We start from the raw sequence: 55029 nt of genomic DNA, 5'->3' as shown, positions 1-55029 counted from the left end.
ACCCGGTGCACAGCTGGGTGACACACGGTGGCCACGCGCTCGAACTGGACCGGCCGGACCTGCGGGCGGTGGCCGCCACCTTCCTGGACACCGTGCTGCCGCCCGGCTGACCGCACCGACCGCCCGGGCCGGCCCCGATGCGCGGGCCGGCCCGGGAGCGGTGGGTCAGTCGGAGAGCTCGTGGAGGTCGATTCGGCCCCGGGCGAACGCGTCCACCCGCCCCCAGCGGCCCGGGATGTCCAGCACCTCGATGCGGCCCATTCCCCTCGGCAGCCGTGGATCGACCGCCAGGTGACCCTCGTGTGGCTCCAGACCGAGCATGGTGCGCAGCAGCAGCAGCGGCGTACCGGTCGACCACGCCTGCGGGCTGCACGCCGTCGGGTACTCCACCGGGAACTTCGTCAGCTCCCGCGGGTAGCCGCCGAACGCCTCCGGCAACCGCCCGTCGAAGTAGGTCGCCGCGTCCAGGATGCCGCTGGCGATCGTGGCAGCCTCCTCGGCGAAGCCGTACCGACGCAGACCCCAGGCGATGAAGGAGTTGTCGAACGGCCAGATCGTGCCGTTGTGGTAGCCGATCGGGTTGTACCGTGCCTCCCCCTCGGCCAGCGTCCGCACCCCCCACCCGGTGAAGAGGCGCGGCCCCACCAGGTGCTGCGCGAGCTTCTCCGCCCGGTCGGGATCGACAATCCCGCTCCACAGCAGGTGGCCGATGTTCGAGCTGAGGACGTCGCACTGGCGGCCGTCCGGGTCCACGGCCAGCGCGTAGTACTCGCCGTCGGCCACCCAGAAGTCCCGGTTGAACCGCTCCTTCAGCGCCGCCGCCTCCCGCTCCAACTGGTCGGCGAACTCCGGGTCACCCCAGAACTCCCGCGCCAGCCGGGCCGCGCGGATCTTCGCGTCGTACGCGTACCCCTGCACCTCGCAGGTGGCCCGGGGGAACGGCGGCAGGGTGCCGTTGGAGTAGGAGATCGAGTCCCAGGAGTCCTTCCAGCACTGGTTCTCCAGGCCGGTGTCGGTGTTGCGCCGCTCGTACCAGATGTAGCCGTTGCCGACCAGGTCGGCGTAGCCGTCGATCCATCTCAGCGCCGCCCGGGACTCCTGCTCCAACTCCTTGACCAGCGCGACGTCCCCGGTCCACCGCTCGTACTCGTCGAGCAGCACGACGAACAGCGGCGTCGCGTCCACGGAGCCGTAGTACGGCGAGTGTGGCTGCTCCTCGAAGGCGGCGGTCTCGCCGTAGCGCATCTCGTGCAGGATCCTCCCGGGGTCCTCGTCGCGGAAGTCGTCGAACCGGCTGCCCTGGAGAGCGGCCAGGATCCGCAGGGTCGTCTTCGACAGTTGCGGGGTGAACGGCAGCGTCTGCAGGCAGGTGAGAATGCTGTCCCGGCCGAACATGGTCATGAACCAAGGCAGGCCGGCGGCCGGCAGGGTGGCGCCGCCGAGCGACAACGGCGAGAAGCGCAGCGCCGCCAGGTCGATCAGGCTGCGCTGGTACGTGCTGGAGATCCGGCCGTGCTCACTGTTGACCTTGGGCGCGCCCGCGATCCACTGCTCCAGGTCGTGCTGGAGGGCGAGCCGCTCGCCGCCGTGCACCCGCAGCCCGATCCGCAGGTCCCGGTCGCCGGGCCCGACCGCGTGTGTCTGGACGTCGATCGCGGTGTTCCACTGCTCGCTCGGTTCCAGGTGGACGGTGTACGCGAACCCCTTGCTGTCGTAGCGGGCCGGCACGGACGAGGAGATGATTGTTTCCCGCCGGAAGTTGCCCCGGCGGTAGCCCAACCGCATCCGGTCCGCCTCGACCTCGGTGTAGATCTCGCCCTTCTTGTTCAGGATCTCGTCCTTGACCTGGAAGAGGTCGGCGAAGTCCGACGCCGCCTCCATCCGGATCTCCAGGTCCACCGGCTTCTCGTCGTGGTTGAGGATGGTGATCTGCTCCCGGAAGCTGCCGCCGACCGCCCGCTCCCGGATGATCGACAACTTCGCGTCGATGTAGTGCGTGGCCATCCCCGGCACCAGGAAGAACCGCGATTCGAAGTACTGGAGGTCGTCGAAGGAGAGCGAGTTGAGCCGCTCGCCGTTCACGGTCAGCACCCAGGTGGACAGGAACCGGGTGTCGATGGAGAACAGCCCCGTCGGCTCGCTCGGTGTCGCCTCGATGTCGCCGGTGTCCTCGCAGACGACGAAGGTGTTGCCGTCCAGGATCCGGATCGTGTTGCTCTGTCCCATCAGTGCACCTCCCCGGCGAATCGGTGGCGCGGCCCGACCGAGTCCGGGGAACCCGGGAAGATCCGCTCCACCTGCACCACCAGGCGGGCGTCACCCACCACCGTCATGTCCCCCCGCAACAGGGCGGCCAGGCCGTGCTCGCGGCCCGTGGCGATGTCGTCGAAGAGGGCCGGGCTGGTCCCGATGACCGTGTCGGCCTCCCGGTCCTCCTGACTCACGTTCAGCCTGCCGTGGTCGATACTCAGCAGCCAGTGCCGGGTCTGCGCCCCCTCGTGCAGGTCGATGCGCAGTGTCCCGGAGGTCTTCGCCAGCCGGGGCTCGTACCCCCGCCGGTCAAGCTCCTCGAAGAACCTCGTGGTCGCGTCCACCATCGGGTCCACTCCTCCCCCAGTTGCGCCCGCCCGGGATCCCCGCCGCGCTCGCGTGGCGCGCAGGACCGGCGTTGCACGTCCCCGCACGGGTCCCCGCCGGTTCTCCGGTCAACCTCGCCCGGATCGGGTGAGCCGCCGGGAGGTGTCGGAAGGGGGTGTAGCGTGCCGGGCAGAACGGTGGAAGCGCTGGGACGTCCGTGACGGAGGGGCTCATGACGGGGCAGGCGCCGCGGGTCGACCGGCGGCAGGTCCTCGCGTACCGAATCGCGGCCCAGCAGCTCGACCGCTCCGGCGGCAGGCGTCCCGGCGACCTGGCGGTGCTGTCCCTGGGCGTTCAGGACACGCCGTACGGCTCGGCCCGGCAGGCGCTGGCGGCGCGCGGCGCGACCGAGCCGGACGACCGGCTGGAGCTGGTGTGGTCGATGCGCGGGGCACCGCACCTGCACCGGCGTGCCGAGCTGCCGGCCCTGGCTGCGGCGCTCTGGCCGCTCAGCGACGCCGACGCCACCCGCCGGATCCCCGGGCAGATCGGTGCGGGGGCCAAGCTCGGGCTGGCTGCGTTCCGGGCCACCGCCGAGGCTTTCCAGGCGGTGGTCACCACCGAGCTGGAGCGCGGCGTGGTCAGCCGGGGGGTCTCCGAGCGGGTGCCCGCCGAGCTGACCTACGACTGCCGGGCGTGCCAGGCGCGGCACATCTCGGGGTCGGTGTTTCAGCAGGCCGGGCTCGCCGGCGGGGTGCGCCTGGTGGTCGCCGGCCGGGCCGCCCGGCTCGCCCCGCTGCCCGACTGGTCCGGCCCACCCGCCGCCGCGGCGCACACCGCCGAGCTGGTCACGACCTACCTGCGACTGCTCGGCCCGGCCGCCCCGGCCGACGCGGCCGGCTTCCTCGGCACCGCCGCCGCGGAGCTGCGCCGGGTCTGGCCGGCCGGCCTGGTTGAGGTGCTGGTCGACGGCCGGGCCGTGTGGCTGCCGGCCGAGGCGCTCGACGCGTTGACCGGGGCCCCGGCGCCCCGCCTGGTGCGGCTGCTACCACCGGGAGACCCCTTCCTCGCCGGCCGCGACCGTGACCTGCTGGTGCCCGCGAAGGAGCACCAGCGGCAGCTGTGGCGGGCGATCGGCAATCCGGGTGCGCTGCTGTTGGATGGCGAGATCGCCGGCACCTGGCGGGCGCGGCAGGCTGGAAAGGGGCGGCTGGAGCTGACCGTCAGCCCGTTCTCGGCGCTGCCCGCCCGGGTCCGGCGGGAGGTCGACGCCGAGGCGGCCACGGTCGCCGCCGCTCGCGCCGCCGCCGATGTGCAGGTCCGGGTCGAGCCCACCTGACCGGGTGGCGTGCGCCGGCCAGCGCAACGCCGGCCCTCCCCGGAGGGAGAGCCGGCGCGCGCCCGCGGCGGACGGGTCAGTTGTTCGGATCGTCGGCGCTGATGCCCGCCAGCACCGACTGCGGTTCGCGCTCGACCGCGAGGTCGCCCATCGAGACGAGGCCGACCAGGCGCCCGTCGTCGATCACCGGCAACCGGCGTACGGCGTAGGTGCGCATCAGATCCGCGGCGGCAACGGCGTCGTCGTACTGGCTCACCGTGACCACATCGCGGGTGGTGATCTGGTTCAGCCGGGTCGAGCCCGGGTCCATGTTCTCCGCGACACCCCGGACCGTGATGTCCCGGTCCGTGACGATCCCGACCACGCTGTCGCCGTCGGTCACCACCACGTCACCGATCGCGCTGTCCCGCATCTCCTGCGCGGCCGCGATGAGTGTGTCGTTGCCGTCCATCGTCACCAACCGGGTCGTCATGAACTCTCCGACCGTTGTCATGGTGCTCCCCTCTCGGTGTCGGCACGGCCCGTCTACCCGCCGTCCGGGGCGGGGTAACGCGTGCTACCCGCCGGGCAACGGTCCCGACGCGGCCGGCGCGGCGCGACCCAGCTCAGCGCGCTTGATCGAACTCGACTTCCTGGAGGTCGGGCTATCCGGGTGGCCGGGACAGCCCGACTTCCGGGAAGTTGAGTCGATCCCTACGCGCGGCACGGCGGGCCCCACACGGTCCCGGTAGGTGGACGCGGCCCGGTGCGCCCTTCTCGGGGGCGGTCGCTGTTGTGAGCGATATACCTGTGAGGCATAAATATGCCTCTGAGGTATACCGCTCGCTGACCACCTCGCCTCCGCGGTGGTCGACTCGATGTCAGCGATGTCGTAGTGTCCCGGGCCTCCGGATGGCCCGGTATCGGCGATACCGAGATGATCCGGCGAGGCAGCAGCCCGGCGGGGCGGGGCGGCGCGGGGCGGGGCGGCGCGGGGCGAGGCGAGGCGGCGGCCAGTTGCGCGCCCTACCGGCGCGACCCCGACGGCGGGGCGGCGGGGCCGCGCTTCGCTGCCTACGGTGGGCGGGTGATGACGGGCGAGCATGAGCTGCGCGCACTGGTCGCCGGCAGCGGATGGCTGACCCGCGCACTGGTCGTGGTGCGTGACTCCGGCCTGCCGGACGCCTGGATCGGCGCGGGCGCCCTGCGCGACCTCGTCTGGGGTGAGCGGTACGGCGACGGGTTCGACCCGGCGACGGTCCGGGACGTGGACGTGGTGTTCTTCGACCCGATCGAGCTGAGCCGGGAGGCCGACGACCGGGCGACTGCCCGTCTGACGGCGGCCTGGCCCGAGCCGCCCTGGCAGGCCCGCAACCAGGCGGCGGTGCACACCTGGTACGCGGCGAAGTTCGGCGGCGCCCCGATCGCTCCGTATCGCAGCGCGGCCGAGGCGGTCGCCACCTGGCCGGAGTACGCCACCGCCGTGGCGGTCCGGCTGGACCGGGCCGACAGGTTGGTCGTCTGCGCCCCGTACGGCCTGACCGATCTTCTGGGCGGGGTGTGGCGGCACAATCCCGCCCGGGTGGACATCGCGCGGTCCCGCCAGCGGCTGGCCCGGCACCGGCCGGCGCAGCGCTGGCCCGGCGTGACCGTGATCGACCCGGGCTGACCGGGGAGTGGACGGCCCGTCAGCCGCGGGGCGGCATGCCGTAGATGCGCTCGACGTGCAGGCGCAGCACCAGCCGCCCCTCGGCGACCATGGCCTGGCGGTAGTCGTCCCAGTCCGGGTGTTCGCCGCGTAGCGACCGGTAGAGCCCCACCAGTTCCTCGACGGTGGCGTCGCCCGGTTCGGTGGCCGGCGGGGTCAGCTCGGCGCGGCCCTCGACCACCGCGTACGCCCAGCCGTCCTCGCTGCCCACGTGGAAGCTGGCTCGCGGGTCGCGGCGCAGGTTGGCGGTCTTGGCCCGACCGTCGGTGACGGAAACCCGGATCAGCCCCGCCTCGCGGTCGAAGGAGTAGATCACAGTGGACAGCTGGGGCCGCCCGTCCCGCTTGATCGTCGCGAGCACGCCCATCGAGCGGCCGCCGATCAGGTCGGTCAACGCCTGCTGGGTCCGGTCATCCGGCACGGCATCCTCCAGGTGGCAGAGTCGGCTTCGTCCATCCAAGCACGACCGGAGGGCTGCCGTGCCCGCCGAGCCACGGCCCACGCACACCGAGGCCCCCGCCGGAAGCCGGCGGGGGCATGACGTAACGGCGACGGTCAGCGACGCTCGGCGGCGACCAACTCGGCGATCTGCACGGCGTTGAGCGCGGCGCCCTTGCGGAGGTTGTCGTTGGAGCAGAACAGCGCGAGGCCGTACTCGACGGTCTCGTCGGCGCGGATCCGGCCCACGTAGGTTGGGTCCTGCCCGGCCGCCTGCAACGGCGTCGGCACGGCGGTCAACGCGACCCCGGGCGCGCTTTCGAGCAGTTCGTGGGTCCGCTGCGGGGTGAGCGGCCGGGCGAACCGGGCGTTGATCTGGAGCGAGTGGCCCGTGAAGACCGGCACCCGGACGCACGTGCCGGAGACCTTCAGGTCGGGGATCTCCAGGATCTTGCGGCTCTCGTTGCGGAGCTTCTGCTCCTCGTCGGTCTCGAACGAGCCGTCGTCGACGATCGAGCCGGCCAGCGGGAGCACGTTGAAGGCGATCGGCTCGGCGAACGAGCGCGGCGCGGGGAACTCCACGGCCGACCCGTCGAAGGCGAGCCCCGAGGCGTGCTCGGCGACCTTGCGGACCTGCTCGTCCAGCTCGGCGACGCCGGCCAGCCCCGCGCCGGAGACCGCCTGGTAGGTCGAGACCACCAGACCGACCAGACCGGCCTCGGCGTGCAGCGGACGCAGCACCGGCATCGCGGCCATCGTGGTGCAGTTGGGGTTGGCGATGATGCCCTTCGGCCGATCGGCGGCGGCGTGCGGGTTGACCTCGGCGACCACCAGCGGCACCAGGGGGTCCATCCGGAACGCCGAGGAGTTGTCGATCACCACGGCGCCGGCCTCGGCGACCCGGGGGGCCAGCTCGAGCGAGGTGCCCTTACCGGCCGAGAAGAGCACGACGTCCAGCCCGGAGTAGTCCGCGGTCGCGGCGTCCTCGACGGTCACCTCGCCGTCTCGCCACGGCAGCGTACGCCCGGCGGACCGCGCCGAGGCGAACAACCGCACCTGCTCCGCCGGGAACTCCCGCTCCGCCAGCACCCGCCGCATCACGCCACCGACCTGGCCGGTGGCCCCCACAATGCCGATCCTCATGCCCGCGAGGCTACCCAGCTCGCCCCCACAACCGGGAGCCCTTTCCCACCCCCCGGGTCCCGCATCACACCCACCCGCACCCTCACTCCCACCTGCGGTCAGAGGTGGGTGATCATCTCGCCCAGGGCGGCGGCGGTGAGATCGTCCCGGATGAGGGCGGCGTCGCCCTCGATGACCAGGGTCAACGCGTCCGGGTGCAGGTGGGTCGCGGCAGCCGCGGAGACCTGGTCCACGTCGGCGGCGAGCAACTTCTCGCGCAGCCGGGCGTGGTAGTCGTCCGGCAGGTCGTGCACCACCAGCGTGGTCAGCGCGGAGGCGATCGCCCGGGGGCTCTGCAACTCGACCGAGAGCTGCCCGGCCCGCCAGGAGCGGGCCACCGCCAGCTCGTCCTCGGTCACCCCACCGACCTGGGTACGGGTGATCTCCCCCACCGCCTCGACCAGGGCCGGCGCGGTCACCGCAGTCTGCACCCCGGAGCTGACCGCGAACCGGCCGAACCGGCGGGACGAGGCGAAGTCACCCCGAATGCCGTACGTGTAGCCGTGCACCTCGCGGATCAGGTGGTTGAGCCGGGAGGTGAACGCCCCGCCGAGGACCGTGCCGGCGAGCGTCATCGGCACATGGTCGGGATGCGCCCGGTGCGGCGCCGGGTGGCCCAGCCGCAGCGTGGACTGCACCGAGCCCGGACGGTCCACCAGGATGATCCGCCGCCCGGTGCGCACCGGCACCTCGATCGGGCCGCCCCGGTCGGCCGGGCCCCCGCCGGTGCCGGCGAACACCGCGGCGGCCAGCGCGTCCAGGTCGATCCGGTCCAGGTCACCGGCGACGACCAGGGTGCCCGGCCGCAGGAACCACTCGGAGTGGAAGACGGTCACGTCCTCGACGTCCAGCCCGGCCACCGACTCCGGGTCGCCGTACATCGGGCGCCCCCACCGGTTCTGCGCGCCGAACAGGTCGGCGCGCAACGCGGCGTCGGCGCGCGGGCCCGGGTTCGCCCAGTCCATCCGCAGCGCGTTGGCCTCGTCGTCGCGGACCCGCCGGACGTCGGCCGGGTCGAGTCGGGGCGTCCGCACGGCCTCGGCGAGCAGCTGCACCGCGGCGGTCAACCGGTCGACCGGCACCTGGACGCTGACCTGGAACGAGTCCCAGTCCAGCCCGGTCACCAGCTCGGTGCCGAGCGCCTCGATGGCCAGCGCGTACGCGGTCGCGTCCCGCTGTGCGGTGCCCTCCTCCAATGCCTTGGCCAGCACCCCGCCCAGCCCCTCCTTGCCGGTCGGCTCCCGACCGGCGCCGGCGTCGAGCAGCAGCAGCGCCACGGCGAGGTTCTGCCCGGGCAGGTGCGCGGCGACCACCTGACCACCGGCCACGGCGCGGCGAACCACCGGCGGGAACCGGTACGGGCGGGCGGCGCCCGGGCCGGGACGGTCGACGATCAGCGTCATGCGGTCTCCTCGGGCAGGTAGGTCAGGGTCGCCCGGTCGGCCGCGCCGAGCACGTCGACGGCCGCCTCGGCGATCTGCTCGGCGGTCACCGCGAGCCAGGCGGGCAGCCGGTCGGCGGCCCGGGCCGGGTCACCGAACTGGGTGGCGTACCGGCCGAGCGTGTCCGCGCGGCCGTCCACTGTCGACATCTGACGCCACCACGCGGTGCTCAGCAACGCCTTGGCGCGGTCCAGCTCGGCCGCGGTCACCGGCACGGTGGCCAGCTCGTCGACGACCGCGGTCAGCCCCTCGGCCAGCCGCTCGGCGCTGACTCCGGGGCGGGCGGTGGCGGTGGCGATAAGCGGCGCCGGGGCGTGCGCCAGGTCCACCCCGTACGCGCCGACCAGGTCCGGCTGGGCGATCCGCTCACCGTCGGCGAGACGCTGGTAGAGCCGGCTGCCACGACCACTGCCGAGCACGGTGGCGAGCACGGTGAGCACGTCGTACCCCGGGCTGCCGAACGGGTAGCCGCGGTGCGCGACGTACACGCGGGGGGCCGGCACGTCGGCGGTCACCTTCTCCACGGCCGGCCGCCCGGTCGCCGGGACGGTCCGACCGTCCGGGGCCTGCGGGATGTCGTCGCGCGCGGGCAGCGCGCCGAAGTACTTGTCAGCCAGCGCGAACACCTCGGTGGCCTCGGCGTCGCCGACCACGGTGAGCACGGCGTTGTTCGGCGCGTAGTACGTCTGGTGGAACGCCTGGAAGGTGGCGAGGTCGGCGGCGTTGAGGTCGGCCATCGAGCCGATCGTCGCGTGATGGTACGGGTGACCCGGCGGGTAGAGCAGCGGCAGCAGCCGCAGCCAGGCGTCGCCGTACGGGACGTTCTCGTAGCGCTGCCGGCGCTCGTTCTTCACCACGTCACGCTGGTTGTCCAGGGTCTCCTGGGTGAGCGCGGGGACCAGGCCGCCCATCCGGTCGGCCTCCAGCCAGAGCGCCAGCTCCAGGTGCTCGGCCGGGACCGTCTCGAAGTAGTTGGTCCGGTCCGGGTTGGTGGTGGCGTTGAGCGAACCACCGGAGCCCTGGATCAGCTTCATGTGCTCGGTCTTCGCCACGTTCACCGAGCCCTCGAACATCAGGTGCTCGAAGAGGTGGGCGAAGCCGGTCTGCCCAGCCGGCTCGTGCCGGGAGCCGACGTCGTACCAGAGGTTGACGGCCACCGCCGGGGCGGTGCGGTCCTCGCTCACCACCACGCGCAGGCCGTTGTCCAGTCGGGACGTCTCAATGGGCCAGGGGTAACCGCTGTCGGGCATGGCACGACGCTATCCGATCTCGCGGGCGGAAAGGTGACGTGCGGTCGGTCGGCGAGCGGGCCGGGGTTGCGGCCGGCCCGCTGGCCTGGCTGCGGGAGCAGACCTACCGGGGCTCACGCCGGGGGCGCGGAGCGAGCGTTCAGTCCGGCGGCTCGGACGCGACCACCGTCTGATCCGAGGTGCGGCGCTCCAGCACGGTGTCGGGCGCAGCGTTCTGGTCCTCCTCGCGGATGTCCGACTCGGTGAGGATGGCGTCGGCCTGCGCCTCCGGGTCGTCGCTGCCGACCGCCGCCTCCTCGGGCAGGAGGTGCGCGCGGGACTCCACCCGGTCCTGGTCGCTCTGCTCGTCAGTCATGGCACCCCTGTTACCCCGACCCCGGCCCCGGCACGCGGTGTTCCGCCGCTTGGTTGTGCGGGTCCCGCTCTCCGTCGGGTACGCTGACGTCGTGACGCTTTCGTATCGATGGTTTAGGCAGCCGGCTCGCACGCCGGTGACTTCACCATGATCTGACGTCACCACGTACCGAGCCGGCTGGGCAGGAGCTGTCGCTCCTGCCCTTTTGCGTACGAGCAGCCGGCTCGTCCCGGGCACCGGCCCCGGGCACGGTCGGCGGAAGGATGCCCACCGTGACGACCCCGGAGACCGATCGGGTCAGCGATCAGCGGATCGACCGTGTCGTGCCGCTGACCACGCCCGCGCTGCTGCACCACGAGCTGCCCCTGGACGCCCCGCTCGCCTCGGCCGTGCTGACCGGCCGACGCGCGGTGGGTCGGGTCCTGGACCGCGAGGACGACCGCCTGCTGGTGGTGGTCGGCCCGTGCTCGGTGCACGACCCGGCTGCGGCCCTCGACTACGCGCAGCGGCTGCGGACCGCCGCCGACCGGCTCGCCGACGACCTGCTGATCGTCATGCGGGTCTACTTCGAAAAGCCGCGTTCCACGGTGGGCTGGAAGGGGCTGATCAACGACCCGGGGCTGGACGGCAGCGGGGACGTCAACACCGGCCTGCGGCGGGCCCGGGCGCTGCTGCTCGACGTACTGCGCCTCGGGCTGCCGGTGGGCTGCGAGTTCCTCGACCCGATCACGCCGCAGTACATCGCCGACACGGTGGCCTGGGGCGCGATCGGTGCCCGCACGGTGGAGAGCCAGGTGCACCGGCAGCTCGCCTCCGGCCTGTCCATGCCGATCGGCATGAAGAACCGCCCGGACGGCAGCATCGGCACCGCCGTGGACGCGATCCGCGCGGCCGGCGTTCCGCACGTCTTCCCCGGCATCGACTTCTCCGGCACCCCGGCGATCATGCACACCCGGGGTAACACCGACGGGCACCTGGTGCTGCGTGGCGGGGGCGGCCGGCCCAACTACGACGCGGAGTCGGTGGCCGGTGCGCTGGACCTGCTCCGCGCGGCCGGGCTGCCGGAGCGTCTGGTGATCGACGCCAGCCACGCCAACAGCGGCAAGGACCACCGCAACCAGCCGCTGGTCGCCGCGGACGTGGCCGCCCAACTGGCCGACGGCCAGCGCGGGATCACCGGCGTGATGCTGGAGTCGTTCCTGCTGCCCGGCCGGCAGGACCTCGACCCCACCCGGGAGCTGGTGTACGGCCGCTCGGTCACCGACGCCTGCCTCGGCTGGGACGACACCGCCGAGGTGCTCGACCACCTGGCCACCGCCGTCCGGGCCCGCCGGGCCACCCTGCCGACCCCCGCCTGACCCACCAGGGGGCTGTGACGACGGACACGGCGGTGGACGGAACAGTTCCGGGGGTCGGCCCGTTGACTGAGGTGTCGGTGTGTCCAGTGTCCCCGGGCCTCACCCAAATAGCCTTCGCGGAATACCGTCCGGCTGGAGCCGCGTAGTGCCACTCGCCGAGAGGCGACCTGCACACCGACACCAGCGCCGCCCCCGGCCACCCGGCCGGGGGCGGCGCTGTCTGTACGCCCGCCGGGGCCAGCCACAAGCCCGCCGGGGGTCAGCCACTGCGGCGTGACGTTTGACCGATTCCGGCCCGGGTAGCTGATCGGCGTGACCGACGACGCATCCGTGGCCGGCGAACCGGACACCGAGGCCCTCGACGACCTGCTCGACGACATGTACCGGGGTCAAGAGCGGGTCACCCAGGCGGACATCTACCGCCGGGCGGTGGCCGCCGACCTCCCGGCGGACCTGCTCGCCCGGATCGACTCGCTGCCCGAGGGCGAGTACGCGGTGGACGAGGTCAGCGACCTGCTGGGCGGCTCCGTCGGGTGAGCGCGCCCGCCGCATCGCATCCCGGGCCGAGCGCGCCCGGTTCGCCGACCACCTCAGAGGAGACACCCACATGACGCACCACGAGGACCACGACGAGAAGGTGCCGGCGCTCGGCGAACCGCCAAAGGGCAGGGACACCACGCCCGAGCCGGACTTCGCCAACGAACACGACCGGACCGCCGTGGACCGGGACATCATCACCGGGGCGGACGAGGACGAACGGGAGCCGGAGTCCCCGCACGGCTGGTCCGGCATGCAGCGCTGACGCGTACGCGAGCGGGGGCCGGCATCCGTCGGCCCCCGCTTCGTTCGTCCGCGAATCAATCGTCGTCGTGGCCGCCCTCGGCGGCCTGCTGTGCGCTCGCGTACGCCATCTGCAGGAAGTCGGACGCGGCGACCGCGGTGAGCGCGGTGGCCACCAGCCGGGTCAGCCGGGGCGCGAGGACCAGCCCGCCGGTCAGCCCGGTGGCCACCCAGACGGCCAGACAGAACGGGCAGCTCAGCAGCTCCCCGATGGCGTGCCGGGTGGAGCTGCCCGAGTCACGGACCTGTTCCATCACCTCGCCGCTGCCGATCGGGCGGTCGTAGCGGGTGAACGGTGCCCGCAGCGGGCTGGTCACCGCGTCCTTGGACAGTAGCCGGCTCAGCTTGTGCGTGGCGATGGAGAGCAGCACCACGTCGGCCGGGGCGGGCCGCTCGGGCACCGGCCGCCCGGTCACCCGGACCAGGCCGGCGATGGCACCGGTCACCCCCGCGTAGGTGCCCATCGCCACCAGGTAGCCGCCGAGCGGGCGGTGCTCGTGCGGCGCGTACGCCCGACGCAGCCGGGCCGCCTTCTGTCGCAGGCCAATGCCGGTCACCCGACCTCCTCACATGTCGTGGTGGTGCGGGAGCAGTCCTCCCGCGTGGCCGGTGACGTCTCAGCCGGCCTGGAGGTTGTCGGCGACCTCGCGTACCAGGTTGCTCAGCGCCTCGTCGGCCAACTGGTCCGGGGCCGCCCCACCCGAGCCGTCGGCCAGGTCGAGCTGGATCCGCGCCCCGCCGGCGTCCGCCGGCTCCACCTTGATCTCCGCGGACCAGTCGGTGTCGCCGCCGCCCCAGCGGGCCCGCAGTTCCTCGCTGCTGATCTCCGTCGCTGGGCTGCCGTCGCCGCGCAACGGCTCCGGCAGCCACGCCGAAGCCCGGGCCGGGTCGGTGGCCGTGTTGAAGACCACCTCGGGCGGCGCCGACATGCCCCGCACAGCACGCGCCGCCATCAGGCGTCCCGCAGGCGGCTCGGGTCCACCTCCCGGCCCGGGTGGCGGGCCAGGTACTCGGTCTCCAGCTCCGCCGTGCGCCGCAGGTGGTTGGCGAGCGCGGAGTCCGCCGCGTGCCGGAGGGTGTCCAGACGAGTGCGGTGCAGGCTGTGCATCTCGCGGATCAGATCCTCGTCGCTCAGCTCCGTCGGGTCGACGCCGAGCTCGTCGCCTTCGAGTTCCGCGCCAGCGCTCGCCGGGTCGGCGAGGTGGTCGCCGCCCCACTCCGGCACCCGCTGCTCGGGGCTCATGTCCCTGCTGCCACTGGACGGAAAGCCGTCCTCGCGTACCGATCCGGTCATCATCGCCCCCCTGGTCTCGTTTGGGCTGGCGTCTAGACGGATGCCCACACCGGGTGTCGCCAAACCATGCCCCGCCGTACGACAACTACGACACGGTGTCGGAGATCCGCCCGGTCCCCGGTACCCTCGACGCCATGAGGTGGCTCTGGACCCCGGCGTGGATCGCGCGTCACGTGGCCATGGTCGTGCTGGTCGTGGGCTTCCTCGGGCTGGGCTGGTGGCAGGTCAGCCGGGCCACCGCCGGCAACAGCATCAGTTGGGGGTACGCGGTCGAGTGGCCGGTCTTCGCCGGCTTCGTGGTCTACGTGTGGTGGCGTGAGGTGCGCCTGGCCCGCCGGAGGACGGCGGCCGCCGTTGAACCGCCCGCCGACCCCGCCGACGCACCGGTCGACGAGGCGGCGCCGACCGTGACCACCGGGTCCCGTCCGGCGGTACGCCGACCGGTGCGGGTCGCCCGGGTCCCCGCCGGAGGCGAGGCTCCCGACGACTCGGACCTGGCCGCCTACAACGACTACCTGTCATGGTTGAACGCCAATCCGGGCGCCCGGCCCGGTGACTATCCCGGCTGAGCCGGGGCTCGGAAGGACGGACGAAGGTGGGCGCAGCCCTTACCCGGTACCGCGTGATCGCCTGGATCGTGGGCGTGGCGCTGATCCTGCTGGTCGTGATCGGCATGCCGCTGAAGTACGTGTTCGACAACCCGGTCGTGGTGGAGACGGTGGGGCAGGCGCACGGCTTCTTGTACATGGTCTACCTGCTGGCCGCGTTCGACCTGAGCCGTCGGGTCGGGTGGCCGCTGAAGCGGATGCTGCTGGTGATGCTGGCCGGTACCGTGCCGTTCGTCTCGTTCTACGCCGAGCGCCGGGTCACCGGGTGGCTGGCTCGCCCCACGGAGCGTACGCCGGAGCCGGTCGCCAGCTGAGCGGCCGATCGTCGGCACCCCCGGCGCGGCCCGTGTCGGGGACGGCGCGGGTCAGCGGTTGGGTCGCCACGGGTCCGCGGAGGCGAGCGGATCCGCCCAGCCGCCGTACCGGTTCACTTCCCGGGCTCGCAGCAGCGCCCGGGTGACCTGGCCGAACTGCCGCTCGTCGTCGGCGCTGAACAGAAGCACCTCCGCGCCCCGGTGCCACCCCCACAGCTCGTGCGGGGGCGGCCGCCAGCGATCGCCGACCAGAGCCAGCGCCGCCGGCAGCAGGAACACCGCCCCGAGGATGAGGTACGCCTCCGCGGTCAGCCGTTGCAGGCCGCCGGTGAAGCCGAGCAGCAGCCCGACGCCACCGAGCATGGCGGCGGTGATCGCGACCGCCCGGACGGCGATCCGGTCGTGCGGACCCCGGGTAGTGCGCAGGTGGGTCAAATCGGCGATCCGGTAACTGGTCCGGCCGACGGTGAACCGGTCGACGGTCACGATGATGCCGGGCCGCGCGTACAGCAGGGTGGACCTGGCACCGGGCACCGTTCGCTGCGGTCGCGTCGTCGCGCCTTCACGATTCACGGTTCCTCCCGTGGGGCGGTTCGCCGGGCTGGCCCGCAGGTCACAGGCATCGCTGCCTGTCGACGGGATTCCCGGCTCCGGTGTTCATTGTGTTGCGGCACCACCAGCCCTCCGGCCCAATTACCGGCTTCCGACAGCTCGCCCGACCGGCGGACATCGTCGAGAAACAGCATCCATTTCAGGTTTTATCGGTTATGGAGCGCAGGTATCCGGCGGCATACGCCCGGAACGACGAAGACCATAAAGCCGTCATTTAGTGACAAGAAGGACGTGTTGACCGGCTCGCGGAGCGTCAGCAGCCCCGATGAAGTCACTGGGCGCAGGGGCACCAGCCCGCCACAATGCCAACATTCGCCCCGACTTCAACTGCGGACGACAGCCGCCCCGGGTTAGGTTGAGCGAGCCGGTCCGGCCCAGCGCCGTCCACCCGGATGGCCCCGGTCGGTGTCGCCGAGGGCGTCAGCAGCCCCGTCGGCGGCCGTGGGAGAGGGGCCTTCAGCTCTTGTCATCCCTGAAAAACCTGCTGCGCACCATGGCGCTCGCCGGCATGTCGGCCGCGTTGATCGCCCCGTCGGCGGCGGCACACGCCGAGCCGTCCCCCGCCGACCTGACCCGCCGGATCGAGACGTCCTCGGCCGAGTTGGAGCGGGTCGTCGAGTCGTACAACAAGCTCACCGAGGAGATCAAGACCAACAAGACCTCGGCGGCCCGATTACAGGCCCGCATCGGCCCACTGGAACAGCAGGCCGAGCAGAGCCGGGCGGACGTCGCCGAGCTGGCCAACACCGCCTACAAGAGCGGCGAGCTGCGCACCGCGGACGCGCTGCTGCGTTCCGGCGGCTCGGCCGCGCTGCTGGATCGGCTCGGAGCGCTCGATCAGCTCACCCGTCAGCGCCAGGAACGCATCTCCGGCTTCACCGCCAGCCAGGAACGGCTGCTCGACGAGAAGCGCCGCCTGGACGCCACGCTGACCCGGCAGGCCGCGCAGGCCCGCCATCTGGCGACGGCCAAAAAGCAGATCGAGAGAGACCTGACCAAGCTGTACGAGCTGCGCCGGCAGGCGTACGGGGCGCCCACCGAGCGACCCGCGCCCAAGCCGGCGGCCGAGGCCGCGAACGTTCCCGCTGTCGCCGGTGCGGCCGGCACCGCGGTGCGCTACGCCTACGGCGCGTTGGGCAAGCCGTACGTCTGGGCGGCCGACGGGCCGAACGGCTACGACTGCTCCGGGCTGACCTCCGCCGCCTGGCGGGCGGCCGGGAAGTCGCTGCCGCACAACACCCGGATGCAGTGGGGGGCGGTCGCCCACATCGGTCGGAGTGACCTGCGCCCGGGAGACCTGGTGTTCTACCGAGGGCTCGGGCACGTCGCCCTCTACGTGGGCGGCAACCAGGTGATCGACGCACCGAGCGCCGGCCGCAACGTGCTCAAGCGGGGCATGAACATGATGCCCATCCAGGGCTACGGCCGGGTCCGCTAGCCACGCCCGGATACGGCGAACGGCCGGCGTCCCCCTATCGGACGCCGGCCGTTCGCCGTTATTACTACCAGGTCAGGCTGCCTGCAGCCCCTCCGCGCGGGCCAGCTCACGGAGCCGGCCGAGGGCCTGGATCTCCAGCTGCCGGATCCGCTCGCGGGACAGCGAGAACCGGGACGCGACCTCGGTGAGCGAGTGCTCACGGCCGTCCTCCAGCCCGTAGCGGGCCCGCATAATGCCGGCCGACCGGTCGTCCAGGTGGTTGAGCAGCCCCTCGATGCGCTGCCGCTCCAGCCCGGAGAGGACGATGTCCTCCGGCGACGGGGCGTCCGTGTCGGCGACCAGGTCGCCGAGCTTGGTGTCGCCGTCGTCGCCGATGGGGGTGTCCAGCGAGACGGTGTCCTGCGACCAGCGGCGCAGCTCGTTCACCCGCTCGACGGTGACGCCGAGCGACGCCGCGATCTGCTCCGGCTCCGGGTCGCTGCCCAGCTCACGGGTGAGCTGGCGCGCCACGTTGCGCATCCGGTTAACGTCCTCCACCAGGTGCACCGGCAGTCGGACGGTGCGCTCCTGCTGGGCGATGGCCCGGCTGATCGCCTGGCGGATCCACCAGGTGGCGTAGGTGGAGAACTTGTAGCCACGCTCGTAGTCGAACTTCTCAACCGCCCGGACCAGACCCGTGTTGCCCTCCTGGATCAGATCCAGCATGGGCATGCCCGAGCGCACGTAACGGCGGGCGATCGACACGACCAGTCGCAGGTTGGCGCGAATGAAGAGGTCCTTCGCGTGCTCACCCTCGACGACCAGTCGCTCCAGGTCGGCCCGGTCGACGCCATCGGGGACGCGGTCCTCACCGAGCAGGTGCTCGGCGTAGAGGCCGGCCTCGATCGCCTTGGAGAGATCGACCTCCCGGGCGGCGTCCAGCAGTGGCGTCCGGGAGATCTCGTGCAGGTAGACGCCGACGAGGTCGCGCTCCTCGGCGACCTGATCGGTTCGCATGCCGATGTTCTTGTCCACGTTGCCCACGGTCCCCTCGCTCGCGCCGGTTGCCCGGTTCCTTGCCATCCCCACGTCCGTCAGCCCCGGTAACTTCCGCTGTGCCCACCGGTGCTGACACCTACACAACAGATGAGACGTGTCGGGGATTCCATGTACTGAGTCGAAAGTGTCACGAATGCCTGAGTAGTTGCTGAGAGCACGGTCCATGTTTGCTGTCAGCACCCCGTCGGGTGGCTCGCCGCTGGGCACCACGTACGGGTCGGCGGATCGACGAATCGCCGAACGCCCGTACCAATGGCAACACCGCCCGCCGCGGGGGCACAGCGACCCGGGTCACCACTGCGCTGCGATCCTGGTCACTGCCAAATACGCACCGGTGGACCGGTCGGTTCATCCACGAGGGTGTTATTACCCCCCGCCAAGATGAACAATCCGGAGCCTCGTTCGCTTCCCGCCGGCGACCCGGGCGGGTGGAGTCAGGTGGCGAGCAGGGCGAGGGCGCCGCGAACCTGGTCGGCGGAGCGGGCCAGCGCGGCCCGCGCGGCGGCGACCTCGGCGCCGGAGACCAGCGAGACCAGGGCGGTCTTCAGATCGCCGTCGGCCTCGTTGAGGGCCCGCCGGGAGACCTCCTCCGAGCAGCCGGTGGCCTCGACCAGGATCGAGATCATCCGCCCGCGGAGCTTCGCGTTCGTCGCCACCATGTCGATCATGAGGTTCGAGTAGACCCGACCCAGTCGCACCATGACGGCGGTCGAGAACGTGTTGAGCACCAACTTCTGCGCGGTGCCCGCCTTCATCCGGGTCGACCCGGTGACGACCTCCGGTCCGGTGTCCACCCCGATGAACACGTCGACCGACCGGGCCGCCTCCGCCTCCGGATTGGCGCAGAGCAGCACCGTCGAGGCGCCCTTGGCGCGGGACGCGGCGAGCGCCCCGAGGACGTACGGGGTGCGTCCGCTGGCGGCGAGACCGACCACCAGGTCACCGGCGCGCACACATCCGGCCGCATCGACCGCGCCGCCCCGCTCGTCGTCCTCGGCGTCCTCCACGGCACGCCACATGGCGTCCGGACCGCCGGCGAGGTGGGAGCAGAACCAGTGCCGGGGCGAGTTGAAGGTGGGGGCCAGCTCGGCGGCGTCGAGCACGCCCAGCCGGCCGGAGGTGCCGGCCCCGAAATAGTGCACCCGGTGGCCGCCGCGCAGCGCCGCGACCGCCAGGTCGACCGTGGCGGCGATCTCGTCGAGCACCGCGGCGACGGCCGCCGGCACCCGCCGGTCGGCCTCGTTGATGACGGTGAGCACGTCCCGGGTCGACATCAGGTCGAGGTCGGCGCTGAGCGGGTTGCGCCGCTCGGTGGGGGCGCCCACCCGGACGATCGGGCGGGCGGGCGGTGCTGGCATGTCCTCGTCCGGCTCCACCGCACCGGCCGTCATCCTCGCCTCCGGTTCGCACCCACCCGGTGCGACAGGACGGCCTCGGCGGTCGCCTCGAGGGCCTTGCGCGCCCGGGACCGGTTGCGGGCGGCCACGCCGACGAACAGGCAGTCGACCACGGTGAGTTGGGCCAACCGGCTGGCCGTCGCGCCGGAGCGGTAGGTGGTCTCCCGGGCGGCGGTGGTCAGCACGAAGTCGGCCACGTCGGTGATCGGCGAGCGCGGGAAGTTGGTCAGCGCCACGGTGACGGCGCCCCGCGTCCGGGCCTGCTCCAGCACCTCGATCACGTCGGAGGTGGTGCCGGTGTGCGAGATGCCGACCGCCACGTCGCCCCGGCCGAGCAGCGCGGCCGAGGTCAGGGCGGTGTGCACGTCCGGGAAGTAGAAGGCGATCCGGCCGATGCGGTGCAGCTTCTGCTGAAAGTCGGAGGCGACGAACCCGCTGGCGCCGGCGCCGTAGATGTCGATCCGGCCGGCGTTGGCGATCGCCTCGACCACCTGCTCACAGATGGCGGGGTCGAGCTGCTCGGCAGTCTCCTCGACCGCGCGGGCGTCGTTGAACGCGATGGTGGCGATGATCTGGGCGAGGTCGGCGCCGGGCGGGATGTCACCGCCGACGACCCGGGCGTCCGGCGGTTCGACCCGGCGGGCGGCCTCGGCGGCGAGCCGGATGCGCAGCTGCGGGTAACCGTCCATGCCCACCGAGCGGCAGAACCGGATGACCGTCGCTTCAGACGTCTCGGCTGCGGTGGCGAGGTCGGTGATCGTCCGGCGGGCGGCGGCAGCCGGGTCGGAGACGACCAACCGGGCGACCCGCTGCTCAGCGGGCGACAGCGACGGCAGCAGCCCGCTGATGTGGACGATCAGCCCACCGGGCTCGTGACTCGCAGAAATCTTCGGACTCTTCGCCACGGATGAAACTTACTTTCACGAGGCGTGAGCGTCAACCATGACTCCACGTGTTGGGGAAAGTACCGCCGATCGGGCGAGCCCGTCAGGCCAAGCGTGCCACCGGCGGGACCGCGCCACCTCCCCCGCCGGGCCGGGTCAACCTGCCGGACGGCTCCGGGCTCGCGGAAAACCGGGTCCGGCCAGACCGTACGGCGTCCCCGACCAGCCACACCGGGCAGGGCTCCCCCGCCGACGCGTCGACCCGAGCCGACCGGACGGCGTGGACCCGGCGGAGCGGTTCGGGGCGGTGGAGAGGCCGGGGCGGCGCTAGCGTGTGCTGCATGGCGGAGCGCAGTGTGCTGATCACCGGAGGCACGGGCGGGCTCGGCGGGGCGGTCACCACCGCCTTTCGGACGGCCGGCTGGCGGGTGGTCGTACCGGAGCGGGGTGCTCGGCCCCGGTCGGAGCCAGCGGCCGACGGGCTGGTCCGGCTCGTCGCGGACCTGACCGATCCGGCCGGCGCGGCACGGGCCGTCGAGGCGGCCGTCGGCGAACCGGCCGCGCCGCTGCGAGCGGTGGTCAACCTGGTCGGCGGTTACGCCAGCGGCGGGCTGGTGCATGAGACGCCGGTCGAGGAGTTCGAGCGGATGCTCACCGCCAACCTGCGGCCGACCTACCTGGTCACCCGGGCCGCGCTGCCCCACCTGGTGGCGGCCGGTGGCGGCGCGGTGGTCTGCGTCTCGGCCCGCGCGGCGGTCGCCCCGTTCCCCGGCGCGGCCGGCTATGTGACGGCCAAGGCCGCGGTGCTCGCCTTCGCCAACGCGGTCGCGGTCGAGTACCGGTCCCGCAACGTGCGCTGCAACACCGTGCTGCCCAGCGTCATCGACACCCCGGCGAACCGTGCCGCTCAGCCCGACGCCGACCACTCCCGCTGGGTGACCCCGGCCGAGATCGCCCCGGTGATCCACTTCCTCGCTTCGGCGGAGTCCGCGCCGACCAGCGGCGCCACCGTCCCGGTCTACGGGCGGGCCTGAGCCACCAGCGGCCCGATGGCCCCGTGGCCGGTCCGCTCCCCCGCCGCCGGCACGTCGGACGGCGGCGGTTCGGCGGACGGACGGCCCGGGTCGGGTCGGACGGACGGCGGCAGCCAGGTCGCCAGGTGCGCCTGGATCTGCTCGGTCACCTCCTCGGCCGGGCGGCCCGCGTCCACCAGGACGAAGGTCGGATACTCGGGCAGGGCGCGGTAGGCGGTGTCGGCGGCGGTCAGCCAGCCCATCGTCTCGTGGTCGGTGCCCCGCTGCTCGATCCGCCGGTACGCCTCAGCCGGGTCGACGGCGAGCAGGAAGGTCACCTGCGGCGTCGGAAAGAACCGGTAGCCGGCCCGGGCCAGCCGCTCCCAGCGGTGCCCGCCGTGCGCGCGGATGCTGGCGTACTGGCAGGCCGAGTAGCGGTCCATCACCGCCGTCCGGCCGGTGAGCAGGCAACTGAGCAGGGCGGCGGCGATGGCGAGCCAGCGCAGCACGGATTCCACCGCCAGCACGCCGTCGCGCCCGACGAGTCGCTGGGCGTCGGGGCGGCCCAGCCGGTGGGCGAGCCGGCCGAGCCAGCGACGCCCGCTGGCGTTGCGGCGGTAGGTGGCCGGGCGGCCGGCGGCGGTCAACGCGGCGGCCAGCCGGTGCGCCTGTGTGGTCTTGCCCGAACCGTCGATGCCGATCAGGGCCACGGTGCGCAACCGGGTCCTGCCGCGTCGCGTCCCCGATGATCTGGCCACCCTCGACAGGTTATCCGACCTGAGCTCCAGCTGCGCAGTTTGTGGTACTTGATCCCTGTTCGAACCCGCCCGCGACCGGCCCAGGTGTGGACGACCGGAATGCCGGGTACGGGAGTTCGAATCCAACCGCCTGTCCACCAACACGACCGACGGGAGAACCAGATGGCTGAGCGCGGGGACGAGAGTCTGGTGCACACCCTGAAGAAGGTCGCCGCCGTGCTCAAGCAGTCCGAGATCCCGTTCGCGCTGGGCGGCAGCTTCGCCGTCTACGCCCACGGTGGTCACTCCAGCGATCACGACGTCGATTTCCTGATCCGGGAGGCCGACGTCGAGGGAGCGCTGGAGGCCCTGGTGGCCGCCGGCTTCGTCGCCGAGCGTCCACCGGAGGACTGGCTGGTGAAGGTCTTCGACGACGGGCGGATGGTCGATCTGATCCACCGGCCGATCGAGACGCCGGTGACCGAGGAGACGTTCGCCGACACGGTCGTCCGGCCGGTGGACGCGATTCACATGCCGGTCCTGTCCGCCACCCAGCTGATGGTGCACAAGCTCCTCAGCTTCTCCCAGCACTACTGCGACTTCGCCCGTGGCCTGCCGCTGGCCCGGTCGCTGCGGGAGCAGATCGACTGGGAACGGGTACGCAAGGAGACGCAGCACTCGCCGTACGCCGAGGCGTTCCTGGTGCTGTTGGACCGGCTCGAGGTGGTGCCGGAAACCGGCACCCCGGCAGGAGAGGGGACACCGTGACCCACCATCGCGACAGCGGCGGCGGACCACCCGACGAGTACGTCGAGGCCGAGATCCACCGGCTGCTCGCCGAGGATCCCGCCGTCGCCGAACAGGGAATCACCGTGGTCCGGAGGGAGCGCGCCCTCGTGCTCTACGGCGAGGTGGAGAGCCCGCACCGGCGTGCGGAGATCCTGCGTCGGGTGGCCGAGCGCTTCCCGGACGTGCCGATCACCAGCGACATCGGGGTGATCCGCACTCAGGCGCCCACGCAGATCGAGCAACTGCCCTGAGGGAGGCTTCATGGTGATCCGGATCGCCGCCGTGGGCGACGTGCATCTGGACGAGGACGTGGTCGGCCGGTTCCGCCCGGCGTTGGAGGAGCTGCCGGACTGCGCCGACGTGCTCCTGCTGACCGGGGACCTGACCCGGCACGGCACCGAGTCGGAGGCGCGCTGCGTGGCGCAGGAGTTCGGCGGGCTGGCCGTGCCGGTGGTGACCGTGCTGGGCAACCACGACCATCAGTGTGACCAGGTGCCGCAGGTGGTCAAGGTGCTCGAGGACGCGGGTATCACCGTGCTGGAGGGCAACGGCGTGGTGCTGGACTGCGCGGGCGGCCGGCTCGGCATCGCCGGTGTCAAGGGCTTCGGCGGCGGATTCGCCGGGCGGTGTGCGAGCGACTTCGGCGAGCCGGAGATGAAGGCGTTCGTCCGCACCACCGTTGACAGCGCGGACCGCCTCGGTACGGCGCTGCGCTCCCTCGACTGCGACATGCTGGTGGCGCTCACCCACTACTCACCGGTGCCGGACACGCTGGCCGGCGAGCCTCTGGAGATCTACCCGTTCCTCGGCTCGTACCAGCTCGGGCAGGCGATCGACTCGGCGCCCACCGCGCTGGCCCTGCACGGGCACGCGCACGCCGGCACCGAGCGCGGCACCACTCCCGGTGGGGTGCGGGTACGTAACGTCGCGCACCCGGTGATCAAGCAGGCCTACAGCGTCTTCCATGTCGGCGATCAACCCGACACCGACCAGGTTTCCCCGATCGGACGCTCGGGTAGTCAGTGGTCATGGAGCTGATTCTCTGGATTCTCGCAGTCGTACTCGTGGTCGCCGGCATCCTCGCGCTGTTCCGCCGGCAGATCCTGTGGGGCATCGTCCTCATCGTCGTCGGGCTGTTGGTCGGCCCGGGTGGTGTCAGCATCTTCAATTGACGTTCGCACCTCGTAACACCGGGACCCGCCGGGGTCGCCGTGGCCGGAGCTCCGTCCTCCCGACAGGAGCACCGGACGTGGCGATCCCGGCGCTTTGCTGTGTGACATCCGCGGGCCGGACCGCCCGAAGGGCTGCCCAGACCGTACGAAAGCGGACCCGGACCGTACGGCCCGGGCCCCGCAGCGGTTTGACCGCCGACAGGACGGAAACATCTCGACCATGGAGACATCCCAGGACGTGCCGCCGACCACCGGCCGACGGTCCCGCTGGGCGCTCGCCTGCTTCGCGGCGGCAGTCTTCGTCGCGGCCGCGATCGGCGGGCTGGGCGTGCGGGGCACCACCGACGAGTACGCCGGCCTGCGGCAACCCGACTGGGCGCCGCCCTCGTGGCTGTTCGGCCCGGTCTGGACGGTGCTGTACGCGCTGATCGCGGTGGCCGGCTGGCTGGTCTGGCGCCGAGTCGGCTTCGGGCCGGCGCTCTGGGCGTGGACCGCCCAGTTGGTGCTCAACGCGATCTGGACCCCGCTGTTCTTCGGCGCGGGGCAGTACGGGCTGGCGTTCGCCGAGATCGTGGCGATGTGGCTGGCGATCGGGCTCACCGTCGCGCTGTCCGCCCGGGTCTCCCGGGTCGCGGCGGCGCTGCTGCTGCCCTACTGGGCCTGGGTCACCTTCGCCGCCGCCCTGAACCTGTCGATCTGGCGGCTGAACTCCTGACCGACGGTTCCCCGGCGGCGCCGCCCGCCGGAGACCGTCGTCGTTCAACCCCTCAGCAGCGGGGCACGCCGGGGATGTAGCCGTCGTGACCGGTGTACACGTACGCGTCGGCGATGAAGCGGCCGGAGCCGATCCGGTCCCAGATCGAGCTGGTGCCGTAGGTGCCGGTGACCGTGGTGCCGCTGGTCTGGCAGGCGATGGTCACCCGGGTGCCGTCGGCGACGGTCCCGACGGAGGCGTACCCCGTGCCCGGGCCGGAGCGGACGGTCAGCGGGGTGCCGCTGGTGTCGACCGTGCCGTTGCCGCTGCCCGAGCCGCACCCGTTGTCGCTGGTGTAGCTCCTGGTGCCCCAGTACAGGCCGAGGGTGCCGTTGAACCGCACCTGGATGTCGCTGCCGTTGAGGCGCTGCTCGTAGTGCAGGTGCGGGCCGGTGGAGCCGCCGGTGCTGCCGACCCAGCCGAGCACCTTGCCGTAGCCGACCGTCTGGCCGACCGACACGTTGAAGCCGTTGAGGTGGGCGTAGTACGTGCTGTAACCGCCACCGTGGTTGATCCGGACGTACTTGCCGTAGCTGGTGCCGCCGAGGTCGGTCACGCGGTCGACGGTGCCGGGGGCGCTGGCCACCACCGGGTCGCCGAGGTCGTCGGTGCGGTTGAAGTCGACGGCGTTCGCCGGGCTGTGGTTCGACCGGGTCTGCCCGGACCAGGACTGGCCGCACGGGAACGGCACCTTGAAGGTCGGCGCGGCCAGCGCCGGGCTGGCCGGGGCCAGGACTCCCCCGACGAGCAGGCCCGTCACCAGCAGGCTGATCCACCGCTTACGCATACAGCTCCTCCTATGTCGAAAACCTTCGATGTGGTGGTCTCAGCCTGACAGATATCGTCATTCTTCGAAAGAGTCGAAGATCTGGTCCGGGAGCGCGCCCACGGGGCGGCCGGGAGGTTTCCGGATTGTTACTCGCTCGTGTCTGACAGGGGCTGGACCGGACCGGATGCAAGCGCTTACATGTGTGCACAGCCATCGGGACCGGCGCCGGGCCATTGAGCACGACCGCGCCGGCTAGAAAGGAGGACGGCATGGCGGTCTTTACCAGACCACGCCAGGCCTTCGCGATCGCCGGCGTACTGGGGCTGGCGCTCAGCGCCACCGCTTGCGGTACCGGCGACGACAAGAAGAGCGACAACGCGGGCTCCGCGGAGTGTGCCGCATACGAGAAGTACGAGGGCCACGACGGCAAGAAGGTCTCCATCTACGCGTCCATCCGTGACGCCGAGGCTGACCTGCTGGAGCGCTCCTGGTCGCAGTTCACCGACTGCACCGGCATCGAGATCGACTATGAGGGCAACGCCGAGTTCGAGGCGCAGCTCCCGGTCCGGGTCGACGGCGGCAACGCGCCCGACCTGGCCTTCGTGCCCCAGCCGGGTCTGGTCAAGCGGTTCGCCGACGCCGGCAAGCTGAAGTCCCTCGGGGCCGACACCAAGACGATGGCCGAGCAGAACCTGCCGGCCGACTGGCTGAAGTACGGCACCGTCAACGGCACCCTCTACGGCGTGCCGCTCGGCGCCAACGTGAAGTCCTTCGTCTGGTACTCGCCGAAGCTCTTCAAGGAGAAGGGCTGGACGGTCCCGACCAGCTGGGACGACATGATCAAGCTCAGCGACACGATCGCGGCGACCGGCATCAAGCCGTGGTGCGCCGGCATCGAGTCCGGTGACGCCACCGGCTGGCCGGCCACGGACTGGATCGAGGACGTGATCCTGCGTACGCAGGGCCCCGAGGTCTACGACCAGTGGACCACCCACGCCATCCCGTTCAACGACCCGCGGATCGTCGACGCGGTCAACCGGGCCGGCACGATCCTGAAGAACGAGAAGTACATGAACGGCGGCTTCGGCGGGGTGAAGAGCATCGGCACCACCGCCTTCGGTGAGGCCGGGCTGCCGGTCACCACCGGCAGGTGCGCCATGCACCGGCAGGCGTCGTTCTACGCCAACCAGTTCCCCGAGGGCACCAAGGTGGCCGAGGACGGTGACGCCTTCGCGTTCTACTTCCCGGCCATCGACACGGCCAAGGGCAAGCCGGTGCTCGGCGCGGGCGAGTTCGTCGTCGGCTACGCCGACCGCCCCGAGGTGCAGGCGGTGCAGACCTACCTCGCCTCCGGCGAGTACGTCAACAGCCGCGCGAAGCTGGGCAACTGGGTCACGGCGAACAACAAGCTGGACATCGCCAACGTCGCCAGCCCGATCGACAAGCTCTCCGTCCAGATCCTGCAGGACAAGACCGGCGTCTTCCGCTTCGACGGATCCGACCTGATGCCGGCCGCGGTCGGCGCGGGGACGTTCTGGAAGGGCATGGTCGAGTGGATCAACGGCAAGGACACCGCGTCGGTGCTCCAGGGCATCGAGAGCAGCTGGAAGTGATCTGAACGGTGGGCCGGTCCGCACCCGCGGGCCGGCCCACCGGCGGATCCAGACCTGGGAGGGTCGATGGAGTTCGACTTCGCGGAGGAGCAGCCGAAGTTCCTCATGCTGATGTACGGGCTGATCGCTTTCGTCGCGGTGGTGGGCGGTCTGCTCCTGCTCCTCGACGTGGTGCCGGCCTGGTTCGCTCGGCGGCGGGAGGCGCAGTTGGTCGCCGCGTCCGTCAGCGGCACCCCGCTCCCCCGCCGGCGCAAGCGGGGGGAGGGACTCTTCGCGCTCTTCTTCCTGCTGCCGACGCTGCTGCTGCTCACGGTCGGGTTGGTCGTTCCGGCCATCCGCACCACACTGCTGTCGTTCATGGACGCGGGCAGCAACAACTGGGTTGGGCTGCGCAACTACGGCTGGATGTTCTCCGACAGCTCGATCGTCCGGGTCCTGATCAACACCCTGGTCTGGGTGGTCCTGGTCCCGCTGGTCGCGACCGCGTTCGGCCTGATCTACGCCGTCCTGGTGGACAAGGCCCGCTTCGAGGCGGTGGCCAAGTCACTGATCTTCCTGCCGATGGCGATCTCCTTCGTCGGCGCCAGCATCATCTGGAAGTTCGTCTACGCCTACCGCGGCGACGGCGACCAGATCGGTCTGCTCAACCAGATCGTGGTCAGCCTCGGCGGCGAGCCCAAGCAGTGGCTGCTCGAATCACCGCTGAACACGCTGCTGCTGATCGTCATCATGGTCTGGATCCAGGCCGGTTTCGCCATGGTGGTGCTCTCCGCCGCGATCAAGTCCATCCCCGGTGACATCGTGGAGGCCGCCCGGCTCGACGGCGTCAGCCCGTGGCAGATGTTCTGGCGAATCACCATGCCGAGCATCCGGCCTGCGCTGATCGTGGTGGTGGTGACGCTCACGATCGCCACGCTCAAGGTCTTCGACATCGTCCGGACCGCGACCAACGGCAACTACGACACCAGCGTGATCGCCAGCGAGATGTACAACCAGGCGTTCCGGTACGGCCAGAACGGGCAGGGCTCAGCGCTCGCGGTCTTCCTCTTCATCCTGGTCATCCCGGTCGTGATCTACCAGATCCGCAACCTCCGTCAGCAGCGGGAGGGCTGAGATGACGACTGCAACGCCCACCGTCGCCGCCGGCACCCAGAAGACCGACGGCACCACGCCCACCACCGCTGGGCGGGTCCGCAAGCGGCTGAACAGCCGTACCGCGACCCTTGTCTCGATCGTCATCGCGGTGGTCTGGACCATCCCGACCTTCGGCCTGTTCATCTCCTCCCTCCGGCCCGAGGACGAGATCAAGACCACCGGCTGGTGGACGGCCTTCACCAACCCGCAGTTCACGCTGGAGAACTATCAGCAGGTCTTGTTCGGGCGGTCGTCGTCATCGGGGCAGCTCGCCAGCTACTTCGTCAACTCGTTGGCGATCACCATCCCCTCGGTGCTCTTCCCGCTCGCCTTCGCGGCCCTGGCCGCGTACGCGCTGGCGTGGATCAACTTCCGTGGCCGGGACTGGCTCTACATCGCGATCTTCGCGTTGCAGATCGTGCCGCTGCAGATGGCCCTGGTGCCGCTGCTGAAGTTCTTCTCCACCGGCGTCACCCTCGGCGGCGTGACCCTGATGCCGGCCTGGGATCTCGTCGACGAACAGAAGTTCGCGCAGGTGTGGTTCGCGCACACCTGCTTCGCACTTCCGTTCGCCGTCTTCCTGTTGCACAACTTCATCTCGCAACTGCCGGGAGACCTGATGGAGGCGGCCCGGGTCGATGGGGCCAGCCACCCGAAGATCTTCCGCACCATCGTGCTGCCGCTGATCATGCCGGCGCTGGCCGCGTTCGGCATCTTCCAGTTCCTCTGGGTCTGGAACGACCTGCTGGTCGCGCTGATCTTCGCTGGCGGCGGCAACGAGACCGCTCCGCTCACCGTCCGGCTGGCCGAGATGGCCGGCACCCGAGGCAACGAGTGGCAGCGGCTGACGGCAGGGGCGTTCGTCTCGATCGTCGTACCGCTCGTCGTGTTCCTGTCCCTCCAGCGCTTCTTCGTGCGAGGTCTGCTCGCCGGCAGCGTCAAGGGCTGACCCGCTTGCTCGCCGCCGCCTGGCCCCTCGGGCGGCGGCGGGCGCCGGGTACCGAGCGGGGGAACCGTGACGAAGATTGATGATGTGGCCCGGCTGGCCGGGGTGTCCACGGCCACCGTCTCGCGGGCGCTGCGCGGGCTGCCGACGGTCTCCGCCGCCACCCGACGCCGGGTCCTCGCAGCCGCCGAGCAGCTCGACTACGAGGTCTCGCCGAGCGCGTCCCGGCTCGCCGGTGGCCGCACCGGCACGGTCGCGGTGGTTGTCCCCCGGATCACCCGATGGTTCTTCAGCACGGTCGTCGAGGCGGTCGAGGAGTTCCTCCACGAGTCCGGTTACGACCTGCTGCTCTACAACCTGGGTGGTCGGGAGCAGGTCCGCCAGCGGGTGCTGCGTACCGCCAACCTGCACAAGCGGGTGGACGCCATCATGCTGGTCGCCACGCCGCTGCGCCCGGCCGACCTGACCGCGCTGGCCGCCCTCGACCTGCCCGGGGTGACCATCAGCTCGGGGACCAGGGTGCCCAACTGGCCGTGCGTACGGATCGACGATGTCGCTGCCGCCCGTACCGCCACCCGGCACCTGCTCGACCTCGGCCACCGCCGGATCGCGCACATCTCCGGCGACCCCGACGACGAGCTGGCCTTCACCACCCACCTGGACCGACGCCGGGGGTACCAGGAGGAACTGCGGGCGGCCGGTCTGCACCTCGACCCGAGCCTGGACGTCGAGTCGACGTTCACCATCGACGGCGGCAACCGGGCGGCAGCCGAGCTGCTGTCCCGGGGCGAACCGCCGACCGCGATCCTCGCCGCCTGTGACGAGATGGCGATGGGCGCGATGACCGCGCTGCGCGACGCCGGGCTGCGCGTACCGCAGGACGTCAGCGTGATCGGCATCGACGACCACGACCTGGCCGGCGTGCTCGGGCTCAGCACCATCGCCCAGCCCGCCGCCGAGCAGGGCCGGCTGGCCGCCCGGATGCTGCTCGACCCGCTCGGGGCCCGGAACCTGGGCCCGATCGTCGGTCAACGGACCGCCGGTTGCGACACCCCGGTGATCCTGCCCACTCGGCTGGTGGTCCGGGAATCGACCGCACCGCCCCGGGCACACTGAAACTCAACCATCCGCCGCCGGCCGGCGGCTGGCGGCGACGCGGCCGGCAGCAGCACCGGCAGTCCACCCACCGCTCGACACGGGAGACGACCCTGAACACCGATCCGACGCAGCAGACCCCCTCCGGTCCCCCGGTCACCGGCTGGTGGACCGAAGCCGCCATCTACCAGATCTACCCCCGCTCGTTCGCCGACTCGGACGGGGACGGCGTCGGCGACCTGCCGGGCATCACCGCCCGCCTCGACCACCTGGTCGAACTGGGCGTGGACGCGGTGTGGCTCTCCCCGTTCTACCCGTCCCCCCAGGCCGACGCCGGCTACGACGTGGCCGACTACCGGGACGTCGACCCGCTGTTCGGCACCCTCGCCGACGCGGACAAGCTGATCGCGGAGGCCCGCTCCCGCGGCCTGCGGGTGATCGTCGACCTGGTTCCGAACCACACCTCCTCGGCGCACCGCTGGTTCCAGGCCGCGCTGCCCGCCGCGCCCGGCAGCCCGGAGCGGTCCCGGTACATCTTCCGGGACGGTCTGGGCCCGGCCGGCGACCAGCCGCCGAACGACTGGCAGAGCGTCTTCGGCGGCCCGGCCTGGACCCGGACGGTCGACCCGGACGGGCAGCCCGGCCAGTGGTACCTGCACCTGTTCGACACGGGACAGCCGGACCTCAACTGGGACCACCCGGAGGTGCACGCGGAGTTCCTGGACGTGCTGCGGTTCTGGTTGGAACGCGGGGTGGACGGCTTCCGGGTCGACGTGGCGCACGGTCTGGTGAAGCAGACCGACCTGGCCGACTGGCAGGAGCCGCAGGAGATCCTGTCCGGCAACGAGGTGGACAAGCCGCGCCCGCCGATGTGGGACCAGGAGGGCGTGCACGACATCTACCGCCAGTGGCGGCAGCTCCTGGACAGCTACCCCGGCGAGCGGGTGCTGGTCGCCGAGGCGTGGGTGGAGCCGGCCGAGCGGCTGGCCCGCTACGTCCGCCCGGACGAGATGCATCAGGCGTTCAACTTCGAGTACCTGCTCGCCGCCTGGACCGCGCCGGCCCAGTACGCGGTGATCACCCGCTCGTTGGAGGCGACCGACTCGGTCGGCGCGCCGACGACCTGGGTGCTGTCCAACCACGACGTGGTGCGGCACGCCTCCCGGCTGGGCCTGCCGATCGGCGCCGTCCGACCCAACGGCATCGGCATCGGCGACCCGCAGCCGGACGCCGCGCTCGGCCTGCGCCGGGCCCGGGCGGCCACGCTGCTGATGCTCGCCCTGCCCGGCTCGGCCTACCTCTACCAGGGTGAGGAGCTGGGCCTGCCCGAGCACACCACGCTGCCCGACGAGGCCCGTCAGGACCCGACCTGGGCGCGCAGCGGGCACACCCAGCGCGGCCGGGACGGCTGCCGGGTGCCGATCCCGTGGGAGGCGGACGCGCCGTCGTACGGCTTCGGCCCGTCCGACGCCAGCTGGCTGCCGCAGCCCCCGCTGTTCGCGGAGTACGCGCTGGACCGGCAGCGCGACGTGCCCGGCTCGACGTACGAGCTGTACCGCACGGCGTTGCGGCTGCGCCGCGCCCACGGGCTCGGCCGCGGCACCCTGGAATGGCTATCCTCCGGCGACGAGGTGCTGACCTTCCGCAACGGTGAGCTGACCGTGCTGACCAACTTCGGCACCGCTCCGGTGCCGGTTCCGGCCGGCGCCGAACTGCTCGCCGCCAGCGCACCGCTGGACGACGACGGGGCGGTCCCGACCGACGTGACGGTCTGGGTGCGCGCCTGACCCAGGTGTTAAGAAGGGCCCCCTGTACAACGCGTGGCGTTAACAGGGGGCCCTTCCTTACAGACGGTCGGCGCGGATGTGTAGCAGCTCGTGCACGTTCTCGATGTCGGCCGGTGAGGTCCGCGAGGCGAGCCAGTACATGACGCCGGTGGGAATGAAGAAGAGCTGGAACGCGGCCAGCCCGACGGCGAAGTTCAGCGGCGGCGGGAAGGCCACCTTCAGGCCCTGGAACGCCACCCCGACCAACCCGTTGCCGGCGGCCCGGCCGACCCCGTTGACCAGGTTGCCCAGGCTGTACACCGTCCCCCGGTGCTCCGGCGGGTTCACGTCGGCGATCAGCGCGAACCAGTTCGGCGAGTTGGCCGAGGTCAGTGCGAGCGCCACCACCGCGGTGAGCAGGCTCAGCCCGACCGACGGTTCGGTGAACACACTGGACAGGATCGCGCCGATCACCGCGCCGGTGCTGCCGCCGTCCGGCACGTCGATGCTCACCGGCACGAAGAACAGCACCAGGTAGAACGGCAGCGCGGCGAGGATGCCGACCGCGGCGACCAGCGCCCGGCCCCCCGGGTTACGCCGCTGCACCGCGTCGCCGATCAGCCCGCCGACGATGGAGAGCACCCCGCCGAGCTGGAAGAGCGTGGCGAAGACGCTGCCCACCACCACCGCGGTCGACTCCGAGTAGCCCTGCGCCTCGGCCCGCTCGGCGAAGAGCACCGGGAGCCAGACCAGCGAGCCGAACGCGGCCTGCGCGGTCAGGCCCTGCAGGATCAGCCACCGGTTGGTCCGCCGGGCCAGGATCCGCGGCAGGTCCGCCCGACTGATCCGGTAGTCGTACTCGGCGCCCTCGTGCAGGGCGTGGGCCAGCTCCGGCTCGCTCTGGCCGCGCCGGATGTCGTACGTGAACAGGTAGGCCACGGTGGCGGCCAGGCCCACACCGGTCAGCAGCAGGAACGGACGCCGCCAGTCGGTCGCCCCGAGCAGCCCGCCGACCAGCGTGCCGGCCAGCGTGCCGACCCCCTGGGAGAGGCCCCAGAAGCTCATCACCAGCCCCCGCCGGGTCGGCGAGATCAGGTCGGTGACCACCGAGAAGCCCACCGAGCCGACCGCACCGAGACCGACCGCCGCGACGAGCTGCGCGGCCAGGAACGTCAGGTAGCCGCCGGCGAGCGCGCTCCCGCCGGTGCCCGCCGCCCAGAGCAGCGTGCCCACCATGAGCAGCGGCTTGCGGTTGGTCCGGTCGCCGACGTACGCCCAGCCGACCGCGGCCACCGCGCTGACCAGGAAGCTGACCGCGGTGACCAGGCCGAGCAGCCGCCCCGACACGTCGAACGCGTCGGCGATCGGCCCGTACAACGGCGGGACCAGCCCGATCGCCACGTTGTCCAGCGAGGCGAGCAGCACGAACACCACGACGCTGTACAACCGGTGCGCCGGGCCGCCGCCACGGGCCCGCCGGGGCCCGCCACTGGTCAGGGTCATGACCGGCAGCCAACCAGACCGGGCCGGCGAGGTCGTCACGCGGGTGGGTGCCGCCGGTCAGCGGCGGTCGAGGACCAGCCCCCGGGCGGCGGCGTACTGGTCACGGACGGCGGGGACGGGCTCGGCGGCGTACTCCTCGGTGCCCTGGAGTGTCCACCGAGGTGGCGCGTCACCGCCGAGGGCGACCCAGGCGGCCTGCCGGGCGGCGCCGTCGGCGACGTACTCCCCGGCCGGCGGGACGACCACCGGGCAGCCGAAGACCTGCGGCGCGATCCGGCGCACCGCGGCCGACCGGGCCCCGCCGCCGACCAGGATGACGCGGCGGACGGTGGCGCCCTGGGCGGTCAACGCGTCCAGGCCGTCGGCGAGCGCGCAGAGCATGCCCTCCACGGCCGCCCGCGCCAGGTGCGCGGGGGTCGAGGTGCGCAGCGTCAGCCCGTGCACCGCGCCGGTGGCCAACGGGCGGTTCGGCGTCCGCTCCCCCTCCAGGTACGGCACCATCACCAGCCCGTCCGCCCCGGCCGGCGCGGAGAGCGCCAGCTCGGCCAGCTCGTCCAGGTTGACGCCGAGCATCGCGGCGGCGGCGTCCAGCACCCGGGCGGCGTTGAGTGTGCAGACCAGCGGCAGGAACCGGCCGGCCGCGTCGGCGAAGCCGGCCACCGCGCCGCTGTCGTCGGCCGCCGCCACGTCGGCGACGCTGAACACCGTGCCGGAGGTGCCGATCGAGACGACCACGTCACCCGGACCGGCACCGACACCGAGCGCGGCGGCGGCGTTGTCCCCGGTGCCGGCGCCGAGCAACGCGCCGCCCGGCCCACCCAGCTCCCCGGCCGACAGGGTGCCGGCCGACCCGGCCGGACCGAGCACCTCGGGCACCGCCAGCCGCCGGCCGAAGGCCCGCTCCAGCAGGTCCAGCCGGTAGCCGCCGGTAGCCGGCGACCAGTAGCCGGTGCCGCTGGCGTCGCCCCGGTCCGTCTGCAGCGCGGCCAGGCCGGGCGCACCGGCCAGCCGCCAGGTCAGCCAGTCGTGCGGCAGGCAGACAGCGGCCACCCGGGCCGCCAGCTCCGGCTCGTGCCGGGCCAGCCAGCGCAGCTTGGTGATGGTGAAGCTGGCCACCGGCACGCTGCCGGTGGCCTCGGCCCAGAAGCGGCGCCCCGCGGCGCCGCCGCCGGCCTCCTCGACCAGGTCGGCGGCGGCGTCGGCGGAGCGGGTGTCGTTCCACAGCAGCGCCGGGCGGACCACCCCGCCGTCCTCGTCGAGGCAGACCATGCCGTGCTGCTGGCCGGCGACGGAGACCGCCGCCACGTCGGCGAGCCCGCCGGCCTCCTCGGCGGCGCTGCGCAGCGCCTGCCACCAGGCTTCCGGGTCGACCTCGGTGCCGTCCGGGTGCGGCGCCCGGCCCTGCCGGAGCAGGGCGCCGGTCTCCGCGTCCCGGATGACCACCTTGCAGGACTGTGTGGACGAGTCAACGCCCGCGACCAGCGGCATGGCGGGGCCTCAGCGGGCGCCGAGCAGGTGCTCGACGGCGAGCTGGTTGAGCCGGACGAAGGCGAAGCCCCGGGCGGCCGCCGCGTCGACGTCGAACTCCTCGAACGCGGACCGGTCGGCGAGGAATTCGTCGTACCCCTCGCCGGGGTTCAGGGTCGGGGTGCTCAGCTCGCCGACCTTGCTGGCTGTCAGTGCCTCGATCACCTCGGGGTCGGCGCGGAACGCCGCGGTCCGCTCCTTGAGCAGCAGGTACGTGCTCATGTTGGCCGCCGCCGATGCCCACACCCCGTCCATGTCCTCGGTGCGGGAGGGCTTGTAATCGAAGTGCCGGGGGCCGTCGTAGGTCGGCCCGCCGTTCGGGCCGCCGTTCTCCAGAAGGTCCACCAGGGCGAACGCGTTCATCAGGTCACCGTGGCCGAAGACCAGGTCCTGGTCGTACTTGACGCCGCGCTGGCCGTTGAGGTCCAGGTGGAACAGCTTGCCCTGCCAGAGCGCCTGGGCGATGCCGTGGGCGTAGTTGAGCCCGGCCATCTGCTCGTGCCCGACCTCCGGGTTGAGACCGACCAGCTCCGGGTGGGCCAGCTGGGAGATGAAGGCGAGCGCGTGCCCGACGGTCGGCAGCAGGATGTCGCCACGCGGCTCGTTGGGCTTGGGCTCCAGCGCGAAGCGCAGGTTGTAGCCCCGGTCGATGACGTACTGGGTGAGCAGGTCGACCGCCTCGCGGTAGCGGTCCAGCGCGGCGCGGACGTCCTTGGCGACGTCGTACTCCGAGCCCTCCCGGCCGCCCCACATCACGAACGTGCTCGCACCCAGCTCGGCGGCCAGGTCGACGTTGCGCAGCACCTTGCGCAGCGCGTACCGACGGACGTCGCGGTCGTTGCTGGTGAAGCCGCCGTCCTTGAAGACCGGGTGGTTGAAGAGGTTGGTGGTGACCATCGGCACCACCAGGCCGGTCTCGTCGAGGGCCTTACGGAACCGGGCGATGTGCTGGTCGCGGGTGGCGGCGTCGACCCCGAACGGGACCAGGTCGTCGTCGTGGAAGGTGACCCCGTAGGCGCCCAGCTCGGCGAGCCGGTTGACCGTCTCGACCGGGTCCAGCTCCGGGCGGGTCGCGTCACCGAACGGGTCACGGGCCTGCCAGCCCACGGTCCAGAGCCCGAAGGAGAATTTGTCGGCGGGGGTGGGACGGGGTGCCATGAGGGCCTCCGGGGTGTGTCGTCCACTATTTGTTCAGCGATTGAATTATTTGCGCGGCCTGTGGCACTGTCAAGGGGTGAGCCTCACCAACGCTCCGGCCGGCGCGGTCCGTCAGGGCAGCCTCCGCGAGCTCAACCTCGCCCTGGTGCTCGGCCGGATCGCCGCCGCCGACCGTCCCCCGTCCCGGGCCGACCTCGCCACGGCGACCGGCCTGACCCGGGCCACCGTCTCCGCGGTGGTCGAGGACCTGCTCGCCGGCCGGCTGGTCGGCGAGGCCGATCCGGCGCCCCGGGCCGGCGCCGGCCGACCGGCCCGGGGTCTGGTGCTGGCCGACCAGGGGCCGGCCGGGCTCGGCCTGGAGGTCAACGTCGACTACCTGGCGGTCTGCGTGGTGGACCTCTCCGGCCAGGTCCGGCACCGCACCGTGCACCGGGCCGACCTGCGCCCGGTCGCCCCCGCCGAGGCACTCGCCCGACTCGTCGAGATGGCCGCGCGGGCCCGCGCCGACGCCGCCCGGCAGGGCCTCACCCTGGCCGGTGCGGCGCTCGCCGTGCCGGGCCTGGTGGACGGCGTCGGGCTGGTCCGGCTCGCGCCGAACCTCGGTTGGCACGACGTGCCGGTGCCTGCGCTGCTCGCCGGGCACCCGCCGTTGACCGAGCGGGTGCCCGGCGTACCGGCGCTGGTGGTGGACAACGAGGCCAACCTCGCCGCGCTCGGCGAGCTGCACTCCCGGCCGCCCGGCCCGGCCAGCTTCCTGCACATCTCCGGCGAGGTCGGCATCGGCGCCGGAATCGTGCTGGGCGGTGCGCTGTTTCGCGGCGTACGCGGTTGGAGCGGTGAGATCGGGCACCTCCCGGTCCACCCGGAGGGCCGCCCGTGCCGCTGCGGTGGGCAGGGCTGCCTGGAGCAGTACGCCGGCCAGGAGGCGATCGTGGCCGCCGCCGGGCTGACCCGGGCGGAACTTCCCGCGGACACCGCGACGGCGCGGTTGGCCGAGCTGGCCGAGGCCGGCGACGCTGACGCGCTGCGGGCACTGCACGACGCCGGGACGGCGTTGGGTGTCGCGGTGGCCGGCGTGGTCAACCTGCTGGACCTGGACACCGTCGTGCTCGGCGGCGGGTACGCCCCGCTGGCGCCCTGGCTGTGCCCCCCGGTGCTCGCCGAGATCGCCAGCCGCGTGCTCACCGCCGCCTGGTCGCCGGTGACGGTCCGGCCGGCGACGCTCGGCGCGGAGGCCGCTGTGGTGGGCGCGGCCGGCTCGGTGGTGCGCCAGATCGTCGCCCGACCCGCCGGCTGGCTGGCCCGCTCCGGCTGACCGGCGCCCGGTCCCCGCCGGGGCGGCATCGCCGGTCCGGTCAGCGGTGCGGGAGCCTGGGGCCACCCGGCGCCGCCGCGGTCAGGCGGTCCGAGCCACCGGAGGTTCCCCGGTCGGCGACTCCCGATGTGCGCCCACCGGCCCGCCGTGGCCATCCGACAGGTTCGTCCACACCGCCCGGCGCGGCCGGTCCGGGTCCTCCGGCCAGTCGCCCGCCCGCCCGGTGGGCCGCTCCAGGTCGTCCGGCGCCGACGTCTGCGCCTGCTGCCGGCGGGCGGTCTCGTCGAATTCCCGCATCCCGTGCAGCAGCGCGGTGCGACCCGCGGGGCTCATCCCGGCCAGCACGACGGCGAGTTGCGCCTGTCGGTCGGCGCGCAGCTCGGCGAGGAGCCGGCGGGCCTCCGGGGTGAGGTGCAGGGCAATCTCCCGCCGGTCGAAACGGCCTGGCTCACGCTCCAGCATTCCGGCGGCGACCAGCCGGTCGCAGAGCCGACTGGCGGAGCTGAGCAGCATGCCGAGTCGGGAGGCGAGCCCGCGCAGGTTGATCCCGTCGTACAGCTCGACGACCATCACAGCCCGTAGCTGCGCTCCGGACACCCGGCTGGCGGTTCCCTCCCGAGCCGACTCCCACAGGGTCAGCAGGGCAGCCGCCGCCGCGTCTAGAGCGGCAGCCATACTCGTCTCAGGGTCCGGCGGACCGTTCACTTCGGCCATGGTGGCCCGAGACTACTCCGAACCCACTGGTGGTCGAGCTTTGATCAAGGGAGCGGTGATGAGCGAACCGGTCAATCGGGCACGACGTACCCTGAACGAGACACCCGCCGACCGCCTCGTCGGCGGCGTCGGCGACGTTCTTGCCGCCTCGTACGGGATCACCGAGACGGAGCTGTACCAGGTCGACTACCGACTCTCGGAGCTGTTGCCCCTCACCGAGGGTGACCCTGTCACGGGTCCCGGGCACCCCGCCTGGCGTGCCTTCGACCACCAGTCGCCGGTGCTCGCCGCCGGCACCGTCTGGCTCCCGGTCAGCATGCGCGGCGAGCGTCGGGGGGTCCTGCGACTGGCGCCGGTCCCGGACGACCCGGCCCTCCTCGGCGAGCTGGCCGACATCGCCACCGCGCTCGCCCACGAGCTGGCCGCCGTCGCCGCCGGCACCGACGTCTATCGCGCCGCGCGGCGCAGCCAGCGGCTCACCCTGGCGGCGGAGATGCAGTGGGACCTGCTGCCGGGTCGCAGCCGGATCCGGCCGTCGTTCAGTCTGGCCGGGCAGCTGGAGCCGGCGTACACGGTGCGCGGCGACAGCTTCGACTGGTCCGACGACGGGCAGCAGCTCTGGCTGTCCACCGTCAACGGCACCGGCGAGGGCGTCGCGGCCTCCCTGCTCACCTCGCTGGCCACCCACGCGCTGCGCAACGCCCGCCGGGCCGGGCTCGGCCTGGCCGACCAGGCCGCCCTCGCCGACCAGGCGCTGTACGACGAGTACCGGGGTGAACGGCACCTCTCCGCCCTGCTGATGGAGCTGGACCTGCGCTCCGGGGTGCTGACGGTGGTCGACGCCGGCTCGCCCCGTCTGGTCCTGTTGCGCGAGGGGAAGGTCACCGAGCAGCCGCTGGAGGCGCAGTTCCCACTCGGCATGTTCGAGGCGACCGACTACCACGAGCAGCGGTTCCCGCTGGAGCGCGGCGACCGGATCTTCGTGGTCAGCGACGGGGTGGTGGAGGCCGCCGGGCAGCACACGCGCTACGGCGAGACAGCGCTGGACCGGTTCCTGCGGCGGACCGGCCCGATGGAGCCGCTGGACGCCGTCCGGTCGCTGATCGGTGACCTGCGCGCGTTCGTCTCCGGTGACCTGGTCGACGACGCGGTGGTGGTCTGCCTGGACTGGACCGGCCCGCAGCCGTGACCGGCCCGGCTGAAACACGCCCTAATACGCACCGCGGCTGTTCACCACCGCGCCGAAGGTCTTCCAGAGGATGGTGAGGTCGGCGGCGAGGGACCAGTTCTCCACGTAGTAGAGGTCGAGCCGGATGCCGTCCTCCCAGCTCAGGTCGGACCGGCCGCTGACCTGCCACAGACCGGTCATGCCGGGCTTGACCAGCAGCCGCCGGGCCACGTCGCCGTCGTAGCGGGCCACCTCGGAGGGCAGCGGCGGGCGCGGCCCGACCAGGCTCATCTGGCCCAGCAGCACGTTGACCAGCTGCGGCAGCTCGTCGAGCGACCACTTGCGCAGCAGCCGGCCGACCCGGGTGACCCGAGGATCGTCACGCATCTTGAACATCAGACCGTCGGTCTCGTTGCGGGCGATCAGCTCGGCGAGCAGCGCGTCGGCGTTCACCACCATGGTCCGGAACTTGAACACCCCGAACTCCTGCCCGCCCCGACCGACCCGGACCTGCCGGAACAGCACCGGGCCCCGGCTGTTCAGCTTGATGGCCAAGGCGATGATCGCGATCAGCGGCAGCAGCAGCGCGAGCGCCAGCGAGGAGGCGGACCGGTCGACGAAGCCCTTGACCAGCTTTCGGGCGCCGCGGAACTCGGGCGCCTCGACGTGGATCAGCGGCAGCCCGGCGACCGGGCGGGTGTGGATCCGCGGGCCGGCCACGTCCGTCAGCGCGGGCGCGACGACCAGGTCGACGCCCGTCCCCTCCAGCTGCCAGCCGAGCCGGCGCAACCGGGCGGCGGTCAGCTCGCCGGAGGCCGTGACCGCGACGGTGTCCGCGCCGATCGCGGTGGCGGCCTCCGGGATGCCGCGGAACGATCCCACCACCGGCACGTCACCCAACCGCTGCGCCACCGGCGCCAGCAGCGCGTCCGGGATGCACGCGCCGACCACGTGGTAGCCGGCGTACGGCTCCCGGCGCAACGTGTGCACAAGCTCCAGCACGTGCGCGGTGTCGCCGACCACCAGCACCTTCCGGGACCAGCCGGCGCCACTTGAGCGGGCCCGGTGCAGACGCTTACGGGCGGCGAAGCGGGCGACTTCCAGCCCGACGGTGCCCACCGCGAAGGTGATGCCGAGGAAGCCCCGGGAGACGCCGACGTCGGCGATGTACCCGGCAATGGCGATCGCACCGGCGAGCCGCAGGCTGGCCGAGCTGACCCGCCGGTACTCGTCCGCCCCGTAACCGATCACCCGGTCGTCGTAGCAGCCGAGCGCCTTGAGCGAGACCAGCCAGGCCAGCACCAGCCCCGGCGCGACCAGCACGTACGGGATGTCCGAGCCGCTCGGCTCATCGTCACCGAACCGGGCGACGTACCCGACGAGCAGCGCGATGATGAGGATGGTGGTGTCCAGCACCACCAGGACCCGGACGTACGACCGTTCGTCGGCGCGCGTCACCAGCCCGGCCAGACGGCTGCCAGGCTGTCCCGACCTGTTGGCGGGGGTCAACAGTGTCGCCGCGGTCACCGGCCCTCCCACTCTGATCAGGACGGCCCCGGCCGACGGGTCGGATCGGGGGGCCGAACGACAACGCCGGAACCTGTCGACATCCTGCCCTGACAACTATGGCCGCCGGTTACTTCCGACGTATTGCCGTCACTTTTCTTCAACAGTCGAGGGCTACCGAGAAGGAGCCCGCCGTACCGAATCAGCGGACGGCGGGCCCCTTTCGCGGCTGTGCCTCGAATCAGCGCGGCGCCGGCGGGCGGAGCGCGATGGCGTTGAGGAAGATGTTGCCGATCTCGCTCGGGTCCTTGGTGACGAAGCTGCCGCCACCGGTCACCTTCGTGATCGACTCCAGCTCGGCCTTGCTGACGCCCTCGCCGATACCGATCATGATGACCTGGACCGGTCGCTCCGGGTCGGCGATCTGCTTCAGCTTGGCGAGCAACTGGGCCTGGCTGAGGCCGTTGGTGTCCTCGTTCTTGCCGTCGGTGAACAGCACGATGGAGTTGACCCGGCCGGGCTGCCAGTCCTCCTGCACCGCCTGGTACGCGGCGAGCGTGGTGTCGTAGAGGCCGGTGTCGCCGCTGGAGGGCTTGATCGAGCCGAGCGCCCCCTCCAGCTGGGCCCGCTGGGCGGAGAGTGGGCCGATGGGGATCAGCTGCTTGTAGTCCCGGCTGCCGACCAGCTTGGTGGAGAAGGTCCACAGGCCGATCGACCAGGAGTCGTCGAAGAGGCCGAGGCCGCGGCGGGCCGCGTCCACGGTGACCTCCTCCCGGCTCCGGTTGTTGGCGCTCGGCACCTCTGCCTTCATCGAGCCGGAGACGTCGACGACGGCAAGCATCCGGCCGGACTGGGTGGCGATCGACCAGCTGGAGACGACCCGCTGTATCGCGGCCGGGTCCAGGCCACCCGCGGCGGTGCCGCCGGCGGGCGGCGCGGACGACGCGCCGCCGGCCGGGCTCGGCGCACCCTGCGGCGCCTTGAAGCCGGCGCCCCAGTTGCCGTCTGGCGCGCGCAGCGACTGCGCCGCCAGCCGGTCGCGGAACGCGCGGGTGGTGAGCAACTCGTACAGCACCCGGGCCGCCGAGGCCTTGGTCGGCTCGATGCCGGGCAGCACCGCGTACGGGTAGTCCAGCGGCATCGGCGCCGGCTCCATGTAGAGCGCGGCGAGCTTTACCGGCGGCTCCTTGCTGTTGTAGGCGATCACGTCCTCTTCGGACAGTGCCGCCGCGCCGAGACCGCTGGCGATGGACGTCGGGTCCGTGGCGGCCGGGAACCGGGCCAGCAGGTCGTTGCGGAGCGAGGACCGCCCCGTGGCCAGCGCCCGCAGCGCACCGACGGTGTTGCGCTGCGCGTCGCCGCCGGCGGCGCTGGCCGCCGCGGTCAACGACAGCAGGCCGGACAGGCCGGCCGCGTCCCGGGTCGGCTCGACGATCCCGGTGCGCAGCGGGGTGCCCGGGTTGTTGACCTGCTTGAGCAGGTCCGTCCAGGTGAACTTCTTCTTGGGCCAGCCCAACCGCCCGGCCACCGGCTCGGGCATCGCCACGACGACGGGACTGCGCGCGATGGAGGCGCTGTTGGTCGGAGCGAACGCCGTGGCGTCCTTCTTCAACCGCAGCAGCCAGGTCGAGGAGTCCGGCACCCAGACGTCCGGGGTGATGGCGGTGCCGCTGGCCTGCCCGACGCCGGCCAGGACGGCACCGTGCTTGGCCGCCACCACGGCGGCCACGTCGACGGGGTCGGAGGCGGAGACGTCCACCCGGATGCAGGTGCCGCCTACCGCGGCGCCGTCCTTGACCCATTGCGACGCGGCGGCGTCCACCGCCGGCGCGAGCTCGGAGGCGACTGCCACGGCGAGCCGAATCTCCCCCGAACAGCTCGGCTGGATCAGCTCCCGATAGCCGAACCAGACGCCGGTCGTGACGACGAGCACCGTCGCCGTAGCGGCGGCGGCTGCTAGATGAAGTTTCGAACGCATGCGATGGCGGCCTGCTGACACGGTGACCATCTTGCGTACAAGGTGCCCCCTCTGCCACATCCGTTCGGACTAAAGTTACGGAGGAGAAACAGTTGATCGCTGTTTAGCAACACAGAGTGACGAAGCGGCCCCATGGTGTTGCCAAATCGGTGCCAGCCTCACGTCTCGCCCCATCGGCTCCACAGCTCACGGCAGCACGCAGGTCGGGCTCGGCACCGGCACGGGCTCGCCGATCGGCGACGGGACGCCGGTGCCGGCGTCCCACCGGAAAACCCGCACCATGTCGGCCCGCTCGTCGGCGACGTACAGGTGCTCCCCGATCAACGCAAAGTGCCGGGGCCACTCGCCACCGGTGTCCACTTCGGCCACCAGCTCGGGCAGCTCGCCGGCCAGGCCGAAGACGGCGATGGTGCCCACACCCCGGTTGGCGACGTAGAGGAACCGGCCGTCCGGGGCGACCGCGACCTCCGACGGTTGGACATGGCCGGCTCGCTCGCTCGCCTCGACCCGGCCGCGTTGGTGCAGCGCGCCGTCGTCGGTCAGCTCGTACGCGGTGACCGAGGCGTCCAGCTCGCCCACGAGGTAGCAGCGCCGCCCGTCGGGGTGGCGGGCCAGGTGCCGGGGACCCGTGCCGGGCGCCGTACGGATCCGGGGCCGGCGGGGCACCAGCCGACCGCTCGCGCCGTCCAGGTCGTACCGGTAGACCGAGTCGGTGCCGAGGTCGACCGCGAGCAGCGGCCCTTGACCGCGGCCCGGGGAGACCATGTGGCTGTGCGCCCGCTCCTGACGCTCCGGGTCGGCGCCGTGCCCCTCGTGCACCACCAGGTCGGTGCGCTCACCGGGCACGCCCCGCCCGTCGAGCGGGAAGACCGCGACGCTGCCGCCGCCGTAGTTGGCCGCCACCAGATGCCCTCCGTCGGGCAGCACGGCCAGGTGGCAGGGGTCCGCGCCGCCGGTCGACCAGCTGCCCAGCGGATCCAGCGCCCCGTCGGGGCCGACCTGCCAGGCGCTGACCTCCCCGTCTGTCAGCTCGTTCACCGCGTAGAGCACCGGGCGGGTGGGGTGCCGGGCCAGGAAGGAGGGCGACGGGGTGACCGCCACCGTGCCGAGCGGTGTCAGCTCCCCGGTGGCCGGGTCACGGCGGGCCGCGACGATGCCACTGCCCCGCCCGCCGCTCTGCGCGGTGTAAACCCCGATGTGGACGACCTCGACCTGACCACTCACGTCCAACCCCTCCGCCGGCTTCCTGCGTCGATCCAACCAGAGGCTGCCCGCGATGCCGGCCCGTTAACCGGCTTTCCGGCCCGGGGATCGGCGCCGCGGCGGCGACTCAGGCGGCCGGCACCGGCTCGCCGCGCTGCCGGGCCACGTGCTCGACCAGGGAGATCAACACCAGCTTGCCGGACTGCCGGTCCCGCGCGTCGCAGAGCACCATCGGCACGTCCGGGTCGAGGTCCAGCGCCCGGCGCACGGTCTCCAGGTTGAACCGGCGGGAGTCGTCGAAGCAGTTCACGCCCACCACGAACGGGATGCCGCGCTGCTCGAAGTAGTCGATGGAGGGGAAGCAGTCGGCCAGCCGCCGGGTGTCGGCGAGCACCACCGCGCCGAGTGCGCCGAAGGCCAGCTCGTCCCAGAGGAACCAGAACCGGTCCTGGCCCGGTGTGCCGAACAGGTAGACCTGGAGATCGTCGTTGATGGTGATCCGGCCGAAGTCCATCGCCACCGTGGTGGTCGACTTCCCCTCCACCCCGGAGATGTCGTCGGTGCCGATCCCGGCGCCCGTCAGCACCTCCTCGGTCTGCAACGGCCGAACCTCGCTCAGCGCGCTCACCAGCGTCGTCTTGCCGGCCCCGAAGCCTCCGGCGATCAGGATCTTCAGTGCCAGCGGGATGGTGGTGCCGGAGCCCGCATGGTCATAGCGCACGAAGTCCACTGACCACCGCCTTGAGGATGTCGTTGTCAGGAAGGTGGCCGGCGGCCGGCGGCTCGTGCACCGCGACCAGGCCCCGGGCGAGGAGGTCTCCGAGCAGCACCCGGACCACCCCGACCGCGAGGTCCAGTTCGGCCGCCAGCTCGGCCACCGACACCGGCCGGCGGGCCAGCGCGACCAGCCGCCGGTGCTCCGGGAGCAGCCGCGGGTCGGCCGCCGGGTCGAGATCCGACTCGGCCAGTACGAACGCGACGAGGTCGAACCCATCGACGGCGGAGCGTACCCGGCCGCCGGTGAGGGTGTACGGGCGCACTACCGGGCCGGCGTCGCCGTCCAGCCACTCGTGCTGCGGCCCGGGCGGCTCAGTTCGCATCACCGGCGCCCGCCGACGATCGGGCTGGCGCGGTGAGGTACTCCCCCACCCGGATCACCAGCATCGCCATCTCGTACGCGACCAGGCCGATGTCGGCGTCGGTGTCGCTCACCACGGCCAGGCAGGTGCCCTGCCCGGCGGCGGTGACGAAGAGGTACGCCGACTCCATCTCCACCACGGTCTGCCGGACCGGACCGCCGTCCACGTGCCGGCTCGCGCCCCGGGCCAGGCTGGAGAAGCCGGCGGCGAGGGCGCAGAGGTGCTCGGCGTCGGAGCGCTCCAGCTCGGCCGAGGAGCCGAGCAGCAGCCCGTCGGCGGAGAGCACCACCGCCTCCCGAGCCGCCGGTACCCGTTCCACCAACTCGTCGAGCAGCCAGTCGAGGCCTGCGCTCTGCTTCGTCGAATGCGGCACTAGGCGTCCCTCTCAGTCGCGGTCAGGGGTTCGGAGGCCGCCGCGGGCGCGGGGGCGACGGCCGGGGTGGGCCCCGGGTCGGCGGCTCGGGCAGGTATCGGGCCGGCGGCCGGGGGGACGACGGTGGCGCGGCCCCGGGCGGTGCCGGCCTGGAGAGCCGACATCACCCGACGCACCTCCTCGGGCGATCGGGGCGTCGGGGTGTCGGTGACCGTCGACCGGGGCCGGGATGCCGGGGTACGCCGCCGCACCCGGCGGGGCAACCCGTCCAGCTCGTCCACCGCCTCGCCGCCGGACGGCACCCCGTCGGCCGCACCGTCACCTGGCCCGCGGACGGTGGCCGGTCCGGTCGGCGACAACTCGCCATCGCCCGACCCGTTGGCGCCCGGCCCGTTCGCGGGCGCCGGGTCCGGCACCGGTGTGCCGGTGGGTCGGGCGGCCGGGGCGCTGGCGGTGAGCGGGGCGGTGAGTGACCGGTTGCGGCCGGCCCGGGGCCGGGGCACGGCAGCGCGCCGGCCGGTCCGCGCCAGCCGCCGGTCCGGGCCGGCCGGCGCGGCGCCCAGCCCGGCCGGATCGGGACCGGCCGGCGGCTCGGTGGTGATCAGGTCGGCCGGGACCAGCACCACGGCGGTCACCCCGCCCTCCCCGGACGGGCGCAGCCGCACCCGCACCCCGTGCCGTGCGGCGAGGCGGGCCACCACGAAGAGACCGAGTCGGGCGCTCTGCGCCGGGTCGAACTCGGGCGAGCTGGCGAGCCGGACGTTGGCGCCCTCCAGCGCCGCGGCGGACATCCCCAGCCCCCGGTCGGTGATCTCCAGCGCGTACCCGCTGGCCACCTGCTCCCCGGTGACGGTGACCCGGGTGTCCGGCGGTGAGAAGGCCGTGGCGTTCTCGATCAGCTCCGCGAGCAGGTGGATGACGTCGCCGACGGCCCGGCCCAGCACGCCGGCCGGCTGCACGGCGGTGATGTCCACCCGGTCGTACGACTCGACCTCGGAGCTCGCGCCCCGGATCAGGTCGACCATCGCGACCGGGTTGCGCCAGCCCCGGCCCGGCGCGGAACCGGCGAGAATGACCAGGTCCTCGGCGTGTCGGCGGAGCCGGGTGGCCAGGTGATCCACCTGGAACAGTTCGGCCAGCTCGTCCGGGTCCTCGGCGCGACGTTCCATGCGGTCCAGCAGGTGCAACTGCCGGTGCACCAGGCTCTGGCTGCGCCGGGCGATGTTGAGGAAGACCTCATTGAGCCCTCGGCGCAGGGTGACCTCGTCCACCGCGGCCTGGACCGCGGTGCGCTGCACCTCGGTGAAGGCTCGCCCAACCTCGCCGATCTCGTCGTGGCCGTATTCCAGTGGGGGCGCCTCCCGGGCCACGTCGACCTGCTCACCACGGCGCAGCCGGGTCACCACGTCCGGCAGCCGGTGCTCGGCCAGCTCTAGCGCGGCGGTGCGGACCCCGCCGAGCCGTCGGACCAGCGTCCGGCCGACCCGCAGCGCCACCAGCACCGAGATCACCACGGCGACGAGCCCGAGCACCCCGGCGGCGGCCAGCCGGACCAGGATCCGGACCGCCATCGGCACCGAGCGGTCGGCGAGCCCGTCGGCCTCGGCCAACTCGAAGTCGCGCAGCTGCTGCTGCACCGCGTCGTGGCTGGCCTGCCAGGTCGCCGCGTCCACCGGTGGCCGGCCGGACCGGTTGGCCACGACCAGCGCGTCCTGCATGGTGCGTAGCCGGGTGAACGCCGCACCCTCGGTCAGCCGCTGGTACGCGGCCCGACCCGCCTCGGGCAGGTCGGCCACCGCGCTCTCGGTGAGCCACCGCTGGTTGCCGATGGCCTGCACGAGCTGGGTGTGCTCCCCCTCGGCGAACCGGCCCGCCGCCAGCGCGCCGGCCAGCAGGGCGTCGGCCTGGCCGAGCAGCTCCCGCGAGCGGCCCAGCGCGGTGAGCGCCAGCGCCTGCCGGTTGAGGTCGGGCTCGGTCAGGTTCGCCATGCCGGCGAACGCCTGGAAGGCCGAGGAGATCATGCCGCTGTAGAGGCCGATGGCGCCGGCCCGGTCCACCTTGCGGTCGTCGATGAAGTCCCGGCCGGCCGGCAGCGCCGCGAGGGCGGTGACCAGCTGGTCGACCCGGGCGTCGAGCAGGTCGTCGGCGGCGTCGCGCAGCTCCTCCCCGTCGACCCGGCGGCGCAGCTCGGCGACCGCCCGGTCGGTGCGCTGCCGCTGCTCGACCAGGGCTGGCAGCTCGGTGGTGCCGGCGAGCTGCACCACCGAGAGGCGGCGTTCCCGTTGCAGCTCGGTGACCACAACCTCGCCCGGGCGGCCCAGGTCGTACAGCAGGGTGCGGGCGGAGAGCAGGTTCAGGGCGGGACCGAAGGTCAGCGTGGTGGCGAAGATCCACAACGCCAGCAGCGCGGTCACCGGCGCGACGACCAATGCGGTCAGCTTCGAGCGGATCGGCCAGTCGCGGGTTCTCATCAGACCTCGCCCGTGCAGGGGTGGCAGGAGGTGCGCCGGCACCGCCGGGCAACGCGCCGGCCGGTTGCGCCCGGCCATGGGGCCGGGCACGGGCGCGGGCGCCTTGGGCAGGATACGTAATCACACCGCGTTGCACTACCGCCTGTCGCGCCAACATGGACGCTCCGACATGCAATCCGTCCGATACGGCGAGCGCCCCCGTCGGCGAACCGGCGGGGCGCTCGTCGTGGCGCGGTGCGGATCAGGCGTCGGCGGCGATGCCGAGCCCCTCGGCGACCCGCCGGCCGTAGTTCTCGTCGCACTGGCTGAAGTGCCAGACCATCTTCTCCTGGATGTGCTTGTCGCACTGGGCCAGCAGGGTGGTCAGGTTGAGGATCAGGTCGTCGCGCTCCCAGTCCGCCATCTCACGGAAGCGCCGGCCGGCCTGGGAGTAGTTGTTCTGCCGCTCGATCGGGGCCTTCATGATCTGCCCGGAGACGAACGGGCGGTACTCCCGGTAGGACTCGTCGGCCTCCTGGAGACCGGCGACCGAGGACGGCTCGAAGTTGATGTGCGGGTTGCCGCCCCGGTGGTCCACCCCGTACGACATCTGGCCGCCGCCCTGGTTGGTGCTGACCTGCACGTCCTCGCGCGGCCGGTTGACCGGCAGTTGGAGGTAGTTCGGGCCGACCCGGTAGCGCTGGGTGTCCGAGTAGGAGAAGGTGCGACCGACCAGCATCTTGTCGTCGGAGAAGTCGATGCCGTCGACCAGCACACCGGTGCCGAAGGCGATCTGCTCGTTCTCGTCGTGGTGGTCGGTGATGTTGCGGTTGAGGGTCATCATGCCCACCGGCAGGTAGGGGAACTGCTCCTCCGGCCAGATCTTGGTGTCGTCGAGCGGGTCGAAGTCCAGCTCCGGGTGCTCGTCGTCGCTCATGATCTGCACGTTGAGCTCCCACTGCGGGTACTCGCCGCGCTCGATCGCCTCGTAGAGGTCCTTGGAGGCGTGGCCCAGCTCGGTGGCCTGGATCGCGTCCGCCTCGGCCTGGGTGAGGTTGCGCTCGCCCTGCTGGGTCATCCAGTGGAACTTGACCAGCACGCCCTCGCCCTGGCCGTTGACGAGACGGTAGGTGTTGACCCCGGAGCCCCGCATGGTGCGGTAGTTCTTCGGGATGCCGTACGGGGAGAAGAGCCAGGTCAGCATGTGCATCGACTCCGGCGTGTTCGACATGAAGTCGAAGATCCGGTTCGGTTCCTGGCGGAAGGTCACCGGGTCTGGCTTCAGCGCGTGGATCACGTCGGGGAACTTGATCGCGTCGCGGATGAAGAAGACCTGGAGGTTGTTGCCCACCATGTCCCAGTTGCCGTCCTCGGTGCGGAACTTGACCGCGAAGCCGCGCGGGTCGCGGGCGGCCTCGGAGGAGTCCCGGCCGCCGATGACGGTGGAGAACCGGATGGTGACCGGAGTCTTCCTGCCCTTGGTCTGGAACAGCTTGGCGCGGCTGTAGGTGGCCGCCGGTTCGTCACCGATCGTCCCGTACGCCTCGAACTCGCCGTGCGCGACGAAGCCGCGCGCGTGCACGACCCGCTCCGGGATGCGCTCCCGGTCGAAGTGGCTGATCTTCTCCAGGAAGTGGTAGTTCTCCAGCGTGGCGGGGCCGCGCGAACCGACCGTCCGCTGCTGCTGGTTGTTGTGCACGGGGTGGCCCTGCCGGGTGGTGAGGATCGGCTTGTTGGCCTGTGGGTCGCTCATCGCTCTCCTCCAGATGGTTTCGTGCTGCCGGCCGGGGCGAACCATCCAACACAATCGCGTTTTCTGGAACGAGTCAAGTTTTGGCCGAATCCCGTGCTGTGGCCCTCGTCATCGCACGATCGGAGGCAGGTCCCGCGACACCGGACACGGACCGATGAGGAAAGTGCCCCGGATCGGGATTGGCGATCAGTGCGCCGAGGGAATACGAGGTGACGAAGGAGGAGCCATGTCGCCCACGCAGATAATCGTCATCGTGCTCGTCGTGCTGGCCATCGCGGCACTGGTCGTGGCCGTCCGGACACTCGGCCGACGCCGCGCGCTGCGCGGCCGTTTCGGGCCGGAGTACGACCGGGTGGTGGCGGAGCAGGACAGCCGGTCCGCCGCAGAGCGCGAGCTGCGCGACCGGGAACGCCGGCACGCCGAGCTCACGCTCACGCCGCTCACCCCGCAGTCCCGGGCCCGCTACGCCGCCGCCTGGGAGGAGCTTCAGGTCCGTTTCGTCGACTCGCCGCAAGAGACCGTGGGCGACGCGGATGATCTGGTCACCCGGCTCATCGAGGAGCAGGGATACCCGACCGGGGACTTCTCGGACCAGATCGCCCATCTCTCCGTCGACCACGCACGCACGCTGACCAACTACCGGGACGCGCACGAGATCCATCTGCGTAATTCTCGGGGCGAGGCCAGCACCGAGGAGCTGCGTCAGGCGGTCGTGCACTACCGGGCACTCTTCGCCGACCTGCTCGGTGAGGAGCCGGTCGGCCACCGCCCGCCCGAGCAGCGCCATCCGGACACCCCGCACGACGCCACGAGCCGCTGAGGAGGCCACCGATGCGCCAGGAAGAGCAGCAGGTGAGCAACGACCATTCGGAGGCCGTCCGGTCCGCGCCGGTGCCGGTGCCGCCGGCCGGCGACCGGGCGGGTCGCGCGGACGTGCCCGAGGACGCCCTGGACGACCGGGGCACCTTCGACGACCCGTCAGCCGCCGACGACCGCATCGACGAGGGCGGATTCCATGAGCCCGGGCCGCTGCCGACCACCTTCGGCGCCACCACGGTGGCCGATGCGGTGGCGGCGTCCGCGCTGGCCAGCCCGCGCCCGGAGGATCAGCCGGACCCCCGGGCCGAGCGGACCGCCCAGCCCGGCGACGGCGCCGAGGACGGCGAGCGTGAGGGTCTGCGGGCCGACCCCACCGCCGAACTGCACCGCCGGGGCACCGATCCGAAGACCGACGACGCCCGGGCCGACGCGGACACCTCCGCGCGGACCGTCGCCCCGCCGGGAAGCACCGACGGTGGGCCCGAGCGGCGCAGTGATCTGACCGATCCCGGCGGCGACGCGGACCCGGCCGCCTACGGCAGCGCCACTCCGGAGATGGTCGACCCGGACGCGGTCTCGCCGGATGCCGACCCGGTGCTCGCCGCCAGTGGCGGCGGCGCCTCGTTGGAGTCGGCCGGTACGTCGCGACCCGTCGGGTCGACCGTGGCGGCCGAGCCGGCCACGCTCCTCGACGCGGACGCGGCACAGCGTTTCCGGGACCGCTGGCGGGACGTGCAGCTGCGCTTCGTGGACGATCCGCAGGCGGCGGCCGGCGAGGCACAGTCGCTGGTGGAGGAGGCCATCCAGGCGCTCGCGTCGGCGCTGGCCGCGCAGAAGAACGCGCTGGGCGGATGGCAGGACGCCGGTTCGGCGGACACCGAGCAACTGCGGATGGCGGTACGCCGCTACCGGGACTTCCTGGACCGCGTGCTGGGTCGCTGAGCGACACACCACGGGCACCCCGGCCAGCCGGCCGGGGTGCCCCCGTACGCCCGGACGGTCCGCCTGCCGGATCGCCCGAGCGGGCCGGAACAGGGCGGGACCCGACAGCAGATGGACAACCATGGCCAGCCGGCACAAGATCCGCTGATCGACGAGACGCAGGCGGAGCAGCGCCGCTCCGCGCGCCGGGCGGTCGGCGCGCATCGGCCCACCGGGGGGCATGGGCACGGCCCGAGAGGGTACGCGAGGGGGATCAGGCAACGTGTCGGACACAGGAGGCAGCACCATGACCGATCGCGACCGCCGACCGCCGCTGGAGGAGAGCCCGGAGATGGCCGCCGCGGCGGACGATGACAGCACCGTCCCGCAGCTGCGGACCGGGGGCGGCCCGGACCGGGACACTCCATCCTTCGGCGAGCCCCGCAACCGGCCGGACGACCTCGCGCCGGGCACCGACGACCTGCTCGGCGACCCGTACGCCGCCGGCACCGGGGCGACCGGGACGGGCACCGGCGCCGGTGGGGACAACATCCGTACCGGCGCGGAACAGCCCTGGGAGCCGGAGGATCTGGTGATGGCCCGCGGGCAGGACCTCACCCCGGAGAACCTGGACAAGGCCCGCCGCGACCTGGCCGAGCAGGGTCGGGCGGCGATCGAGCGCACCGTGCCCTGAGCAGGGCGCACGAGGGGTCCCCGGTCCGACCGTCACGGTCGGACCGGGGACCCGGGGAACCTGCCGCCGGCGGTGCCTCACCTACCGCCGGCGGCGGGTGGGTGCGGGAGCGATCCGGTCAGAGCGCCGGGTACGCGTTGCGCATCAGCTCCTGGAACTGGGCGGAGAACCACGCGCCGGAGATCGGCGCGTTCGGCAGGGCGCCCGTCGCGCTGTTGCCGTTGCGGGCGTTGCCGGTGTACGTCGGGTCGCACATCCGGTCGAAGCCCTTGCCCTCGTCGTTCGGGATCAGCTCGCTGGAACCGTCCGACTCGCCCGGAGGCTTCACCCAGACGTACGCGTCGATGCCCGGCTCGGGAGCCGACCTGGGCCGCTCGCCGAGGCCAGCGCCGGACTGGTTGCACCAGTTGCCGGCGTGGATCCGGCGGTCGATCCGGCCACCGTTGACGTAGGTGTCCACGCTGGTCGTCGCGCCCGGTCCGGTGGGCCGGGCGGTGCCGCCCCAGCCGTTGCGGGAGGTGTCGATCAGCATGCCGATGTTGGCGTCGAAGCCGACCTGGACCAGCTTCTGCCGGAACGCCTGGGCGAACGACAGCTCGTCGACGTAGAAGTTCCAGTCGACCCACTTCGACTGTCGCACCGACGTGCCGTTCACCGTATCGGTGATCTTGACGTACGGCTCGCGCAGCGCCGAGTAGTTCGCCGTGTTGACGATGAACCCGTGCACGTTGGCCACGGTGCTGCCGGAGGCGACCGCGGCGGCCTTCAGGAGGTCGGCGGTCGGGCCGAAGTTGGTGTCCCAGCCGATCCAGCCGTGGTGCGCGGCGTCGATGTAGTTGTAGACGTTGCCGAGCGTACCCAGCTTCGCCAGGGCGTAGCCGACGCCGTTGACGTACGCGCCGTTGGCCTTGACCGTGTCACACATCGCCGTGCCGCCGGCCTGCCCGGAGGTGTTGGTCACCAGGTTGGGCAGCGAGTCGATCTCGATGATGTTGATGATCCGGATGTTCCGGTACTCCGGGTCGGCCTGGATCGCGGCGATCGGGTCGATGTACTCGGCCTTGTACCTGGGCAGGTCGTTCGGGCCCAGCTCACCGTTGGAGGCGAGCGCGGCGCAGTCCCGGCCGGGCAGGTTGTAGATCACGAACTGGATGTAGCCGGCGCCCTGGCGCAGCGCCTCCTCCAGGTGGTCACGCACGCCGAAGGCGCCGTTGGAGCTGCTGTCCGGGGTGCCGTTGATGGCGGCGATCCGGTCCAGCCACACCGCGGTCGGGTTGTTGGACACCCTGCTGCCGCCCGGCTCGGCGTCCGCCTTGGCCTTCCACTCGGGGTTCACGTATCCCCGGACCCCGGCGTACGGGTTGTCCACCATGCTGCCGGCGGGCGGGGGCGTGGTCGGCGGCGGAGTGGTCGGCGGGGGTGTGGTCGGGGGCGGGGTCGTCGGCGGGGGCGTGGTCGGCGGCGTGGTGCCACCGTTGCAGGTCACCCCGTTGAGGGTGAACGAGGTCGGCCTGGGGTTGCTGCCGCTCCACGCGCCGTTGAACCCGATGCTGGTCGACGCGCCGGTGGCGAGGCTGCCGTTGTAGGACAGGCTGCGCGCGGTGACCTGGCTGCCGGACTGGGTGAACTCGGCCGACCAGCCCTGCTGCACCCGCTGGCTGGAGTTCGGGAAGGTCCACCCGAGCGTCCAGCCGTTGATCGGGTCGCCGACGTTCCTGATGGTGATGCTCGCGGTGAAGCCACCGGGCCACTCGTTCGCCGAGTAGGCGATGTCGCACTGGGTCGCGGCCTGCGCCGCGGTGACGGGGATCGTCACCAACCCGCCGGCGACCAGGACGCCCGCGCCGGCGAGCGCGAGGGCCCGGCGTGGGCCGGACAGCCTTCTCCACACATTCATGCCACTGATCTCCTTGGGCGAGACCGGGCTCGCGTACGGCCCGGCGAGACGGCCCGGTGGGCGTCCGGAACGGACGGCCACCGGCGCCAACGGGGTTCTGCGGGGGGTGCCCGACCCGGACGGGTGGTGGTGGTGGTGGTGAACGACCGGCGAGCGGTCGGTCGGCGGCGGGATGTCGTCCGGCGGACCGGATGCCCTCGACTTCCCTGCCTGCGCGGTGTGGCTCCCCGAACCGCGTGCGCCGATTCTTGCATGGGAGCGCTTCCATGGCAATGGCTCGATGCGTTCCGGCGGCGGCGCCCGTGACCCGACTCGGACGATACCTCCGAGACCGCGCGACCAGCACGAGCGGAACCACGCCGCCGCTACCGGATTAGCCGACCGAGCCGGCACAGCGAGCGCGGAACGCCGTGGCGACGCAGAACCCGGTGTCACGCTCCCACACGGCGCACGGCGGGGAGAAGGCCGCGTAGCACCCCTTTGTCACTTACTAACAGTAAAGGTCAGAACACGAATGTTTCCCTTCATAGTTCATGAAACGGTCTAACGTTGGTCTTAGCTCGGTTGTCGCCGGGCTCAGGACAACAGGGATGGAGTGACGCAGGTCATGGCTAAGAAGATGCTCGGGAAGGTCGTTGCGGGCGCCGCGCTCGGCGGTGCGGCGCTCCTGGTGTTCACGCCCGGGATCGCGTTCGCCGATGGGCACCACGACGGTGGCAAGGACCGTGACGGCAAGGTTTTCGCCAAGCCGCACGTCGTCAAGGCCGGCGAAGAGGTCAAGCTCCTCGAGATCTGCCCGGATCGCCAGGAGCACGCCTTCGTGTGGTCCAAGGTCACCGGCAAGGTGAAGCTCAAGCCGGTGCACGACGACAAGGGCGATTGGCGCGAGGAGGACAACTCCTCCGGCCGCGACGGCAAGGACGAGCACGGCAAGGACGACAAGGGCAAGGACGAGCACGGCAAGGACGACAAGGGCAAGGACCACGAGGGCAAGGACGAGAACGGCAAGGACGAGCACGGCAAGGACGACAAGGGCAAGGACCACGAGGGCAAGGACGAGAACGGCAAGG

The 55029-nt window shown here is 72.2% G+C and carries 55 protein-coding genes and 1 pseudogene (1 of these 56 cut by a window edge); 26 read left to right on the top strand and 30 right to left on the bottom strand.

Annotated features, from left to right (window positions below):
• Positions 1-110, top strand: partial view of an alpha/beta hydrolase gene (locus tag ACWD6N_RS02890; protein WP_354963936.1) — the end only. 532 nt of this gene lie to the left of the window's left edge; only the last 110 of its 642 coding nucleotides appear in the window; the start codon falls outside the window, past its left edge; the stop codon is at positions 108-110.
• 55 nt (positions 111-165) lie between these two features.
• Here the strand turns inward: ACWD6N_RS02890 and ACWD6N_RS02885 are convergent, their stop codons facing one another.
• Positions 166-2226 carry an amylo-alpha-1,6-glucosidase gene (locus tag ACWD6N_RS02885; protein WP_354963935.1) on the bottom strand — a complete coding sequence of 687 codons (2061 nt, stop codon included), beginning with the start codon at positions 2224-2226 and terminating at the stop codon, positions 166-168.
• On the bottom strand, positions 2226-2597 hold the full coding sequence (locus ACWD6N_RS02880) for an SCP2 sterol-binding domain-containing protein (RefSeq protein ID WP_354963934.1): 372 nt from the start codon (positions 2595-2597) through the stop codon (positions 2226-2228). Before ACWD6N_RS02880 ends, ACWD6N_RS02885 begins: the two co-directional genes overlap by 1 nt.
• Positions 2598-2809: 212 nt before the next feature.
• Here ACWD6N_RS02880 and ACWD6N_RS02875 point away from each other — a divergent pair, with 212 nt between their 5' ends.
• Positions 2810-3916, top strand: a complete 1107-nt coding sequence (locus ACWD6N_RS02875) for a DNA glycosylase AlkZ-like family protein (RefSeq protein ID WP_354963933.1) — start codon at positions 2810-2812, stop codon at positions 3914-3916.
• A gap of 76 nt (positions 3917-3992) precedes the next feature.
• Here ACWD6N_RS02875 and ACWD6N_RS02870 read toward each other — a convergent pair whose 3' ends face one another.
• Positions 3993-4409, bottom strand: a complete 417-nt coding sequence (locus ACWD6N_RS02870; RefSeq protein WP_450004381.1) for a CBS domain-containing protein — start codon at positions 4407-4409, stop codon at positions 3993-3995.
• A 576-nt stretch (positions 4410-4985) separates the two neighbouring features.
• Here ACWD6N_RS02870 and ACWD6N_RS02865 point away from each other — a divergent pair.
• Positions 4986-5564, top strand: a complete 579-nt coding sequence (locus tag ACWD6N_RS02865) for a nucleotidyltransferase family protein (RefSeq protein WP_450004380.1) — start codon at positions 4986-4988, stop codon at positions 5562-5564.
• A gap of 19 nt (positions 5565-5583) precedes the next feature.
• Here ACWD6N_RS02865 and ACWD6N_RS02860 read toward each other — a convergent pair whose 3' ends face one another.
• The 5 genes from ACWD6N_RS02860 to ACWD6N_RS02840 form a co-directional block, all read right to left on the bottom strand.
• A complete protein-coding gene (locus ACWD6N_RS02860) occupies positions 5584-6024 on the bottom strand; it encodes a PPOX class F420-dependent oxidoreductase (protein WP_354963931.1) in 441 nt (146 codons plus the stop codon).
• A 134-nt stretch (positions 6025-6158) separates the two neighbouring features.
• Positions 6159-7184 carry an aspartate-semialdehyde dehydrogenase gene (locus ACWD6N_RS02855; RefSeq protein ID WP_354963930.1) on the bottom strand — a complete coding sequence of 342 codons (1026 nt, stop codon included), beginning with the start codon at positions 7182-7184 and terminating at the stop codon, positions 6159-6161.
• Between the two features lie 98 nt (positions 7185-7282).
• Entirely contained in the window at positions 7283-8626 is a 1344-nt protein-coding gene (locus tag ACWD6N_RS02850; protein ID WP_354963929.1) for a M16 family metallopeptidase, read from the bottom strand.
• Positions 8623-9915: a M16 family metallopeptidase gene (locus ACWD6N_RS02845; protein WP_354963928.1), complete on the bottom strand. Its 1293-nt coding sequence runs from the start codon at positions 9913-9915 to the stop codon at positions 8623-8625. Before ACWD6N_RS02845 ends, ACWD6N_RS02850 begins: the two co-directional genes overlap by 4 nt.
• Positions 9916-10054: 139 nt before the next feature.
• Complete coding sequence (locus ACWD6N_RS02840) at positions 10055-10270, bottom strand: hypothetical protein (protein WP_354963927.1); 216 nt, start codon at positions 10268-10270, stop codon at positions 10055-10057.
• A 263-nt stretch (positions 10271-10533) separates the two neighbouring features.
• On the opposite strand from ACWD6N_RS02840, the gene ACWD6N_RS02835 reads away from it, so the two are divergent.
• From ACWD6N_RS02835 to ACWD6N_RS02825, 3 genes are all read left to right on the top strand, one after another.
• Complete coding sequence (locus tag ACWD6N_RS02835; protein ID WP_354963926.1) at positions 10534-11628, top strand: 3-deoxy-7-phosphoheptulonate synthase; 1095 nt, start codon at positions 10534-10536, stop codon at positions 11626-11628.
• 303 nt (positions 11629-11931) lie between these two features.
• Positions 11932-12165 (top strand): hypothetical protein, encoded by a 234-nt coding sequence (locus ACWD6N_RS02830; protein WP_387326225.1) that lies wholly within the window; start codon positions 11932-11934, stop codon positions 12163-12165.
• Between the two features lie 70 nt (positions 12166-12235).
• Positions 12236-12430: a hypothetical protein gene (locus ACWD6N_RS02825; protein WP_354963924.1), complete on the top strand. Its 195-nt coding sequence runs from the start codon at positions 12236-12238 to the stop codon at positions 12428-12430.
• A gap of 55 nt (positions 12431-12485) precedes the next feature.
• Here ACWD6N_RS02825 and ACWD6N_RS02820 read toward each other — a convergent pair whose 3' ends face one another.
• From ACWD6N_RS02820 to ACWD6N_RS02810, 3 genes are read right to left on the bottom strand one after another with little or no spacing between them, the layout of a single operon-like run.
• Positions 12486-13025, bottom strand: coding sequence for a DUF1360 domain-containing protein (locus ACWD6N_RS02820; RefSeq protein WP_354963923.1), 540 nt, complete (start codon positions 13023-13025; stop codon positions 12486-12488).
• A gap of 60 nt (positions 13026-13085) precedes the next feature.
• Positions 13086-13421, bottom strand: coding sequence for a hypothetical protein (locus ACWD6N_RS02815; RefSeq protein ID WP_354963922.1), 336 nt, complete (start codon positions 13419-13421; stop codon positions 13086-13088).
• Positions 13421-13765 (bottom strand): DUF6158 family protein, encoded by a 345-nt coding sequence (locus ACWD6N_RS02810; protein ID WP_354963921.1) that lies wholly within the window; start codon positions 13763-13765, stop codon positions 13421-13423. Before ACWD6N_RS02810 ends, ACWD6N_RS02815 begins: the two co-directional genes overlap by 1 nt.
• Positions 13766-13896: 131 nt before the next feature.
• Between ACWD6N_RS02810 and ACWD6N_RS02805 the strand changes: the two genes are divergently transcribed.
• Together ACWD6N_RS02805 and ACWD6N_RS02800 are read left to right on the top strand one after the other, a co-directional pair.
• A complete protein-coding gene (locus tag ACWD6N_RS02805; RefSeq protein ID WP_354963920.1) occupies positions 13897-14331 on the top strand; it encodes a hypothetical protein in 435 nt (144 codons plus the stop codon).
• Between the two features lie 26 nt (positions 14332-14357).
• Positions 14358-14684: a DUF3817 domain-containing protein gene (locus tag ACWD6N_RS02800; protein ID WP_354963919.1), complete on the top strand. Its 327-nt coding sequence runs from the start codon at positions 14358-14360 to the stop codon at positions 14682-14684.
• A 51-nt stretch (positions 14685-14735) separates the two neighbouring features.
• On the opposite strand, the gene ACWD6N_RS02795 is transcribed toward ACWD6N_RS02800, so the two are convergent.
• Positions 14736-15257: a DUF6232 family protein gene (locus tag ACWD6N_RS02795; protein WP_354963918.1), complete on the bottom strand. Its 522-nt coding sequence runs from the start codon at positions 15255-15257 to the stop codon at positions 14736-14738.
• 502 nt (positions 15258-15759) lie between these two features.
• Between ACWD6N_RS02795 and ACWD6N_RS02790 the strand changes: the two genes are divergently transcribed.
• Positions 15760-16734: a C40 family peptidase gene (locus ACWD6N_RS02790; protein WP_354963917.1), complete on the top strand. Its 975-nt coding sequence runs from the start codon at positions 15760-15762 to the stop codon at positions 16732-16734.
• 72 nt (positions 16735-16806) lie between these two features.
• Here ACWD6N_RS02790 and ACWD6N_RS02785 read toward each other — a convergent pair whose 3' ends face one another.
• From ACWD6N_RS02785 to ACWD6N_RS02775, 3 genes are all read right to left on the bottom strand, one after another.
• On the bottom strand, positions 16807-17796 hold the full coding sequence (locus tag ACWD6N_RS02785; RefSeq protein ID WP_354963916.1) for a sigma-70 family RNA polymerase sigma factor: 990 nt from the start codon (positions 17794-17796) through the stop codon (positions 16807-16809).
• A gap of 410 nt (positions 17797-18206) precedes the next feature.
• Entirely contained in the window at positions 18207-19163 is a 957-nt protein-coding gene (gene murQ / locus ACWD6N_RS02780; protein WP_354963915.1) for an N-acetylmuramic acid 6-phosphate etherase, read from the bottom strand.
• Complete coding sequence (locus ACWD6N_RS02775; RefSeq protein WP_354963914.1) at positions 19160-20074, bottom strand: MurR/RpiR family transcriptional regulator; 915 nt, start codon at positions 20072-20074, stop codon at positions 19160-19162. The genes murQ and ACWD6N_RS02775 overlap by 4 nt, the downstream gene beginning before the upstream one ends.
• Before the next feature lie 320 nt (positions 20075-20394).
• Between ACWD6N_RS02775 and ACWD6N_RS02770 the strand changes: the two genes are divergently transcribed.
• Complete coding sequence (locus ACWD6N_RS02770; protein ID WP_354963913.1) at positions 20395-21087, top strand: SDR family NAD(P)-dependent oxidoreductase; 693 nt, start codon at positions 20395-20397, stop codon at positions 21085-21087.
• Here the strand turns inward: ACWD6N_RS02770 and ACWD6N_RS02765 are convergent.
• The gene (locus ACWD6N_RS02765) at positions 21072-21824 is read right to left on the bottom strand and encodes a dTMP kinase (protein ID WP_354963912.1); all 753 of its coding nucleotides are present in this window, start codon (positions 21822-21824) and stop codon (positions 21072-21074) included. The genes ACWD6N_RS02770 and ACWD6N_RS02765 overlap by 16 nt on opposite strands.
• A gap of 99 nt (positions 21825-21923) precedes the next feature.
• Between ACWD6N_RS02765 and ACWD6N_RS02760 the strand changes: the two genes are divergently transcribed.
• From ACWD6N_RS02760 to ACWD6N_RS02740, 5 genes are all read left to right on the top strand, one after another.
• Entirely contained in the window at positions 21924-22571 is a 648-nt protein-coding gene (locus ACWD6N_RS02760; protein ID WP_354963911.1) for a nucleotidyltransferase family protein, read from the top strand.
• Positions 22568-22843, top strand: a complete 276-nt coding sequence (locus tag ACWD6N_RS02755; protein WP_354963910.1) for a BON domain-containing protein — start codon at positions 22568-22570, stop codon at positions 22841-22843. Before ACWD6N_RS02760 ends, ACWD6N_RS02755 begins: the two co-directional genes overlap by 4 nt.
• A 10-nt stretch (positions 22844-22853) precedes the next feature.
• Positions 22854-23630: a metallophosphoesterase family protein gene (locus tag ACWD6N_RS02750; protein ID WP_354963909.1), complete on the top strand. Its 777-nt coding sequence runs from the start codon at positions 22854-22856 to the stop codon at positions 23628-23630.
• Positions 23621-23764 carry a GPGG-motif small membrane protein gene (locus tag ACWD6N_RS02745; RefSeq protein WP_007464364.1) on the top strand — a complete coding sequence of 48 codons (144 nt, stop codon included), beginning with the start codon at positions 23621-23623 and terminating at the stop codon, positions 23762-23764. Before ACWD6N_RS02750 ends, ACWD6N_RS02745 begins: the two co-directional genes overlap by 10 nt.
• A 220-nt stretch (positions 23765-23984) precedes the next feature.
• Positions 23985-24479 carry a TspO/MBR family protein gene (locus ACWD6N_RS02740; protein WP_354963908.1) on the top strand — a complete coding sequence of 165 codons (495 nt, stop codon included), beginning with the start codon at positions 23985-23987 and terminating at the stop codon, positions 24477-24479.
• 52 nt (positions 24480-24531) lie between these two features.
• Here the strand turns inward: ACWD6N_RS02740 and ACWD6N_RS02735 are convergent, their stop codons facing one another.
• Positions 24532-25305 carry a M23 family metallopeptidase gene (locus tag ACWD6N_RS02735; RefSeq protein ID WP_354963907.1) on the bottom strand — a complete coding sequence of 258 codons (774 nt, stop codon included), beginning with the start codon at positions 25303-25305 and terminating at the stop codon, positions 24532-24534.
• A gap of 251 nt (positions 25306-25556) precedes the next feature.
• On the opposite strand from ACWD6N_RS02735, the gene ACWD6N_RS02730 reads away from it, so the two are divergent.
• The 5 genes from ACWD6N_RS02730 to ACWD6N_RS02710 all read left to right on the top strand — a co-directional run bounded on the left by ACWD6N_RS02730 (position 25557) and on the right by ACWD6N_RS02710 (position 31862).
• Positions 25557-26900, top strand: coding sequence for an ABC transporter substrate-binding protein (locus ACWD6N_RS02730; protein WP_354963906.1), 1344 nt, complete (start codon positions 25557-25559; stop codon positions 26898-26900).
• Positions 26901-26966: 66 nt separating this feature from the next.
• A complete protein-coding gene (locus tag ACWD6N_RS02725; protein WP_354963905.1) occupies positions 26967-28013 on the top strand; it encodes a carbohydrate ABC transporter permease in 1047 nt (348 codons plus the stop codon).
• Position 28014: 1 nt separating this feature from the next.
• On the top strand, positions 28015-28983 hold the full coding sequence (locus tag ACWD6N_RS02720) for a carbohydrate ABC transporter permease (RefSeq protein WP_354963904.1): 969 nt from the start codon (positions 28015-28017) through the stop codon (positions 28981-28983).
• A gap of 66 nt (positions 28984-29049) precedes the next feature.
• Positions 29050-30096 (top strand): LacI family DNA-binding transcriptional regulator, encoded by a 1047-nt coding sequence (locus tag ACWD6N_RS02715; RefSeq protein ID WP_354963903.1) that lies wholly within the window; start codon positions 29050-29052, stop codon positions 30094-30096.
• Between the two features lie 92 nt (positions 30097-30188).
• Positions 30189-31862, top strand: a complete 1674-nt coding sequence (locus ACWD6N_RS02710) for a glycoside hydrolase family 13 protein (protein WP_354964018.1) — start codon at positions 30189-30191, stop codon at positions 31860-31862.
• Positions 31863-31919: 57 nt separating this feature from the next.
• Here ACWD6N_RS02710 and ACWD6N_RS02705 read toward each other — a convergent pair whose 3' ends face one another.
• Genes ACWD6N_RS02705 through xylA form a run of 3 tightly spaced genes read right to left on the bottom strand, consistent with a single transcriptional unit; the run spans position 31920 to position 36029 of the window.
• Positions 31920-33344, bottom strand: a complete 1425-nt coding sequence (locus ACWD6N_RS02705) for an MFS transporter (protein ID WP_387326116.1) — start codon at positions 33342-33344, stop codon at positions 31920-31922.
• A gap of 57 nt (positions 33345-33401) precedes the next feature.
• Positions 33402-34832 (bottom strand): xylulokinase, encoded by a 1431-nt coding sequence (gene xylB / locus ACWD6N_RS02700; RefSeq protein WP_354963901.1) that lies wholly within the window; start codon positions 34830-34832, stop codon positions 33402-33404.
• A 9-nt stretch (positions 34833-34841) separates the two neighbouring features.
• Entirely contained in the window at positions 34842-36029 is a 1188-nt protein-coding gene (xylA, locus tag ACWD6N_RS02695) for a xylose isomerase (RefSeq protein ID WP_354963900.1), read from the bottom strand.
• Between the two features lie 76 nt (positions 36030-36105).
• Between xylA and ACWD6N_RS02690 the strand changes: the two genes are divergently transcribed.
• Entirely contained in the window at positions 36106-37344 is a 1239-nt protein-coding gene (locus ACWD6N_RS02690) for an ROK family transcriptional regulator (RefSeq protein WP_354963899.1), read from the top strand.
• An 81-nt stretch (positions 37345-37425) separates the two neighbouring features.
• Here ACWD6N_RS02690 and ACWD6N_RS02685 read toward each other — a convergent pair whose 3' ends face one another.
• Positions 37426-38019, bottom strand: coding sequence for a MarR family winged helix-turn-helix transcriptional regulator (locus ACWD6N_RS02685; protein ID WP_354963898.1), 594 nt, complete (start codon positions 38017-38019; stop codon positions 37426-37428).
• A gap of 97 nt (positions 38020-38116) precedes the next feature.
• Here ACWD6N_RS02685 and ACWD6N_RS02680 point away from each other — a divergent pair, with 97 nt between their 5' ends.
• The gene (locus ACWD6N_RS02680) at positions 38117-39247 is read left to right on the top strand and encodes a PP2C family protein-serine/threonine phosphatase (protein WP_354963897.1); all 1131 of its coding nucleotides are present in this window, start codon (positions 38117-38119) and stop codon (positions 39245-39247) included.
• A 21-nt stretch (positions 39248-39268) separates the two neighbouring features.
• Here ACWD6N_RS02680 and ACWD6N_RS02675 read toward each other — a convergent pair whose 3' ends face one another.
• The 8 genes from ACWD6N_RS02675 to ACWD6N_RS02640 form a co-directional block, all read right to left on the bottom strand.
• Positions 39269-40753, bottom strand: a complete 1485-nt coding sequence (locus ACWD6N_RS02675; RefSeq protein ID WP_387326110.1) for a sugar transferase — start codon at positions 40751-40753, stop codon at positions 39269-39271.
• Between the two features lie 220 nt (positions 40754-40973).
• Positions 40974-42731, bottom strand: coding sequence for a substrate-binding domain-containing protein (locus ACWD6N_RS02670; protein ID WP_354963896.1), 1758 nt, complete (start codon positions 42729-42731; stop codon positions 40974-40976).
• A gap of 165 nt (positions 42732-42896) precedes the next feature.
• Positions 42897-43934, bottom strand: a complete 1038-nt coding sequence (locus tag ACWD6N_RS02665) for a lactonase family protein (RefSeq protein WP_387326107.1) — start codon at positions 43932-43934, stop codon at positions 42897-42899.
• 106 nt (positions 43935-44040) lie between these two features.
• Entirely contained in the window at positions 44041-44643 is a 603-nt protein-coding gene (locus ACWD6N_RS02660) for a GTP-binding protein (RefSeq protein ID WP_089019271.1), read from the bottom strand.
• On the bottom strand, positions 44624-45013 hold the full coding sequence (locus ACWD6N_RS02655; protein ID WP_387326103.1) for a DUF742 domain-containing protein: 390 nt from the start codon (positions 45011-45013) through the stop codon (positions 44624-44626). Before ACWD6N_RS02655 ends, ACWD6N_RS02660 begins: the two co-directional genes overlap by 20 nt.
• On the bottom strand, positions 45003-45425 hold the full coding sequence (locus ACWD6N_RS02650; RefSeq protein ID WP_354963892.1) for a roadblock/LC7 domain-containing protein: 423 nt from the start codon (positions 45423-45425) through the stop codon (positions 45003-45005). Before ACWD6N_RS02650 ends, ACWD6N_RS02655 begins: the two co-directional genes overlap by 11 nt.
• Positions 45425-47896, bottom strand: a complete 2472-nt coding sequence (locus ACWD6N_RS02645) for a nitrate- and nitrite sensing domain-containing protein (protein WP_450004379.1) — start codon at positions 47894-47896, stop codon at positions 45425-45427. The genes ACWD6N_RS02650 and ACWD6N_RS02645 overlap by 1 nt, the downstream gene beginning before the upstream one ends.
• A 241-nt stretch (positions 47897-48137) precedes the next feature.
• Positions 48138-49628 carry a catalase gene (locus ACWD6N_RS02640; protein ID WP_387326096.1) on the bottom strand — a complete coding sequence of 497 codons (1491 nt, stop codon included), beginning with the start codon at positions 49626-49628 and terminating at the stop codon, positions 48138-48140.
• A 226-nt stretch (positions 49629-49854) separates the two neighbouring features.
• Here ACWD6N_RS02640 and ACWD6N_RS02635 point away from each other — a divergent pair, with 226 nt between their 5' ends.
• The 3 genes from ACWD6N_RS02635 to ACWD6N_RS02625 all read left to right on the top strand — a co-directional run bounded on the left by ACWD6N_RS02635 (position 49855) and on the right by ACWD6N_RS02625 (position 52062).
• Complete coding sequence (locus ACWD6N_RS02635) at positions 49855-50448, top strand: hypothetical protein (protein ID WP_387326093.1); 594 nt, start codon at positions 49855-49857, stop codon at positions 50446-50448.
• 11 nt (positions 50449-50459) lie between these two features.
• Positions 50460-51389 carry a hypothetical protein gene (locus ACWD6N_RS02630; RefSeq protein WP_387326090.1) on the top strand — a complete coding sequence of 310 codons (930 nt, stop codon included), beginning with the start codon at positions 50460-50462 and terminating at the stop codon, positions 51387-51389.
• Positions 51390-51675: 286 nt separating this feature from the next.
• On the top strand, positions 51676-52062 hold the full coding sequence (locus ACWD6N_RS02625) for a hypothetical protein (protein ID WP_354963887.1): 387 nt from the start codon (positions 51676-51678) through the stop codon (positions 52060-52062).
• 118 nt (positions 52063-52180) lie between these two features.
• Here ACWD6N_RS02625 and ACWD6N_RS02620 read toward each other — a convergent pair whose 3' ends face one another.
• Positions 52181-53959 carry a glycoside hydrolase family 6 protein gene (locus ACWD6N_RS02620; RefSeq protein ID WP_387326086.1) on the bottom strand — a complete coding sequence of 593 codons (1779 nt, stop codon included), beginning with the start codon at positions 53957-53959 and terminating at the stop codon, positions 52181-52183.
• 595 nt (positions 53960-54554) lie between these two features.
• Here ACWD6N_RS02620 and ACWD6N_RS02615 point away from each other — a divergent pair.
• Positions 54555-55029, top strand: a pseudogene (locus tag ACWD6N_RS02615) (hypothetical protein); the annotation flags it as partial.

The sequence above is a fragment of the Micromonospora sp. NPDC005163 genome, from assembly GCF_053599835.1.
Note: the sequence above shows the minus strand (reverse complement) of the source record. Positions and strands in the feature narration are given on the sequence as shown.

Excerpts from the sequence above, each read along its gene's own strand:
- ACWD6N_RS02885 (WP_354963935.1), bottom strand. The coding sequence starts at position 2,226 with ATGGGACAGAGCAACACGATCCGGATCCTGGACGGCAACACCTTCGTC.
- ACWD6N_RS02880 (WP_354963934.1), bottom strand. The coding sequence starts at position 2,597 with ATGGTGGACGCGACCACGAGGTTCTTCGAGGAGCTTGACCGGCGGGGG.
- ACWD6N_RS02875 (WP_354963933.1), top strand. The coding sequence starts at position 2,810 with ATGACGGGGCAGGCGCCGCGGGTCGACCGGCGGCAGGTCCTCGCGTAC.
- ACWD6N_RS02870 (WP_450004381.1), bottom strand. The coding sequence starts at position 4,409 with ATGACAACGGTCGGAGAGTTCATGACGACCCGGTTGGTGACGATGGAC.
- ACWD6N_RS02865 (WP_450004380.1), top strand. The coding sequence starts at position 4,986 with ATGACGGGCGAGCATGAGCTGCGCGCACTGGTCGCCGGCAGCGGATGG.
- ACWD6N_RS02855 (WP_354963930.1), bottom strand. The coding sequence starts at position 7,184 with ATGAGGATCGGCATTGTGGGGGCCACCGGCCAGGTCGGTGGCGTGATG.
- ACWD6N_RS02850 (WP_354963929.1), bottom strand. The coding sequence starts at position 8,626 with ATGACGCTGATCGTCGACCGTCCCGGCCCGGGCGCCGCCCGCCCGTAC.
- ACWD6N_RS02845 (WP_354963928.1), bottom strand. The coding sequence starts at position 9,915 with ATGCCCGACAGCGGTTACCCCTGGCCCATTGAGACGTCCCGACTGGAC.
- ACWD6N_RS02840 (WP_354963927.1), bottom strand. The coding sequence starts at position 10,270 with ATGACTGACGAGCAGAGCGACCAGGACCGGGTGGAGTCCCGCGCGCAC.
- ACWD6N_RS02835 (WP_354963926.1), top strand. The coding sequence starts at position 10,534 with ATGCCCACCGTGACGACCCCGGAGACCGATCGGGTCAGCGATCAGCGG.
- ACWD6N_RS02825 (WP_354963924.1), top strand. The coding sequence starts at position 12,236 with ATGACGCACCACGAGGACCACGACGAGAAGGTGCCGGCGCTCGGCGAA.
- ACWD6N_RS02815 (WP_354963922.1), bottom strand. The coding sequence starts at position 13,421 with ATGGCGGCGCGTGCTGTGCGGGGCATGTCGGCGCCGCCCGAGGTGGTC.
- ACWD6N_RS02810 (WP_354963921.1), bottom strand. The coding sequence starts at position 13,765 with ATGATGACCGGATCGGTACGCGAGGACGGCTTTCCGTCCAGTGGCAGC.
- ACWD6N_RS02805 (WP_354963920.1), top strand. The coding sequence starts at position 13,897 with ATGAGGTGGCTCTGGACCCCGGCGTGGATCGCGCGTCACGTGGCCATG.
- ACWD6N_RS02785 (WP_354963916.1), bottom strand. The coding sequence starts at position 17,796 with ATGGCAAGGAACCGGGCAACCGGCGCGAGCGAGGGGACCGTGGGCAAC.
- murQ (WP_354963915.1), bottom strand. The coding sequence starts at position 19,163 with ATGACGGCCGGTGCGGTGGAGCCGGACGAGGACATGCCAGCACCGCCC.
- ACWD6N_RS02770 (WP_354963913.1), top strand. The coding sequence starts at position 20,395 with ATGGCGGAGCGCAGTGTGCTGATCACCGGAGGCACGGGCGGGCTCGGC.
- ACWD6N_RS02760 (WP_354963911.1), top strand. The coding sequence starts at position 21,924 with ATGCCGGGTACGGGAGTTCGAATCCAACCGCCTGTCCACCAACACGAC.
- ACWD6N_RS02750 (WP_354963909.1), top strand. The coding sequence starts at position 22,854 with ATGGTGATCCGGATCGCCGCCGTGGGCGACGTGCATCTGGACGAGGAC.
- ACWD6N_RS02745 (WP_007464364.1), top strand. The coding sequence starts at position 23,621 with ATGGAGCTGATTCTCTGGATTCTCGCAGTCGTACTCGTGGTCGCCGGC.
- ACWD6N_RS02740 (WP_354963908.1), top strand. The coding sequence starts at position 23,985 with ATGGAGACATCCCAGGACGTGCCGCCGACCACCGGCCGACGGTCCCGC.
- ACWD6N_RS02735 (WP_354963907.1), bottom strand. The coding sequence starts at position 25,305 with ATGCGTAAGCGGTGGATCAGCCTGCTGGTGACGGGCCTGCTCGTCGGG.
- ACWD6N_RS02730 (WP_354963906.1), top strand. The coding sequence starts at position 25,557 with ATGGCGGTCTTTACCAGACCACGCCAGGCCTTCGCGATCGCCGGCGTA.
- ACWD6N_RS02725 (WP_354963905.1), top strand. The coding sequence starts at position 26,967 with ATGGAGTTCGACTTCGCGGAGGAGCAGCCGAAGTTCCTCATGCTGATG.
- ACWD6N_RS02720 (WP_354963904.1), top strand. The coding sequence starts at position 28,015 with ATGACGACTGCAACGCCCACCGTCGCCGCCGGCACCCAGAAGACCGAC.
- ACWD6N_RS02705 (WP_387326116.1), bottom strand. The coding sequence starts at position 33,344 with ATGACCCTGACCAGTGGCGGGCCCCGGCGGGCCCGTGGCGGCGGCCCG.
- xylB (WP_354963901.1), bottom strand. The coding sequence starts at position 34,832 with ATGCCGCTGGTCGCGGGCGTTGACTCGTCCACACAGTCCTGCAAGGTG.
- xylA (WP_354963900.1), bottom strand. The coding sequence starts at position 36,029 with ATGGCACCCCGTCCCACCCCCGCCGACAAATTCTCCTTCGGGCTCTGG.
- ACWD6N_RS02685 (WP_354963898.1), bottom strand. The coding sequence starts at position 38,019 with ATGGCTGCCGCTCTAGACGCGGCGGCGGCTGCCCTGCTGACCCTGTGG.
- ACWD6N_RS02680 (WP_354963897.1), top strand. The coding sequence starts at position 38,117 with ATGAGCGAACCGGTCAATCGGGCACGACGTACCCTGAACGAGACACCC.
- ACWD6N_RS02655 (WP_387326103.1), bottom strand. The coding sequence starts at position 45,013 with ATGCGAACTGAGCCGCCCGGGCCGCAGCACGAGTGGCTGGACGGCGAC.
- ACWD6N_RS02645 (WP_450004379.1), bottom strand. The coding sequence starts at position 47,896 with ATGAGAACCCGCGACTGGCCGATCCGCTCGAAGCTGACCGCATTGGTC.
- ACWD6N_RS02640 (WP_387326096.1), bottom strand. The coding sequence starts at position 49,628 with ATGAGCGACCCACAGGCCAACAAGCCGATCCTCACCACCCGGCAGGGC.
- ACWD6N_RS02635 (WP_387326093.1), top strand. The coding sequence starts at position 49,855 with ATGTCGCCCACGCAGATAATCGTCATCGTGCTCGTCGTGCTGGCCATC.
- ACWD6N_RS02630 (WP_387326090.1), top strand. The coding sequence starts at position 50,460 with ATGCGCCAGGAAGAGCAGCAGGTGAGCAACGACCATTCGGAGGCCGTC.
- ACWD6N_RS02625 (WP_354963887.1), top strand. The coding sequence starts at position 51,676 with ATGACCGATCGCGACCGCCGACCGCCGCTGGAGGAGAGCCCGGAGATG.
- ACWD6N_RS02620 (WP_387326086.1), bottom strand. The coding sequence starts at position 53,959 with ATGAATGTGTGGAGAAGGCTGTCCGGCCCACGCCGGGCCCTCGCGCTC.